General features: G+C 37.9%; 58 protein-coding genes, 1 tRNA gene, 1 pseudogene and 1 other annotated feature (1 of these 61 running past the window's edge). Of the genes and pseudogenes, 6 read left to right on the top strand and 54 right to left on the bottom strand.

All coding sequences use genetic code 11. The annotated features are described in order from the left end of the window. The 14 genes from FGQ66_RS06730 to FGQ66_RS06665 form a co-directional block, all read right to left on the bottom strand. Positions 1–173, bottom strand: the 5' portion of a protein-coding gene (locus FGQ66_RS06730) for a YggT family protein (RefSeq protein WP_113845383.1). 97 nt of this gene lie to the left of the window's left edge; the window shows 173 of its 270 coding nt (coding positions 1–173); the start codon lies at positions 171–173; its stop codon lies off the left edge, out of view. 29 nt (positions 174–202) lie between these two features. Then, on the bottom strand, positions 203–793 hold the full coding sequence (locus tag FGQ66_RS06725; RefSeq protein WP_005881036.1) for a cell division protein SepF: 591 nt from the start codon (positions 791–793) through the stop codon (positions 203–205). After that, positions 793–1,479, bottom strand: a complete 687-nt coding sequence (locus FGQ66_RS06720; RefSeq protein WP_016177076.1) for a YggS family pyridoxal phosphate-dependent enzyme — start codon at positions 1,477–1,479, stop codon at positions 793–795. Before FGQ66_RS06720 ends, FGQ66_RS06725 begins: the two co-directional genes overlap by 1 nt. Before the next feature lie 16 nt (positions 1,480–1,495). Next, positions 1,496–2,737, bottom strand: coding sequence for a cell division protein FtsZ (ftsZ, locus tag FGQ66_RS06715; protein WP_005881040.1), 1,242 nt, complete (start codon positions 2,735–2,737; stop codon positions 1,496–1,498). 22 nt (positions 2,738–2,759) lie between these two features. After that, positions 2,760–4,082: a cell division protein FtsA gene (ftsA, locus tag FGQ66_RS06710; protein ID WP_081133887.1), complete on the bottom strand. Its 1,323-nt coding sequence runs from the start codon at positions 4,080–4,082 to the stop codon at positions 2,760–2,762. Positions 4,083–4,235: 153 nt separating this feature from the next. Further along, complete coding sequence (locus FGQ66_RS06705) at positions 4,236–5,444, bottom strand: cell division protein FtsQ/DivIB (RefSeq protein WP_138302041.1); 1,209 nt, start codon at positions 5,442–5,444, stop codon at positions 4,236–4,238. A gap of 16 nt (positions 5,445–5,460) precedes the next feature. Then, the gene (gene murG / locus FGQ66_RS06700; RefSeq protein WP_005881046.1) at positions 5,461–6,546 is read right to left on the bottom strand and encodes an undecaprenyldiphospho-muramoylpentapeptide beta-N-acetylglucosaminyltransferase; all 1,086 of its coding nucleotides are present in this window, start codon (positions 6,544–6,546) and stop codon (positions 5,461–5,463) included. Continuing rightward, positions 6,546–7,928: a UDP-N-acetylmuramoyl-L-alanine--D-glutamate ligase gene (gene murD, locus FGQ66_RS06695; protein WP_113845380.1), complete on the bottom strand. Its 1,383-nt coding sequence runs from the start codon at positions 7,926–7,928 to the stop codon at positions 6,546–6,548. Before murD ends, murG begins: the two co-directional genes overlap by 1 nt. Before the next feature lie 13 nt (positions 7,929–7,941). Next, positions 7,942–8,904, bottom strand: coding sequence for a phospho-N-acetylmuramoyl-pentapeptide-transferase (gene mraY / locus FGQ66_RS06690; RefSeq protein ID WP_081133891.1), 963 nt, complete (start codon positions 8,902–8,904; stop codon positions 7,942–7,944). Between the two features lie 25 nt (positions 8,905–8,929). Then, on the bottom strand, positions 8,930–11,122 hold the full coding sequence (locus FGQ66_RS06685; protein ID WP_113845379.1) for a penicillin-binding transpeptidase domain-containing protein: 2,193 nt from the start codon (positions 11,120–11,122) through the stop codon (positions 8,930–8,932). Then, complete coding sequence (gene ftsL / locus FGQ66_RS06680) at positions 11,123–11,518, bottom strand: cell division protein FtsL (protein ID WP_005881053.1); 396 nt, start codon at positions 11,516–11,518, stop codon at positions 11,123–11,125. Between the two features lie 4 nt (positions 11,519–11,522). Continuing rightward, positions 11,523–12,482: a 16S rRNA (cytosine(1402)-N(4))-methyltransferase RsmH gene (gene rsmH / locus FGQ66_RS06675; RefSeq protein ID WP_081133894.1), complete on the bottom strand. Its 960-nt coding sequence runs from the start codon at positions 12,480–12,482 to the stop codon at positions 11,523–11,525. A 19-nt stretch (positions 12,483–12,501) separates the two neighbouring features. Further along, complete coding sequence (gene mraZ / locus FGQ66_RS06670; protein ID WP_113846239.1) at positions 12,502–12,933, bottom strand: division/cell wall cluster transcriptional repressor MraZ; 432 nt, start codon at positions 12,931–12,933, stop codon at positions 12,502–12,504. Positions 12,934–13,105: 172 nt separating this feature from the next. Continuing rightward, positions 13,106–13,474 (bottom strand): DUF3397 domain-containing protein, encoded by a 369-nt coding sequence (locus tag FGQ66_RS06665; protein WP_005881059.1) that lies wholly within the window; start codon positions 13,472–13,474, stop codon positions 13,106–13,108. A gap of 220 nt (positions 13,475–13,694) precedes the next feature. Here FGQ66_RS06665 and FGQ66_RS06660 point away from each other — a divergent pair, with 220 nt between their 5' ends. Further along, positions 13,695–14,651 (top strand): magnesium transporter CorA family protein, encoded by a 957-nt coding sequence (locus tag FGQ66_RS06660; protein WP_081133895.1) that lies wholly within the window; start codon positions 13,695–13,697, stop codon positions 14,649–14,651. Positions 14,652–14,722: 71 nt separating this feature from the next. Then, positions 14,723–14,839 carry a DUF4044 domain-containing protein gene (locus FGQ66_RS06655; protein WP_005881061.1) on the top strand — a complete coding sequence of 39 codons (117 nt, stop codon included), beginning with the start codon at positions 14,723–14,725 and terminating at the stop codon, positions 14,837–14,839. Between the two features lie 181 nt (positions 14,840–15,020). On the opposite strand, the gene recN is transcribed toward FGQ66_RS06655, so the two are convergent. The 21 genes from recN to rplU all read right to left on the bottom strand — a co-directional run bounded on the left by recN (position 15,021) and on the right by rplU (position 33,742). Beyond that, the gene (gene recN / locus FGQ66_RS06650; protein ID WP_113845377.1) at positions 15,021–16,703 is read right to left on the bottom strand and encodes a DNA repair protein RecN; all 1,683 of its coding nucleotides are present in this window, start codon (positions 16,701–16,703) and stop codon (positions 15,021–15,023) included. Between the two features lie 17 nt (positions 16,704–16,720). Next, on the bottom strand, positions 16,721–17,170 hold the full coding sequence (gene argR / locus FGQ66_RS06645; protein ID WP_005881063.1) for an arginine repressor: 450 nt from the start codon (positions 17,168–17,170) through the stop codon (positions 16,721–16,723). 100 nt (positions 17,171–17,270) lie between these two features. Continuing rightward, entirely contained in the window at positions 17,271–18,089 is an 819-nt protein-coding gene (locus FGQ66_RS06640; RefSeq protein ID WP_113845376.1) for a TlyA family RNA methyltransferase, read from the bottom strand. Between the two features lie 14 nt (positions 18,090–18,103). Further along, the gene (locus tag FGQ66_RS06635) at positions 18,104–18,988 is read right to left on the bottom strand and encodes a polyprenyl synthetase family protein (RefSeq protein WP_081133898.1); all 885 of its coding nucleotides are present in this window, start codon (positions 18,986–18,988) and stop codon (positions 18,104–18,106) included. Then, positions 18,988–19,212 carry an exodeoxyribonuclease VII small subunit gene (locus FGQ66_RS06630; protein WP_081133899.1) on the bottom strand — a complete coding sequence of 75 codons (225 nt, stop codon included), beginning with the start codon at positions 19,210–19,212 and terminating at the stop codon, positions 18,988–18,990. The genes FGQ66_RS06635 and FGQ66_RS06630 overlap by 1 nt, the downstream gene beginning before the upstream one ends. Further along, positions 19,193–20,554, bottom strand: a complete 1,362-nt coding sequence (xseA, locus tag FGQ66_RS06625; protein ID WP_113845375.1) for an exodeoxyribonuclease VII large subunit — start codon at positions 20,552–20,554, stop codon at positions 19,193–19,195. The genes FGQ66_RS06630 and xseA overlap by 20 nt, the downstream gene beginning before the upstream one ends. Beyond that, the gene (locus FGQ66_RS06620) at positions 20,555–21,400 is read right to left on the bottom strand and encodes a bifunctional methylenetetrahydrofolate dehydrogenase/methenyltetrahydrofolate cyclohydrolase (RefSeq protein ID WP_081133901.1); all 846 of its coding nucleotides are present in this window, start codon (positions 21,398–21,400) and stop codon (positions 20,555–20,557) included. Between the two features lie 95 nt (positions 21,401–21,495). After that, positions 21,496–21,945, bottom strand: a complete 450-nt coding sequence (nusB, locus tag FGQ66_RS06615; protein ID WP_005881076.1) for a transcription antitermination factor NusB — start codon at positions 21,943–21,945, stop codon at positions 21,496–21,498. Further along, positions 21,938–22,363: an Asp23/Gls24 family envelope stress response protein gene (locus FGQ66_RS06610; protein ID WP_081133902.1), complete on the bottom strand. Its 426-nt coding sequence runs from the start codon at positions 22,361–22,363 to the stop codon at positions 21,938–21,940. Before FGQ66_RS06610 ends, nusB begins: the two co-directional genes overlap by 8 nt. A 227-nt stretch (positions 22,364–22,590) precedes the next feature. Then, a complete protein-coding gene (locus FGQ66_RS06605; RefSeq protein ID WP_113845373.1) occupies positions 22,591–23,655 on the bottom strand; it encodes a M24 family metallopeptidase in 1,065 nt (354 codons plus the stop codon). A 169-nt stretch (positions 23,656–23,824) separates the two neighbouring features. Further along, positions 23,825–24,070 carry a GlsB/YeaQ/YmgE family stress response membrane protein gene (locus FGQ66_RS06600; protein WP_081133904.1) on the bottom strand — a complete coding sequence of 82 codons (246 nt, stop codon included), beginning with the start codon at positions 24,068–24,070 and terminating at the stop codon, positions 23,825–23,827. Between the two features lie 391 nt (positions 24,071–24,461). Then, the gene (locus FGQ66_RS06595) at positions 24,462–24,836 is read right to left on the bottom strand and encodes a DUF956 family protein (protein WP_005881093.1); all 375 of its coding nucleotides are present in this window, start codon (positions 24,834–24,836) and stop codon (positions 24,462–24,464) included. Between the two features lie 182 nt (positions 24,837–25,018). Continuing rightward, positions 25,019–25,933, bottom strand: coding sequence for a PTS system mannose/fructose/sorbose family transporter subunit IID (locus tag FGQ66_RS06590; RefSeq protein ID WP_005881094.1), 915 nt, complete (start codon positions 25,931–25,933; stop codon positions 25,019–25,021). 17 nt (positions 25,934–25,950) lie between these two features. Continuing rightward, positions 25,951–26,760, bottom strand: coding sequence for a PTS mannose/fructose/sorbose transporter subunit IIC (locus FGQ66_RS06585; RefSeq protein ID WP_005881095.1), 810 nt, complete (start codon positions 26,758–26,760; stop codon positions 25,951–25,953). Positions 26,761–26,793: 33 nt separating this feature from the next. Further along, positions 26,794–27,765 (bottom strand): mannose/fructose/sorbose PTS transporter subunit IIA, encoded by a 972-nt coding sequence (locus FGQ66_RS06580; RefSeq protein WP_005881096.1) that lies wholly within the window; start codon positions 27,763–27,765, stop codon positions 26,794–26,796. A 101-nt stretch (positions 27,766–27,866) separates the two neighbouring features. Next, entirely contained in the window at positions 27,867–28,358 is a 492-nt protein-coding gene (locus FGQ66_RS06575) for a mannose/fructose/sorbose PTS transporter subunit IIB (protein WP_005881097.1), read from the bottom strand. Positions 28,359–28,547: 189 nt separating this feature from the next. Beyond that, positions 28,548–31,376, bottom strand: coding sequence for a sigma-54-dependent transcriptional regulator (locus tag FGQ66_RS06570; protein ID WP_081133906.1), 2,829 nt, complete (start codon positions 31,374–31,376; stop codon positions 28,548–28,550). Between the two features lie 375 nt (positions 31,377–31,751). Beyond that, on the bottom strand, positions 31,752–32,459 hold the full coding sequence (locus FGQ66_RS06565; RefSeq protein WP_081133907.1) for a putative ABC transporter permease: 708 nt from the start codon (positions 32,457–32,459) through the stop codon (positions 31,752–31,754). A gap of 293 nt (positions 32,460–32,752) precedes the next feature. After that, entirely contained in the window at positions 32,753–33,046 is a 294-nt protein-coding gene (gene rpmA / locus FGQ66_RS06560) for a 50S ribosomal protein L27 (protein ID WP_016177062.1), read from the bottom strand. A 12-nt stretch (positions 33,047–33,058) separates the two neighbouring features. After that, positions 33,059–33,403 (bottom strand): ribosomal-processing cysteine protease Prp, encoded by a 345-nt coding sequence (locus FGQ66_RS06555; protein WP_002289451.1) that lies wholly within the window; start codon positions 33,401–33,403, stop codon positions 33,059–33,061. Between the two features lie 30 nt (positions 33,404–33,433). Beyond that, the gene (gene rplU / locus FGQ66_RS06550; RefSeq protein ID WP_005881104.1) at positions 33,434–33,742 is read right to left on the bottom strand and encodes a 50S ribosomal protein L21; all 309 of its coding nucleotides are present in this window, start codon (positions 33,740–33,742) and stop codon (positions 33,434–33,436) included. A gap of 19 nt (positions 33,743–33,761) precedes the next feature. Beyond that, positions 33,762–33,838 (bottom strand) — a sequence feature (ribosomal protein L21 leader region). Between the two features lie 153 nt (positions 33,839–33,991). On the opposite strand from rplU, the gene FGQ66_RS06545 reads away from it, so the two are divergent. Further along, positions 33,992–34,636 (top strand): uracil-DNA glycosylase, encoded by a 645-nt coding sequence (locus FGQ66_RS06545; RefSeq protein WP_081133908.1) that lies wholly within the window; start codon positions 33,992–33,994, stop codon positions 34,634–34,636. A gap of 158 nt (positions 34,637–34,794) precedes the next feature. Here FGQ66_RS06545 and FGQ66_RS06540 read toward each other — a convergent pair whose 3' ends face one another. The 5 genes from FGQ66_RS06540 to FGQ66_RS06520 all read right to left on the bottom strand — a co-directional run bounded on the left by FGQ66_RS06540 (position 34,795) and on the right by FGQ66_RS06520 (position 39,010). After that, positions 34,795–36,414 carry a SulP family inorganic anion transporter gene (locus FGQ66_RS06540; protein WP_081133909.1) on the bottom strand — a complete coding sequence of 540 codons (1,620 nt, stop codon included), beginning with the start codon at positions 36,412–36,414 and terminating at the stop codon, positions 34,795–34,797. Between the two features lie 131 nt (positions 36,415–36,545). Further along, the gene (locus FGQ66_RS06535) at positions 36,546–36,905 is read right to left on the bottom strand and encodes a DUF1304 domain-containing protein (protein WP_005881110.1); all 360 of its coding nucleotides are present in this window, start codon (positions 36,903–36,905) and stop codon (positions 36,546–36,548) included. Between the two features lie 472 nt (positions 36,906–37,377). After that, a tRNA-Arg gene (locus FGQ66_RS06530) sits at positions 37,378–37,451 on the bottom strand. 273 nt (positions 37,452–37,724) lie between these two features. Further along, positions 37,725–38,408, bottom strand: a complete 684-nt coding sequence (locus FGQ66_RS06525; protein ID WP_138302040.1) for an O-methyltransferase — start codon at positions 38,406–38,408, stop codon at positions 37,725–37,727. A 65-nt stretch (positions 38,409–38,473) separates the two neighbouring features. Beyond that, entirely contained in the window at positions 38,474–39,010 is a 537-nt protein-coding gene (locus tag FGQ66_RS06520; RefSeq protein WP_081133910.1) for a signal peptidase I, read from the bottom strand. 218 nt (positions 39,011–39,228) lie between these two features. On the opposite strand from FGQ66_RS06520, the gene FGQ66_RS06515 reads away from it, so the two are divergent. Next, positions 39,229–41,079, top strand: a complete 1,851-nt coding sequence (locus FGQ66_RS06515) for an ATP-binding protein (protein ID WP_095443764.1) — start codon at positions 39,229–39,231, stop codon at positions 41,077–41,079. 120 nt (positions 41,080–41,199) lie between these two features. Here the strand turns inward: FGQ66_RS06515 and FGQ66_RS15680 are convergent. The 12 genes and pseudogenes from FGQ66_RS15680 to FGQ66_RS06460 all read right to left on the bottom strand — a co-directional run. After that, a pseudogene (locus tag FGQ66_RS15680) lies at positions 41,200–41,319 on the bottom strand (DUF3788 family protein); the annotation flags it as partial. A gap of 177 nt (positions 41,320–41,496) precedes the next feature. After that, positions 41,497–42,501, bottom strand: a complete 1,005-nt coding sequence (lplA, locus tag FGQ66_RS06510; RefSeq protein ID WP_081133911.1) for a lipoate--protein ligase — start codon at positions 42,499–42,501, stop codon at positions 41,497–41,499. Between the two features lie 13 nt (positions 42,502–42,514). Further along, positions 42,515–43,255, bottom strand: a complete 741-nt coding sequence (locus tag FGQ66_RS06505) for an MBL fold metallo-hydrolase (RefSeq protein ID WP_081133912.1) — start codon at positions 43,253–43,255, stop codon at positions 42,515–42,517. 50 nt (positions 43,256–43,305) lie between these two features. Continuing rightward, positions 43,306–44,118 carry a DUF975 family protein gene (locus FGQ66_RS06500; protein ID WP_081133913.1) on the bottom strand — a complete coding sequence of 271 codons (813 nt, stop codon included), beginning with the start codon at positions 44,116–44,118 and terminating at the stop codon, positions 43,306–43,308. Next, on the bottom strand, positions 44,118–45,200 hold the full coding sequence (locus tag FGQ66_RS06495) for a M42 family metallopeptidase (RefSeq protein ID WP_081133914.1): 1,083 nt from the start codon (positions 45,198–45,200) through the stop codon (positions 44,118–44,120). The genes FGQ66_RS06500 and FGQ66_RS06495 overlap by 1 nt, the downstream gene beginning before the upstream one ends. Positions 45,201–45,525: 325 nt before the next feature. Continuing rightward, positions 45,526–46,806 (bottom strand): D-alanyl-lipoteichoic acid biosynthesis protein DltD, encoded by a 1,281-nt coding sequence (dltD, locus tag FGQ66_RS06490; RefSeq protein WP_081133915.1) that lies wholly within the window; start codon positions 46,804–46,806, stop codon positions 45,526–45,528. A gap of 2 nt (positions 46,807–46,808) precedes the next feature. Next, positions 46,809–47,042, bottom strand: a complete 234-nt coding sequence (dltC, locus tag FGQ66_RS06485; RefSeq protein WP_138302039.1) for a D-alanine--poly(phosphoribitol) ligase subunit DltC — start codon at positions 47,040–47,042, stop codon at positions 46,809–46,811. A gap of 64 nt (positions 47,043–47,106) precedes the next feature. Further along, positions 47,107–48,312 (bottom strand): D-alanyl-lipoteichoic acid biosynthesis protein DltB, encoded by a 1,206-nt coding sequence (gene dltB / locus FGQ66_RS06480; protein ID WP_005881132.1) that lies wholly within the window; start codon positions 48,310–48,312, stop codon positions 47,107–47,109. Then, positions 48,309–49,826 (bottom strand): D-alanine--poly(phosphoribitol) ligase subunit DltA, encoded by a 1,518-nt coding sequence (gene dltA, locus FGQ66_RS06475; RefSeq protein ID WP_138302038.1) that lies wholly within the window; start codon positions 49,824–49,826, stop codon positions 48,309–48,311. Before dltA ends, dltB begins: the two co-directional genes overlap by 4 nt. 10 nt (positions 49,827–49,836) lie before the next feature. Then, the gene (locus FGQ66_RS06470; RefSeq protein WP_081133918.1) at positions 49,837–49,986 is read right to left on the bottom strand and encodes a teichoic acid D-Ala incorporation-associated protein DltX; all 150 of its coding nucleotides are present in this window, start codon (positions 49,984–49,986) and stop codon (positions 49,837–49,839) included. A 286-nt stretch (positions 49,987–50,272) separates the two neighbouring features. Further along, positions 50,273–52,333, bottom strand: coding sequence for an FtsX-like permease family protein (locus FGQ66_RS06465; RefSeq protein ID WP_081133919.1), 2,061 nt, complete (start codon positions 52,331–52,333; stop codon positions 50,273–50,275). Beyond that, on the bottom strand, positions 52,323–53,090 hold the full coding sequence (locus tag FGQ66_RS06460; RefSeq protein WP_005878090.1) for an ABC transporter ATP-binding protein: 768 nt from the start codon (positions 53,088–53,090) through the stop codon (positions 52,323–52,325). The genes FGQ66_RS06465 and FGQ66_RS06460 overlap by 11 nt, the downstream gene beginning before the upstream one ends. Positions 53,091–53,463: 373 nt before the next feature. On the opposite strand from FGQ66_RS06460, the gene nrdD reads away from it, so the two are divergent. Next, positions 53,464–55,602 (top strand): anaerobic ribonucleoside-triphosphate reductase, encoded by a 2,139-nt coding sequence (gene nrdD / locus FGQ66_RS06455; RefSeq protein ID WP_226103317.1) that lies wholly within the window; start codon positions 53,464–53,466, stop codon positions 55,600–55,602. 445 nt (positions 55,603–56,047) lie between these two features. Next, the gene (gene nrdG / locus FGQ66_RS06445) at positions 56,048–56,650 is read left to right on the top strand and encodes an anaerobic ribonucleoside-triphosphate reductase activating protein (protein ID WP_005878087.1); all 603 of its coding nucleotides are present in this window, start codon (positions 56,048–56,050) and stop codon (positions 56,648–56,650) included. Positions 56,651–56,933: 283 nt separating this feature from the next. Here nrdG and FGQ66_RS15805 read toward each other — a convergent pair whose 3' ends face one another. Beyond that, positions 56,934–57,047 (bottom strand): putative holin-like toxin, encoded by a 114-nt coding sequence (locus FGQ66_RS15805; protein ID WP_416378590.1) that lies wholly within the window; start codon positions 57,045–57,047, stop codon positions 56,934–56,936. Positions 57,048–57,473: 426 nt separating this feature from the next. Beyond that, positions 57,474–57,560, bottom strand: a complete 87-nt coding sequence (locus FGQ66_RS15800; protein WP_016177055.1) for a putative holin-like toxin — start codon at positions 57,558–57,560, stop codon at positions 57,474–57,476. Positions 57,561–57,671 lie beyond the last annotated feature (111 nt).

Below are 57,671 nucleotides of genomic sequence, written 5' to 3'. Positions count from 1 at the left end.
CCGCCGATCCGTAAAGGAAGTCGTTCGAATAACTGTATATATGGTTCGCATATTTTAGCTAGGAACCGACCGATTCCTGATTGGTATCCTCCCGGAAACCAAGATAACAGTGCATAGACCATCAACAAGATACTGTAAAAATATGCTGCTTGCCCAAGCAAATTAAGTAACATAAAAATAGTATAAATCGTAGTTCCTCCTCTTATAGGTCAAACATGTTCACGTCCGCAAACGATTGAGCCGTTGAACTATCGATTTCCATACCTGTAGGCGTACATAGGAAGATTTCGTCTCCCACACGCTTGATATCACCGTCTAGTGCATAGACAGTTCCAGTTAGAAAATCAACGATTCTTCTTGCTTGTTTTTCTTCCACAAGATGAAAATTAACTAACGTGGCTTCTCCAGCGATGATCCGTTTCGCAATGGTCATCGCTTCAGAGTACGTACGTGGTTCCATGACCGTGATTTTTCCAGCTAAATTTGTCTTTGGTGTAAATGAAGATTTTGTAGCTTCTTCTTTACGGACATTTTTAGCAGATGATTGATGTAATTCAATTACTTTTTTTGTTTCTGGTTGTGCAGTTTCACGGGTCACAGGACGTGTAGTCCTTTGTTGTTCACGTGGTTTTGAGACCACCGTTGTTTTGGGTTGACTCATCTGCACTTGTGTTGGTTTATTCTTAGTCGGCTGTGTTACAGCTCTATTAGTTGTTTCAGGGTATTCTTCGTACTCTTCTTCATCAGCTAATCCGAAAAAATTAGCAATTGCTCCTCTATTTAAAAGCGGCATTATTGTTCCTCCTCGTCTTTGAATAACGCTGTCCCTACACGAATGAATGTAGCACCTTCTTCGATTGCCAATTGGAAATCTTGACTCATTCCCATGCTTAATTCTGTACATGGTGCATGTGGAAGTTCTTTCTTCTGAACAAGATCACGCAACTCTTTCAGCGTTCCAAACACTTTACGAATTTGGTCAGCAGAAGCATCTTTAGGCGCCATTGTCATCAAACCGACAACTTTTATCTTAGTTAATGAAGCCAACGATTCTAAAAAAGGAAGAAGTTCATCTGGGGATATCCCTTGTTTTGACTCTTCACCAGAGACATTCACTTCTACAAAACAAGCAAGTTGTTTTTCTGCTCTTTTTTGGATCTCTTCTGCTAATCTTAAACTGTCCAACGCATGAAAGTAATCAATTTCATTTACAATCAATTTTACCTTTCTGCGCTGTAAATTACCAATTAAATGCCACTTGATATCAGGATGATTTTGCAAATCTTGTTTTTTCTGCAATAACTTATCTACGCGATTTTCTGCGCAATTGTTTACTCCCGCTTTAATCAATTCTTCTGCCTTGTCAGAGTCCACAGACTTTGTCACGGCCACTAAAGTAACTTCTTTCGGATTACGATGAACAAGAGCACACGAATCCTGAATGTCTTGCTCGATTTTTAGCAAGTTGTCAGCAATCATGTGCTCTCCCTCTCCCTTATTTTTTACGACGGAAAAACGGTGGTGTATTCAATTCGTCATCACCATTTGATTTTGTTTCTTCACGATTGAATGTATCAAATTCTTTTTTTTCAATAGTATCAAAATTAGATTCGTCAACTTTAGGACGGACATTTTGTTCACGTCGGATGTCCCAGTCTCCAAAACTACTTTCTTCGTCTACTGGAGTAGGTTTTGCTTGATCCATATCCAATACTGGTTTTTGAGTAGATGATTGCATAGATGTTTGTCTAGTTGGACGACTAGACTTGCGTTCCTTTTTTGATTCGTCGATACCTGTTGCGATAACCGTTACGCGGATTTCATCGCCCATTTCTTCATTGATCGAAGTACCTAGGATGATGTTTACATCTCCTGTAGCCGCATTTGCAACGATATCAGAAGCATCTTGTGCTTCAAACAATGTCATATCTAACCCGCCTGTGATGTTCAATAGGACTTGTTCTGCTCCATCGATCGATGTTTCTAATAGTGGAGAAGAAATAGCTTTCTTCGTTGCTTCAACTACACGATCTTCACCGCTTGCAACGCCGATACCCATCAAAGCAGTTCCTTGGTTTTCCATTACTGTCTTCACATCAGCGAAGTCCAAGTTCACGTAACCAGGAGCTGTGATCAAGTCAGAGATACCTTGAACACCTTGGCGTAAAACGTTGTCCGCTTCACGGAACGCTTCTAACATTGGTGTCTTTTTATCAACTACTTCTAATAAGCGGTTGTTTGAAATGATCAATAATGTATCCACGTTTTCTTTCAAACGTGCAATTCCTTCTGCAGCAAAACGGCCACGTTTTGGTCCTTCAAAAGTGAATGGACGTGTCACAACGCCGACTGTTAAAGCGCCTAATTCTCTAGCGATTCCAGCTACGATAGGTGCAGCACCTGTACCAGTTCCGCCACCCATTCCGGCTGTGATAAAGATCATATCTGCGCCATCTAATGCTTCTCTTAAAGATTGTTCACTTTCTTCAGCAGCTTTTTGTCCAACTTCTGGTTGTGAACCTGCACCTAACCCACGTGTATATTTAGGGCCTAATTGGATGACAGTTTCAGCTTTTGAATTTTTCAAAGCTTGTACATCTGTGTTGGCAGTAATAAATTCTACGCCTTTTACATTTTCTTCAATCATTCGGTTTACAGCATTTCCTCCGCCGCCACCGACACCGATGACTTTGATTACTGCGCCGTCATTGATATTATTATCAATTGAGAATTCCATATTTTATTCCTCCCAGGATGAATTAATCAAAAATATTTGAAAAGAAACCTTTAATTTTATTCGTTACGTTTTCGCCAGATTTCTTTTGTTCAGATTCGTCATAATCAGTTTCTTCTTGAACCTCATAACTATCATAAGTAGTTACTTCTTGTTCAACAGTCGGATGATGAGCAATAGTTGTTTCCCCAGTTACAGCAATTTTAGCCAATTGGTAAACTTCACTCAAGTTTGCTGAATAATCAACGATACTGATAACATTAGTAAAAACTGGATTACGTAGACCCATTTGATTTGGTACATATAGTTTGACGTTTACACCAAAAATTTCTTGGGCTAGATCAACAACGCCAGGAAGACTTGCTGCTCCACCAGTAAGCACTACTCCACCAGGTAGTTCTAGTGCTTCGATTTGATCTAAAGCAGCTTTTGCTTTGTTAAAAATCTGTTCCATACGTGCAGAGATGACTTCTGACAAATAGCGTTCATCAACTTTCACTGGTTCAGATTGTCCGATCACATCAACTGGAAATTCTTCTTGATCAGAAGTCCGTTCTGGATAAGCATCACCGTAATTGATTTTTAGCGCTTCGGCATTATTGAATGAAGTATTCAATACAATGGAAATATCTTTGGTGACGAATTCTCCACCTTCTTGATCTAGACTGGTAAACTTCAATTGTTTATCATGCATAACAGCCGTTGTTGTTTGGCCCCCACCCATATCAATAACAATCGTACCGAAATCTTTTTCTCCATCTGAAAGGATTGTTTCTGTTAAAGCTAATGGCGTAATGACTAATTCATTTACGACCAATCCTGCATTTTCTACACATTTACGAATATTGTGAACAATAGTTTTTGGTCCAGTAAACAATAGACCATACATTTCTAGTCTGACACCGATCATTCCACGTGGATCTTTGATTCCTTCGAATCCATCCACGGTAAAGTCCTGTGGCAAAATTGATACGATTTGACGTTCAGGAGGAATTGAACGAACTAGGGCAGCTGAAGCCACATTTCGGACATCTTCGTCGGTGATTTCTTTTGAATCTCCGTTAACTGCGATCATTCCTTGGCAATTTTCAACTTCAAGCATGTTTGCGGGCAAACCAACACTTACGCTCTTGATCTGGATTCCTGCTTTTTCTTCTGCTTGTCGTACTGCTCGTTGTATCGCTTGGACCGTTTTATCGATATCAACGATAATGCCGCGGTTAATCCCTTCTGATTTTGCGTTTCCTACTCCAATAATATTCATTTGGCTGTCGATATATTCAGCCACGACAACTTTGACAGATGTCGTTCCAATATCAAGGCCTACATACATTCCTGTTTTTGCCATGAATGGGATTCCCTCCTACTTACTATTCCATATACAAGCGAACAACTAACGTCCGTTTTTAAATATACTTTAATAGATATATTCACTGCTTTCAATTCTACCATAAATTACTGGTTTTTAGAAAGTAGATTCTCACTTTTTAAAGTTGTTTTATCAATTTTCTGTTGAAATCGAAGAAGACGAACTTGAATTATCGTCATTTTGATTTGTTTCACTTGTATCACCTGACGTATTCCCTGTCTGTTCCGACTCACTTGGTACTGTTTCTTCTGATGAAGGTTCGGAACTCGCAGAGGATCCATTTGTTTGTTCTGTCGTTGTTTCCATCGAATTTGTTCCAGAGGTCTGTTCTGCTTCTGCACTGCTTTCTGAATAAGGATAGGAGAAAATACCGACTTCCATATCGATCACACCTTTTTCATCCATATCTTTTGCTACTTGTGCGTAGTATTTCATTTGACTAGCTAGATTTTGGATATTTACAATGACTTGGTTGCCATCATTCATATTCAATCGGAGCAAGTTTTTATTCGTATCACTTGGTGTATATTTGATTTCAGAAATTGCTTTTTGCAATTCAGCTGACAGTTTGTTGTATTCCTTTGTTAATGATTTGATTTTTTCATTGTTCGTGAATCCATCTAAGATAGGAAGATTTTTTGTGGGATTAGCCACTTTTTCACTTAGAACTGTCCCATTTTCCATTACAGGATAATACTGCCCGTTTTTCGTTACTAAAGCAATTTCTTTGTACTCTTTGACTTTTAAAGTAAACGTATTGAGCGTTTTAAAACTGATTTGTGCATTTTCGATCCGTGGCTGTTCTTCTTTCAAATTGTTGATGTAGTCAGCCTTATGCCAGTATTGTTTCCAAATATTCGTACCCATCGTTAACTTCGTATCCGTAATGACTGTCTGGGCAGCGACATTTTCGTTGCCCGATACAGTGACTGCTTGCAACTTGCTGTATGGAGATACGTAATAAATCAAAAAGATCAATGGTATACCTAGAATCGTGATAATCAAAGCCAAGCGCCGATACAATACTTTATTTCGCTGATTTTTTAGATTGGGCAATCGATTGAGGAAAGAACCATTGTAAGGTCCACCCGCTTTTATTTGTTCCGTTTCATCTTCGGATGGAGCGTCATGCTCATGTTCTGGAACATCCTTTTCAGTTGCTGGTTCTGCATCCGCTTCTTGTTCGTCTGGTTGAACTTCATTATCCGTTTTTTTCGTTGCTTCTTTTTCTTTTTTACCATGTTCTGCTAAATATTTCCGGTTGGCCTTTTGCCAAGGAGTTAGATTGTTCTCATCAACAGATTGATTCGGCAAATTTTCTGGTTCTTTTTTCTTACTCACTTTAGACCACCCGCCTTTATTTCTGAATAACAGCTTCTACTAATCGATATAGCCGTTCTGAGGCATCTGGAATCCCTTGTTGTTTAGATGCCTCGGACATGCTTTGTTGCAGCTTGTCGTTTGTCATGATTTCTTCGATTGCATTTCTCAATGTTTTTCCTGTCAACTCGTCATCTTTGATCATCTTAGCTGCATGCGCATGCACTAAACTCATGGCATTTTTTGTTTGGTGATCATTCGTCACATAAGGACTTGGGATCAAGATTGCTGGCAAACCGATCGCCGTTAGCTCAGCGATGGAAGTGGCTCCCGCTCTACCGACTAGTAAATCACTCGCAGCCATGACTTCTGCCATTTTAGAGATATAGGGTTGGACACTAACGTTTGGTGAAGCATTTATTTTTTCTCTCACTGCTTCATAGTAACGCTCGCCAGAAGCATAAAGCACTTGATAATCCGTACTTTCAAAATCAGTCAAAAAATCTGTTACAGCTTGATTTATTTTTAGCGCTCCTTGGCTTCCACCAAAGATCAGGACAGTCTTTTTATTGGGGTCCAGTCCAAACGATTCGACGATATCCGTCTTATTCATATTCGCTACTTCTTGTGCACGTGGATTGCCCACTAACACAGATTTTTCTTCTGGAAAAAATGCTTGAGCATCCTTAAAGGAAATAGCGATTCGATCCACGTAGCGACTTAAAAATTTATTCGTCATCCCTGGGACACTGTTTTGTTCATGGATGATCGTTGGAATATTTGATTTTGCAGCCGCATAGACGACGGCTCCTGAAACATAACCGCCTGTACCAATCACAACATCTGGTTGAAATTCTTTTAAAATTTTTTTTGCTGAACGGATACTTTTCAAGAATAGTTGGACTGTTTTAACATTGTACAGTGAAATTTTTCGTTTAAATCCTTGGATCTCTAAGGTACGAAATGGAATCCCTGTTTCTGGAACAATCTTATTCTCCAACCCTCTTTGTGCACCAACATACATAAATTCAGCATTTGGCACTTGTGTTTTAACATAATTGACGAAGGCTAATGCTGGATAGATATGTCCTCCAGTTCCTCCACCTGTAACCAAAATTTTCATTAATTATCGCTCGCTTCTACATTTTCTAGTTTATTGATAGCGTCCATAAAGCGTTCGCCTCTGATTTCAAAGTTAGGGTATTGATCCCAACTAGCGTTAGCTGGTGACAATAAGATCACGTCGCCTTCTCCACTTAAGCAAAGAGAAACAGGCACTGCTGATTCAGCATTTTCCGCTGTTTCAATAATAGGAATACCTGCTTTTTTGCCAGCCTCCATCAATTTCTCTTTTGTTTCACCAAAAACGATCAATGCTTTAAGACCTGTTAAGGAAGGAATCAATGCATCAAATGAATTCCCTCGATCTAGCCCACCAGCGATCAATACTAAGTTTTCTGGTGTAAATCCACTTAAAGCCATTTTTGTCGCTAAAATATTCGTGGCTTTTGAGTCATTATAAAATTTACGTCCTTGAACTTCCCCTACATATTGCGTACGGTGTGGTACACCATGGAAAAGCTGTAATGTTTGTTTGATTGCGGTATTAGATACCCCATACAATTTAGCAACTGAAATGGCGGCCAATGCATTTTCAACATTGTGAGCGCCTGGCACACCCATTTCAGAACTATCCATGATTTTTTCTTGATCATAGAAGATACTTCCATTCAATGAATAGGCACCTTTCGACAATTCTTGTTCTGTTGCAAATGGTAAAACAGTTGCTTTTGTCGTTTTGCTTAGTTCTCTTAATTCAGACTGATTCCAGTTGAGGATCAAGTAGTCTGATTCAGTCATATTTTTTTGAAGTTGCCATTTGGCTTTGACATATTCATCACGCGTACCATGATAATCAATATGCGCTTCATAAATATTCGTGATCACAGCAATGTGAGGACGAAATTCAGTGATTCCCATCAATTGAAAACTTGATAATTCCATCACGATTTTATCTTCTTTAGTTGCTTCTTGTGCCACACTACTTGCAGGATAACCAATATTTCCAGCTAAGCGAGCAATGCCATCATTTTTTTCAGCATTCAATAATAAACCAGTCATGGTGGTAGTTGTCGTTTTACCATTCGTCCCAGTGATGCCAATAATCGGACATTCCGCTACCTCGTAAGCTAATTCTACTTCCGTAATTACCGGAATACCCAGTTCTTGTGCTTTTGAAACGAAAGGATGACTATAAGGGATACCGGGATTTTTGACTAATAACGAAAATTCTTCATCCAATAATTCGATTGGATGACTCCCTGTGATCACTTTTATCCCCATTGACAGCAATTCTTGTGCTTCAGGGTTTTCATCAAAAGGTTTCCCATCATTTACAGTGACAAGTGCGCCCAATTCATGTAACAATTTGGCCGCACTAAATCCACTCTTTGCTAATCCTAAAACAAGGACCTTTTTATTTTCATACGTTGAAATTTTTTTCATTTCCTGTCATCTCCTACCAAATGAACCATAATGTAATCAAAGAAGTCACTAGACTAATTGCCCAAAAAACAATATCGATCTTCCACTCTGTCCAACCACTCATTTCAAAATGATGATGGATCGGAGACATTTTAAAAATTCTTTTTCCAGTTAGTTTGAATGATGTCACTTGCAACATAACACTAGCTGTTTCCACTACATAGATCAAACCAACTAACAATAATGTCCATTCTTGATTCAACATCATTGAGATTGCTGCCAGTAATCCACCTAGGGCAAGTGAGCCCACATCCCCCATAAAGATTTTTGCTGGTTTATGGTTATACACAAAGAATCCCAATAATCCACCAAGTACACTCAAACAAATGACCAGTACATCATATTGCTGTTGATGCCAAGCAATGATTCCATAAGTGGCAAATGAAATACTACCTAACCCTGCCACTAATCCATCAATACCATCAGTTAAGTTCACAGCGTTTGAGAAACCGACTAACCAAAAAATAGCAAAAATTCCGTAGATGATCCCAAGAGGAATCTCAATACCAAAGAAGTTCAGTGTACCGGCATAATTTTCTGAACGATAGACTGCATAGAAAATGATGCCGCCGACGATTTGTCCAATCAGTTTTTGTTTTGAATTTAGACCCATATTTCTTTTTCTGAAAATTTTGATAAAGTCATCTAAAAAACCAATCGCGCCATACAGTGCTAAAACAAATAATAGAATGAAAAGAGTAGGAGTAAGTTGCTCTTGCCAAGCACCTACCCAAATCCCTGTCAATATAGCTGCAACCAAGAACACTAAACCACCCATGGTAGGAGTTCCGGCTTTGACATTATGCCATTTAGGTCCTTCTTCCCGAATTGCTTGTCCTTGTTTTTTCATTTGAAAATATCCAATAAATAGCGGCATTGCTGCAACTGTCATTGCACAGCTACTAACGATAGGAATTAATGCTTGTGTCCACTCCATGCTCTTTTCTCTCCTAATTCTCTTCTTATTCTTCTAATGTAAAGCTTAATTTATCATCGGTAATTTTTTCATACGGCGCAAGGCTTTGTTTTGTGCAATAGCCATCACCGTCGAAAGTTACCTCAATCCCTAATATTTTACCTAATTTCATGATGTCTGCTTTAGACCAACCGGTGACATCAGGCATCAGTTTCTCGCCACCAGTATATAAGATGATCTTTTCACCAGAAATCAATTGATCGCCTTGTTCTGTTGACTGTTTTTTCACCTTTTTACCATCACCAATAACAATTGGTTGTAGTCCGCTTTTTTGTGCATCTGCTGCAGCAACATCTGTACCTAGGTTACGGTAATCAGCCACAGTCACTTTTTCAGTTGCTTCTTCTGTTTTTTCATCTGTTTCTGTTTCTTTAAAGTCCATTGCACGTTTCATCAATGGATTAGCAATTTTTGCTAATGCATCACGGTCATATGTTTTAGGGTGTTTCATCGTTAGATACAATACATATTCAGGATCTTCTGACGGAACCATTTCAACGATTGAATACAAGTAAGCTGTCTCACCTGTTTGGTAACCACCAGTATCAGAAGCAATCTGTGCAGTACCCGTTTTAGCCGAAACATTGTAACCAGGTACACTATATACACCATAGGCACTACCATAATTTTCACTTTCTACCACATCACGCATATATTCGCGTACTTTTTGAGTCGTTTCCTTTGAAAATGGTTGTCCTAATACTTCTGTTTGCGTTGCTCTTTCTTCACCAGTCGTTGGATCGACGATTTTGCTGATATAACGTGGTTGGATCATCGTACCATTGTTTGCTATTGACGTGAATGCCTTCATCATCTGGAAGTTCGTCACTCCGATAGCTTGTCCATAAGCACTCATGGCACGGTCAACGATGTTTATAGTTGGCAAATCGCCTGAAACCTCGTCATCTAAGCCAGAGTGAGTACTTTGTCCAAAACCTAGTTTTTGCAGATAGTTATACCATGCACCACCCATCCGTTGTTCCAACATGACCATCCCAACGTTACTTGACCAAGAAAGTGCTTGTCTCATTGTCAAGACACCTTTTGCGCCATAATCATGGTCATTGATCGTTGCATCTGCAACTTTGATCTTACCTGATTGATACGTTTCATTTTCATTGAATTTGCCTTCTTCGATAGCAGCTGCTGTCGTGAAGACTTTCATTGTAGAGCCTGGTTCATAGCTATCTTGAACCAAGAAATTACGCCAAACGGAATCTTTTTCTTGTAATCCTTCCATTGTTTCTGGATTGAAAGTAGGTCGTTGACCCATAGCTAAGATCTCACCAGTTTTGGCTTTCATTAAGACAGCCGTCAATTCTTCTGGCTGATACTCATCATTGACTTGATCCATCAAGGTTTCTAAATAACTTTGAAGACGACTATCTAAAGTCGTATAAATATCTTGACCATTCACTGCTTTTTCTTCTTCAGCGACTGTCCCTGGTAAGGCATTTTGGTAATTATCTTTTTGATAAATGATTTTCCCATTTTTTCCGCTCAATACATCATTATAAGCAGCCTCTAATCCCAATTTACCAACTAGACCTGTATCGTCCTTATTTGGGACAGCATACCCGATAAAATGAGAAGAAAATACACCATTAGGATACATCCGTGCAGAATGATCTTCAAAATATAACCCAGCGATATTTTCTTTTTTCATTTCTGATTCGATCGTTTGTCTGGTCTCCTGTGAGATATTTTTCCCATAGTTTCCAAACTCTACTTGGTATAGCTCATTTTTCGCACCATCTTGTAGGATCTTTAGTGCCTGGCTCTTTTCGATTGAAAGATTTTTATGCAAAATCGTAGCGATTTTATCAAAATCCTTTTCTTGGGCATACAATTTTTTATCACCAGTTGTATACGTTTTGGATAAGATAGCTTTGATCGAATAAGATTTAGCATCTTCAGCAAGGGCCACTCCATTGCGATCATAGATCGTTCCGCGTTTTGCTTTGACGACTTCACTACCTTTGTAGAGCTGTTCAGTTTTTTCCGCTAGAGAGGTCCCAGCAACATGGCCTCCAATAACGATATACGAAAAACGGACGGCAAATAAAAAGAACAATCCAATACTCGTAGCAAATAAAATGATACCTACTTTTTTGCGATTGTTCATCGGATTTAGATTTTTCTTTTCCATAAACCGCCGGAATTTATTTTTAAGACTCATTTACTTCACTTTCCTTAAATTGTCGTCGTTGATCGACAACCCTTTTTCTTCTGCGATTTTTTTGATTCGTTCAGTACGTGACAACTCGTTCTTTTCTTGTACTAAACTTGTTTTTTCGACATTTTTTTTGTCGATTTTAGTTTGGATCGTTGTAATTTCGTTTTCTACACCACTGATATTCGTACGCAACATTACAGTTAGTATGCAAAGTGCAATCACCGAAAGCGTAATACTTACTACAGCCAGTTTTTCTAAATTGGATATATGTTTTAACCGTTTTGCTGGCGATTGAGGAAGAATAACTTCTTGATTCGAATCTGGCAGCTGATGTTCAGGTTGTTCGACCATATCTGGTAAATCATATGGATATTCTTGTGCTTTTCTTAATTCTGCCATTATTCTACTCCTCTTTCACACGTATTTTTTCAGCAATTCGTAATTTAGCACTACGAGATCGGTTGTTTTCAGCTAATTCTTCTTCAGAAGGAAGAATTGGCTTTCTATTGATCAATTTTAATTCTGGTTGAAATTCTTCTGGAATGACTGGCAATCCTGGCGGTAAATCTCGGACTGTACTATATTCCTTGAACATACTTTTGACGATACGGTCCTCTAACGAATGGAACGTGATCACACTGATACGACCATTTTGATTTAAAAGACGAATCGCTTGTTCTAATGATGCTTCTTCCGCACCCAGTTCATCGTTGACTGCGATTCTCACAGCTTGGAAAATCCGTTTTGCCGGATGACCGCCTTTTCTTCTCGCTGGTGCAGGAATCACATCTTTAATGATTTCTACTAACTCGCCAGTCGTTTCGATTGGGCGTATTTTTCTAACTCGTTCAATTTCTCGAGCGATTTGTTTTGAAAATTTCTCTTCACCGTAGCGAAAGAAAATTTTTACTAGTTCATTATAAGGATATTCATTGATCACATGATACGCAGACAAAGGCGCTGATTGATCCATGCGCATGTCTAGCGGTGCGTCTTGATGGTAGCTAAATCCTCTTTCTGCTTCATCAAGTTGAGGCGAAGATACCCCTAGATCATACAAAATACCGTCCACATGGGAAACATATTTTGTTATCTGCTCTTCTAATTCTCGAAAGTTTGCTTTGATAAAAGTAACCATGCCTTTTTCAACATATGGGGCTAATCGTACTGTTGCATGATCGATTGCTTTTTGATCTTGATCAAATGCATAAAGGTGCCCATTTGAATTCAATTGGCTCAATAAATATTCACTATGTCCGGCACCGCCAAGTGTACAGTCTACATAAATGCCATCAGGTTTGATGTTCAATCCATCAACCGTCTCTTTCAACATGACTGTATAGTGTTGAAATGTTTCAGTCATTAGTCAGCCTCTTCCTATCTTATAGTCCGAAATCAATCATATTTTCAGCAATTTCATCAAAGTTTTCTTCTGCAACTTTGGAAAATTCTTGCCAGTGTTCTTCATCCCATATCTCAATTCGATTTGAAACGCCGATCACTACACATTCTTTTGTCAAAGCAGCATAATTTCTCAATGTGCTGGGGATATTGATACGTCCTTGTTTATCTAATTCACATTCAGTGGCAGCCGAGTAAAAAAAACGCACGAACGTACGAGCATCTTTTTTAGCTAAGGGCATTTCGTTTAATTTGGACTCTAGATTCTGCCATTCACTCATGGGATAGCCAAAAAGACAGCCATCTAATCCTCTGGTGAGGACAAATTCTTCGCCCAGTTCTTCACGAAGTTTCGAAGGTACGATCATACGACCTTTTGTATCAATATTATGCCGATATTCGCCCATCAACATTGAAACTACCCCCGTTCCTCCACTAACTAAAATTAGTCTACCACAATCCCCCACTTTCTACCACCTTTTATGGAAAATCCGAGAATAACTTTTTTATTCATAAAAACTTTTTTAAGAATTAAGCTGTAAAAAGTCTTTAAAAAAACTTTTTACAGCTCGAAACCGTTTTTTATCATAGATACGTAAGGATATTTAAAACGATCAATAGTCCGTAAAAGACGATCGTCAGTAAAAATGCTAACCGCCAAGTCATTTTCAAATAACGCGAATAAATGATTTCATCATAATAATAAGCTTGGAATACAGCAATACATATTGCCATTAAAAGCATGGAAATCATGAAAAATGGTAGGAATGAAAAAGTGGCCATATTACGTGATAAAGCATGCATGCCTCCCCACAAAAAAGGGACAGCAAGATCAGGAGCTTTAATTTTAAAACGACGGTCCAATGAAAATAGTTTTACCAAAAAGTTGCAACCAAATAAGACGATTGCAGGAAAAATATACCAAAATAAAACAATTGGCGTAAAAGTGCCCATCTGACAAAAACTCCTTCTTCTAGTTGTTTCAAGTATACGCTATAAACTTTACACAACTATTTCATTTATTTTAAATTTATACAGTTTTCTTTGCTTTATCGAGTCTTCTACTTCAAATGACGACATCAATCAGAAAAGTTGCCTAGTCCAATCTCCCCAACTGTGTTCGATTGGATTATCCGTTATAATAGAAGAAACAAAGATTTTAGGAGGTTCGACTATGATCAAGTATTTTTCTATGACTAACCAGCAACTAGTAAATACACAAAAAGAAACTGCTGAAACAGTTTGGTATTGTGTGGAACGTCCAAACGAAGAAGAAATCAATGCACTAACTCATCAATTCCAGATTCCTTCCGATTATATTACGTCGATACTAGATGATGCTGAGAATTCAAGAGAAGAGGAATTCAATCAAACAAAACTAACAAAACCAGCGTTATTATTATTACAATATCCTTTTGTAAAGACAAGTCCCAGTGGCTATTTCCAAGTGGATACGTATCCTTTTTCAATTATAGTGACACCTCAAAAAAAGCTTATCACAATTACGAATCACGAACCACTCTTTTTGAAAAAAGTATTCAGTCAAACGTTTGAAAAAAATGATTTATCGACCAATCTAAATATTTTCATGCAGATCATTTGGCAGATCACTTTTTCATACAACACGTATTTGTCTACTTTACAATCTCAATGTGATGTTTTAGAAAAACAATTACGTGTTTCTACGGAAAATAGTCAGCTATATCAAATCATGGATATCCAGAAAAGCTTAGTGTATTTCAGAGAAGCAACAGCCGCAAATTCCACTACACTAAACACTCTGATAAAAAATAAAGCGATCCAAGAAAATCATGCGCTAAGAGCTCATCTACATGACGTGATCATTGAAACGGAACAAGCTAGAACGACTGCCCGCATCCAGTTGAATCTCGTAGAACAAATGAATCAAACATTTTCTGCTATTATATCGAATAACCTAAACAATATTATGAAAATTTTAACTTCTCTTACAATTATTTTAACGATCCCGACAATCATCGGAAGTCTCTACGGGATGAATATCAAACTTCCTATTGCTGAACGGGATGACGCCTTTTTATGGCTGACCCTTTTTATGCTACTCATTAGTATACTAACCGCTTATTATTTAAAAAAGGGGAAGTTTTTATAAACACCCCCCCTTGTCGAATAAAGAAAAAGCATGTAAACTAAGGGCAACAATAAAATTTCGAGGTAGATACTATGCGTGAGAAAAAACAAACAAGTACGTTTTCCAAGATCACCAAAATTGTCATTTGGACAATGCTTATTCTAACTGTTGGCTCAGTTGTTTTAACTGCTGTAATGAGTGTCATGTAACATCGATTGTTTGAACGAAAAAAAGAAGGCTGACAAAGATTTTGTCAGCCTTCTCTTTTTTTCGAATAAACAATGCTCCCAAAACAGCTTCTTCAACCACCGAAAAACACGTTTCAGTTCTTTTCACAATAATCATCTATTGCTGTCTTAGTGTCAACCGCTTATTGATCAAACAAAATACTTAGTCTTGTTTCGCTAAGCGTAGTAATTCTTTTGCATGTTCCATCGTTAAAGGGGTGATTTCACTTCCTGCCAACATCCGTGCAATTTCTTCTTCACGCTGTGCTGGCGCCAATTCTGCTACAGAGGTTTGAGTGCGCCCTTTGATGACATCTTTTTTAATGTAATACTGATAGTCAGCCACGGCTGCTACTTGAGGAAGATGTGTAATACATAACACCTGTGAATAACGTGAGATTTGTGAGATTTTATCTGCGATTGCTTGTGCGACTCTTCCACTGACCCCTGTATCTACTTCATCAAAAATAATACTAGTTACTCCTTGCTCAGAAGAAAAGATCGTCTTCAATGCTAATAACATCCGAGAAAGCTCGCCGCCAGAAGCTACTTTGACTAAAGGTTTCAAAGGCTCCCCAGGATTCGTGGTTATGTAGAACTCCACTTGGTCAAATCCATTCATATCTAGTTGTGCCTTGTCAGATTTTGAAAAGCGTACTTCGAATTCAGTATTTTCCATATAAAGACTTTTTAATTCTTTTAAGATAGATTGCTCTAATCCTTTAGCGATTTTCTTTCGTATCTCATGTAATTCTACTGCCTGTTTCTGAAGTTTCTCTTCTTTTTCAGCCAGTTCACTTTTCATTTTTTCAAGTTGTCCTTCGGAAAAATCGGAAGAGGCTAGTTCCTGAGTGATATCATCATAATAGTTCAAGATGGCTTCGATCGATTCCCCATATTTACGCTTTAATTGACGGATCAGCTCTAATCGTTGATTCACTTCTTCTAAGCGATTCTCATCTAACTCTAGCAAGTCGATTTGACGACTCATATCACCGATTGCATCTTGCAATAAATAATAGGCGCTTTGGACATTTTCAAAAATCGCCTCGTACTCATTATCCAAGTGCGCGATACTTTGCAGCTCAGCTACTGCCAATCCTACATTGTCTACACTGCTCCGCTCTTCCCCGCTCAGCGCACTATAGCCACTAGCTAAACTATCCACTATTTTTTGATAATTACTTAATTTTTCTCGCTCTTCACTTAACTGTTCTTCTTCGCCTACTTCTAATTGTGCCGCAGCGATTTCTTCTTGCTGAAAATGAAGCATGTCAATCCGTTGGACAAAAGATTTTTCATTTTTCTGGATCTTACGAACTTGCCGTTCAAGTTCGCGGTAGCGCGAAAACTCTTTCTGATAATTTTTCTTCTTACGCTGAAATTCATTATCGCCAAAACGATCGAGTAAAACTAAGTGTGCTTCTGGTTGTAACAATTCCTGATGTTCATTTTGGCCTTGGATATCTACCAAATAACTGCCTATTTTTCTTAGATTAGCTAATGTTACGATGTGCCCATTGACACGACAAATATTTTTCCCTGTCAAAGACATATCTCTTCGAACAATCAGGTTGTCTCCATCAGATTCGATTCCTAACTCATTCATCAATGCAGAAAAACCGTCTTGTTTAGGCCACTCAAATAAACCTTCCAGAATACACTTATCTGCACCTTGTCGGATATAGTCACTTGAGCTTCTTCCTCCTGCCAACAGCCCAAGAGCATCAATAATAATTGATTTTCCTGCGCCTGTTTCACCTGTGAGTGCCGTCATTCCCTCATGAAAAGACAACCGCAGTTCAGGAATAATCGCAAAATTAGTAATACTGATTTCTTGTAACATCGCACTCACTCCTTCTATCAAAGGTAATGTAGAAAATCTTTCTTTAATGTCACAGCATCTTCTTCTGTACGCGTAATCATCAGCACGTTGTCATCATCATTAATGATCGAAAACAATTCTTTTTTATAGCGCTTATCGATAAGATTAGCAGCTGCTGATGCATTTCCAGGCAATGTCTTCAAAATCACAAATTTTTCCATTTGGTCAACAGCTACAAAGGCATCTCTCAGTAATTTTTCTAATTTCGTATTCACATCTTCACTTGTTTCTGCCGGAAGACTGTAACGATAACCGCCATCTGAGGCAGGGACTTTGATAAGTTTGAGTTCTTTTATATCTCTAGAGATGGTTGCCTGAGTCACAGATATCCCTTTGTTTTTTAAGATTTCAACGAATTCTTCTTGTTTTCTGATATCATTTTCGTTCAGTAACCGAGTAATCAAACGATGTCGATCCTTTTTTCTCATACGCTCTTCGCTCCTTCGTTTATTCTTCTTTACTATGATAGCTTATTTCAAGCGCTTAATAAAGAAGAATTCGTTGACTTCTTTATCATCTGGCTCGCATTTATTTGTGATTGAATTGTTCATGGGCTTGTTCAACGATTTTTACTACGTCGATCGTTGGAGATAACGTTCCTTCGTCTTTTGTTTTTTTCAAATGTGCCAAAAATTCAATATTTCCTTCGCCACCAGTGATCGGGGAATAGCTTAGTTCTAAAACATCATAGCCATGGCCCGTAGCAAAACGCAAGATATCCTCAACTACTTGTATATGGGTTTTCGGATCACGCACGATACCGTTCTTCCCAACCGCATCTCTGCCAGCTTCGAATTGTGGCTTGATCAAGGTTATCACTTCGCCACCATCTGTTAAAATGTCGTGTAAAGGAGGAAGCATTAGTTTCAAAGAAATGAACGAAACATCGATCACCGCAATTTCAGGTGCTCCCAACTTGAAATCTTCGGGTTTTGAATAACGAAAATTAACTCTTTCCATTACTTCTACTCTCTCGTCCTGTCTGATCTTCCACGCCAGTTGATTGTAGCCAACATCCAACGCATAACTCATTTTGGCGCCATTTTGTAACGCTGCATCCGTGAAGCCACCGGTAGAAGCACCAATATCAAGCAAGATTTTATCGGCAACAGATAGATCAAAAACGTTTAGTGCTTTTTCCAATTTCAACCCGCCGCGGGAAACATATGGTAATTTTTTCCCTTTGATTTTCAATTCATTGGTAACAGGGATCTTTTCACCAGGTTTATCAAAACGTTCATTTTTTTCATTGTAAATCAGTCCTGCCATGACTGAACGTTTTGCTTGTTCTCTCGTTTCAAATAATCCTTGTTTGACCGCTAAAACGTCCACACGTTCTTTTTCCATTTTTTTCCTCATTCCTATATATCAAATTGCTGTACTAATTGACGAAGCAGTTGTCCTTTAAACGAATAGACGGTTTGTTCTAGACGTTCGATGATTTCATTCGCACTAGCGATTTCTGCTTTCAATGCTGTTTTTGTCTTTTCGATCCCTAGCAATCGGGGATAGGTATTTTTTTCCATTTCCGCATCTTTGCCAGCAGTTTTTCCTAACTCCTCAGTAGTACTGATCACATCTAATAAGTCATCTCGAATTTGAAAAGCCAGTCCTAGGTGTCTGGCTAACTGTTGCAATTCCCCTACTACTTCTTCCGGCTGATCTGCTAAAACTCCGCCGGCTAGTAGCGCATAATGGATCAACCGCCCTGTTTTTCTCTCATGGATGAACGCTAATTCTTCTAAAGCAAGCTGTTTTGTTTCGCCTTCAATGTCGGCAGCTTGGCCAGCAACCATTCCCTGCGTCCCTGCACTCACAGCTAACTGTTGTAACAGCAGAAGTTTTGGTGAATTTGCTAAATGAGTCATACTAATCAGCTGGAACGCACCTGTGAGTAAGCCATCACCCGCCAATATAGCCAGTGCTTCGCCATAGATTTTATGATTCGTTGGCTTCCCTCGACGCAGATCGTCGTTGTCCATCGCTGGCAGATCGTCATGGATCAACGAATACGTATGAACCATTTCAAGGGCGGCAGCTACTTGATAAACAGTCGTATTGATAACTTCTTCAAATGAAGCAACTGTAGTCAACAAAAGTAAAGGGCGGATTCTCTTACCCCCCGCACGGATCGAATACACCATGCTTTCTTTTAACTTTTCATCAGATGTATACTCGTCAAGAAAAGCAAGCATCTCGTTTTCGACAGCAGGAAGATGAATAGCAGAAAAATCAGCTAATTTCATTAGGCTTCCTCTTTTCCTTCAAAAGAAATTTCTTCGTTTGCTTCTGTCATCATTTTCGTTAGTGTTTCTTCTGCCTTTGTTAAAGTATCCTGACATTGCTTGCTTAATTCCATTCCACGTTTAAATGCATCTAGTGCTGATTCTAAAGGAACATCCCCTTGTTCCAACTGCATGACGATTTTTTCTAACTCTTGCAATGATTCTTCAAATGTTGGATTTGCCATCTTGTTTATGCTCCTTTTCTACTTTTTGTACTTTGCCGATTACTTGCCCATCTTGATAGTGGATGACCAAAGAATCGTCTGGTTGGATCTCTGTCACACTTTTGACCACTTGCTCATTTATGGTCGTGTACGTATAACCGCGTCCCATGATTTTCAGTGGACTTAACAGGTCCAGAGATTGAACTGCTTGTTGAAACTGTTGCCTTTGCATTTGCATGTATTGCTGCATTTTCTCTGCTAACCTTTTCTCAAGATAACCTGCTTCTTGTTTCGCAGACTTCACTCGATAAAGAGGAGCAACTTGTTGCAACTGATGCGATAAATTCAATGTTTCTTTTTCTTTTTGATGGTAAATTTGCTGTGTTGACTGCATCAATCGTTGTTTCAACTGATCCAATTTGATGGTCTGACCCTCATATAGGCGATCGGGTTGACGAAAGACATAAGATTGTTTTGCCCGTTCAAAGCGTTCTTGTTTGCGCTGAATCTGGCGCATAAATGCCTGTTCAAGTCTAGCTTGTCGCTCCTTGATCTTCAACAATTCTTCTGATAACACTGGGACAGCTAATTCAGCTGCTGCAGTCGGAGTCGCAGCCCGCACATCCGCAACTAAGTCAGCAATTGTTGTATCTGTCTCATGTCCAACGGAGGATATGATAGGCGTTTTTGCTTCATAGATTGCTCTAGCAACTCGCTCTTCATTAAATGGCCATAAATCTTCGATTGATCCACCACCACGGCCTATGATCATCGTATCAAAATTCCCCAATTTTTCTACTTGCTGGATATTTTTTACGATATTGTCTGCCGCTTGGTTTCCTTGGACAACGGTTGGAAATAAGACTAACTGAACAATCGGATAACGCCGTTTTACTGTAGTGATGATATCTCTGATCACCGCACCGCTTGGACTAGTCAAAACAGCGATTCTTTTCGGAAAGCGGGGAAGTGTCCGTTTTGGCCCTTGAAAAAGTCCTTCTTTCAACAGTTTTTCTTTTCGCTCTTCCAGTTCTTGGTAAAGTGCCCCTACACCATCAGGCTCCATGTGTTCCACGTAGATCTGATAAGATCCAGCAGCTTCATAAAGCGAGATTCTCCCGACAACTAATACTTTCATCCCCTCTTTTGGCTGAAAGCGCAGTTTCTGAAAAGCTCCTTTAAACATGATGGCAGATATTTTGGCATGATCATCTTTCAAACTAAAATATTGGTGTGCATTTGCACGCAAACGGAAATTAGAAATTTCTCCTGTTAAATAGACCCTTTCAAGATAAGGGTCTACATCAAATTTTCTTCTTAAATACTTCGTTAACGTAGTAACTGTTAAATATTCTTGGGTCATCTACTCACCTGCTTCAGCGGCCATGACTGTTTGGTACATCAACATCGTGATCGTCATCGGTCCAACACCTTTTGGAACAGGTGTGATGTAGCTTGCCAAAGGTTCGACTTCATCAAACTTCACATCACCGATCAACTTGCCGTTTTCATCACGATTCATCCCCACATCAATCACAACAGCGCCTGGTTTAATAAATTCTTTCGTTACAAAATGACCACGACCAATGGCTACGACCAAGATATCTGCTTCTTTAGCTAACTCTGGAAGTTGTTTTGTTTTTGAATGCGCGATCGTAACAGTAGCATCCGCCATCAACATCAGTTGCGCCATCGGTTTGCCAACAATATTGCTTCGTCCGATCACCACTGCTCGTTTGCCAGAAAGATCAATGTCATAAGCTTCAAACATTTTCATGATTCCATAAGGTGTACATGGAATCTTGTCAGGATTTCCCGCTAATAATCGGCCTAAATTCATTGGGTGAAATCCATCGACATCTTTTTTAGGATCGATTGCAAGTAAGACTTTCTCTTCATCTATGTGTTCTGGTAGTGGCAACTGAACTAGGATACCATGGAATCTAGGATCCTGATTATACTTTTCAATTTCAGCCAACAGATCCGCTTCAGAAATCGTCTGCGCATATCGTTCGACTTTTGAATAAATACCGATCGTTTTTGCGGAACGTTCCTTGTTTCGAACATAGACTTGACTAGCTGGATTTTCACCCACTAGTAAAACGACTAATCCGGGATGGATGTCTTTTTCTTTTAGTTTATTTACTTTTATAGCAATCTCTGCTTGCATTTTTTCAGCTAATTCTTTTCCATTGATCAATTCTGCCATACAATCACTCCCAGATTTTTTTGTGCTTTTATTCTACCATAGATAATCGTTGTTTTATAACCCGTTTTGACTCATTAACAGAAAAAAGCTAGGACTTACGCCCCAGCTTCTATTTCCTTCAATACATTTGATAATACCCCATTAACGAACTTACGTGATTGATCATCACTAAAAGTTTTCGTCAATTCGATTGCTTCATTTAATGCAACGGCGGATGGTACATCCTCAATATACATCATTTCAAAAATAGCAATACGTAAGATGACTAAGTCCATTTTGGAAATACGGTTGATTCGCCAGTTCCCTCGAAGATGTTTTTCGATCGTACGATCTAGTTCATCTTTTTTGGCACATACCCCGCCAACTAGCGTATCTAGATAAACAGGAACGAATTCTGACTCCTCTTCATTGATCATGTCTTTATGATCAAGTTCAATTGCGTGGAAAATTGCATCTTCTTTTGTCAGGTCAGCATTGAAATCCAATGGAAACAATGCTTGCAAAGCCATTTCACGAATCTCGTGTCTTGATAGTTCTTTATTCATTTTCTTCCTCTTCGTCTTCAAAAAGTTCTTCGATCGCTGGTTGTTCCAACTTTTCGGGTACTACTGCTACAACATGGATATTCACTTCTGCTAAAGCAATGTCAGTCATGAAAAGAACTTGCTGGTTGACACGTTCTTGCATTTCCATTGCTACCTTAGGAACAGAGACACCATATTCTAAATAGCAGTAAAGATCTACTTTCAAGCCGTCTTCATCATTTACTAAGTAAACACCTTTACCATGAGCTGCCCGTCCTAACAATTCGGTCACGTTGCTGGCAAATGTGCCACGCATCCCATAAACACCTTCAACTTTTGAAGCAGCGATCCCAATGATCACTTCAATCACTTCTGGCGCAATAACGATTTCACCTAGCTCTTGGCTCGCATTCAAGATCAAATTTTTGTCCTCTGCCATTTTATCTATTCCTCCTTTTGCCTATGTGCATATTGCTTACGCGTAAAAATATTTTCTTCGATTTACTCGCAATACACAAAGGTAAACTGTTCACTTGCTTCTTTCAGCTCGTTCTTTCAAGCAAGCTTCTCTATAATTGTCGAAGCTCGATTTCTTATATAGTGTATCATTAAATCGAGTGATTTTCTATAACAAAGTCCGCATGAGTCTTGCATCTATCAAACAGATTATAAAATAATCAATTCTTTCGGTGAATGCGTCAATACTCGATTTCCTTCTGGTATGATCAACAAATCGTCTTCGATTCTAACACCACCGATTCCTGGAAGATAGATTCCTGGTTCATCTGTAATGATATTCCCAACGATAAATTGTTTCTCTGCTCTAGCTGAAACATTCGGTCCTTCATGGATCTCTAGTCCGATACCATGACCAGTGGAATGTCCAAAGGCTTCTCCATAACCATGCTTCGTGATATAGTCTCTTGCGACTGCATCTAGTTGGATACCTGTAACACCTGGCTTAGCAGCTTCGATCACTGCTAATTGAGCACCCAATACGATCTCATAGATTTCTTTAAGTTTTTCACCTGGGTCGCCGATTGCAAATGTACGTGTCATATCAGAAACGTATCCTTCATAGTAGCAACCGAAATCCAAAGTGATCATATCGCCTTGTTCAATGACTTTATTGCTTGCTACACCATGAGGCATTGCAGAACGTAGTCCACTAGCAACGATCGTAGAAAATGAAACGCCTGAAGCCCCTAGGGAACGCATATAGAAATCTACTTGATTGGCTACTTCGATCTCTGTCATGCCTGGTTGGATCATTTTCAAGATATGGTCATAGGCCATATCGGCTATGCTACAAGCTTTCTCAATGATCGCGATTTCTTCTTCATCTTTCACTTCTCGTAATTCTTCGATCATCTCAGAAACAGGAATCAATTCTGCATCAATGATTTCTTCTAACACTGAGTATTCTAAAAATGAAACAGTTGATTCTTCAAAAGCTAACATACGTAAGCCTTCTTTACGAACTAAGTTAGCTACTTCATCAAAAATCGGTCCGACATTTTTGATGATCTCAAATCCTTGTGCCTGTGCTGCGGCTTGTTCAGTATAACGAAAATCTGTAATAAAGAATGCTTTCTCTAATGTAATCACCGCTAAACCTGTTGTTCCAGTAAAGTTTGTCAAATAACGGAGATTATAAGGACTTGTGATCAAAAATGAATCTAAATTGTTTTCCCGCATTTTTTTACGTAATTTTTCTACTCGTAGCATCATAAATGAAACTCCTTCTTTCTTTGCCTCTTTTTTCTATTATAGCAAATTTTCGCTTCTTCACGACAAATAAAGCGAATTTTATTGATAAATTTATAAGAAAAAAATAGCTGGAACAAATCATCTAGTGATTTGCCCTAGCTATCATACCCAATAGAAAATAATTATACCTTTATGATTTTCTTCCGAAGAAGAATGAAACAACCGCTACTAAAATAACAGCCCCTAAAATCGACGGAATAAGTGCCATACCTGCTGCTTGCGGTCCCCAGTAACCAAAAATTGCTTGTCCTATACTTGAACCAATCAATCCGGCAATGATGTTTGTGATACATCCCATGGAATTTCCTTTACTGGTAATTGCTCCAGCAATCGCACCAATAATCGCTCCCACGATCAATGTCCATAACCAACCCATAATATAACCTCCTTTTTGTACGTTATAATTCTAGCATACACGTTTTAAAGCGAGCAAATGATTGAACTACAAGTAGCAAGAAGATGTTATGGTAGCTTGTGTAACTCCGAGAAATAAGAAGAATTCACGATAATTGCTTTTCATACTTTTGTGGATTTTGTTTTTTTGCGAGATATTTCTTTATTTCCAATGTTTATCCGTATTTAAAGCGTAGCACCAAAGTATTCCTTATTTTTTGTGCCACGGTCATGATATGATTTTGGATCAGTTCGTATACTTGTCTTTCGATCAGTTGATTCGATGGATTGTATGTGGTTTTCTGACAAAAAAAAACGAACGAGCGTGGGACAAAAGTAAGAAACACTTTTGTCTCGACCGCATTCGCCTAATTTTATTTGCGTTTAAAAATATTCTTCACGCCGCGTTTCACTACATCTAATAAACTTAATGATCTAACCATATTGCTAGGGTCAACATAGTTTCTAATCGCACGTAACACTTTTTTAGGGTCTTTAGCAGAAAAAGTATACGTACCATTTCTTTTTGATTTGATGGCAAAACGAGGAATCCATTTTCCCTTGAACATGACAGAAGCAATCACCTGATCTACTTCCTCCCAAGGTATCTGGACAAATTTACGTGCATCTCGTTCATTATAAAATTCAAAACCCTTATCACCGATCATGATCTTACCATAATCTGTGATCCCTAAATAAGAAGTAGCATTTGTTGTTAAGTCGACTTTTGTATTGATAGATTGTACCATTTCTTATACTCCATTTCCGAGGTTGGGAAAAGTAGTCTTGCATTAAGTAAATTTTGAAGAAAAAATGTATATTTTACCAACCTCACATAATCCGACAGTGTCTTCGAAGCGATTATAAAAGAAGCTGTGACAAAAATCAAATATGACTTTTGCCACAGCTTCAACAGAATCATTTCTACAAATTACATTAATCCGATCAAGTGGAAGACAATACCTACCACGAATAAACCAAGAATGATGATGATTGGAGAAACTTTCTTCTTAAGTAGCCACATACAGAACAATGTTAACAATAATGCAGCCAATCCAGGAATCAAGCTGTCTAAGTTATCTTGTAAAGTTGTTACTTTTTCAGATGTTAGAGACAATCCAGCTGCTTGTTGTTCCAATGCACTCTTGATCCCTGCAGAACCTGAAGGTAGTGAATTCCAGTCAATGTAGGCACCTTTATCAAGTTTTACAGTTGAAACAACTGGTGTGAATTTAATCGATACCCAACGGTTAACTAATGATCCAAGGATAAACATCCCCAAAATCGAAGCCCCTTTAGTGATATCTTGCAATAATCCACCAGATAAATCTTCAGTGATTTTAGAACCGGCTTTATAACCAAATTCTTGTGTGTACCAAGTGAAAGCCATACGGATGATGTTCCATCCTAAGAAGTAGATGATTGGTCCTAAGATATTACCACTAATCGCTAGTGAAGCTGCTAATGCACCAAGAATAGGTCTTACTGTAAACCAGAAAACCGGATCTCCGATACCAGCTAAAGGTCCCATCATACCGACCTTAACCCCTTGGATTGTTACGTCATCTACAGGTGCGCCATTTGCACGTTCTTCTTCTAACGCTAATGTTACACCTATAATTGGTGAAGCTACGTATGGGTGCGTATTGAAGAACTCTAAATGACGTTCCAATGCAGCCGCACGGTCTTCTTTTGTTTTATATAATTTCTTGATCGCTGGGATCATTGAATATGCCCAACCACCATTTTGCATACGTTCGTAGTTCCAAGATCCTTGAATGAAAGTCGAACGCCACCAAACAGAAATACGATCTTTTTTAGATAATTGAATTCTTTCTTCTGCCATTTTCGTGTACGCCTCCTTTAATAGTTGTCAATGATATCGCCTAGTGGGTCACCAGTGTTTGAGTTCCCGCCATTACCTGAACCGCCACCTTGTTTAGAAAGTGCCAAGTAGATAAGAGCAAGAGCCACACCAATTGCACCAAGTCCGATAAGAGTGATTTGTGTTACAGTTGCCAAAACGAAACCGATAGCGAAGAATGGCCATACTTCTTTAGTAGCCATCATGTTGATAACCATTGCATAACCAACAGCCACAACCATACCACCACCGATTGCTAAACCGTCTGTTAACCAAGCTGGCATAGATTCAAGTAAGCTTCTTACTGGACCTTCGCCAATTGCTAGGATCAAACCAGCAGGGATTGCAATACGAACACCTTGTAAACAAATTGCAACGATATGCCAAAATTCAACTTTTCTGAAGTTACCTTCTTTTGCAGCAGCATCCATCAAGTGAACGAAGGCAGTTGCAATCGTACGACAGATGATTGTTAGTAACAAACCAGCAACAGCAAGAGGAACAGCGATTGCGATAGCTGAAGAAACCCCAGCTCTTCCTTGACCACCTAATACTAAAATAATTGCAGATGCAACAGATGCCAAAGCGGCATCAGGAGCTACAGCAGCACCGATATTTGCCCAGCCAAGAGCGATCATTTGTAATGTACCACCTAGGATAAGGCAAGGGAGTAGGTTCCCAGTAACTAAGCCGATTAACGTACATGCGACTACTGGTTGGTGGAATTGAAATTCATCAAGAATTCCTTCCATACCAGCCAAAAATGCAACGATAACGACTAAGATCACTTGAATAATATTTAATTCCATGATATTAATCCTCCATTTTTTCTGATAATTGAATTATGCGTGTTTGTTCAATTCTTCTTGCGCTTTTTTCAAAATTTCATCCATGTTTCCTTTTGAATCATTTGGCACTTTACGTACATCAAATTTGATTCCAGCTTCTTTTAACTGATTGAATGTATCAATATCTGTTTGACTGAAAGCTAATACTTTATTTGGTTGTACTTTACCAGGTGAGTGCGCCATTGAACCAACGTTAACTGTTTCTAATGGAACTCCGCCTTCTACTGCTCGTAAAACGTCTTGAGGGTTTTCAAACAATAGTAATGCGCGTTGACCACCAAAATGTTGATCGTCTTTTGCAAGTTTGATCATTTGTTCCACTGGTACCACGTGTGCTTTAACACCTGGAGGAGCAGCTTGTTGAATCAATTTCTTACGAAGTTCATCTTTCGCTACTGCATCTGAAACAACGATGATCCGTGTTGGATTTGTTGTTTTCGTCCAAGCTGTCGCAACTTGTCCGTGAAGCAAACGTGAATCGATACGAGCTAACACATAGCTGAATTTACCAGGAGTACCCGATGTTACTGCTTGTTGTGCAGCTGCTTTTGGTGCTTCTTGTGGTTCTAATTCTTCTGGTTTTACTTTCACGCCCTCTTTTGCTGTTTCAATGATATGCGCTGCAATTTCATGTGCAGATTCCATTGAGAAGCGAGATGCGTATGCTTCGATCAACATAGGCAAGTTCAAACCACTAACGATTGCCCATTTGTCTTTGTGTTCTTCAAACAATGTGTTTGATTGGTTGAATGGCGTTCCGCCCCATAAATCAACTAAGAACAATACTTCGTCTTGATTATCAAAAGAAGCAACAGCTTCTTCTAATTTGGCTCTCAAGTCATCTGGACCTTCACTGGGTTTTAAAATGACTGCTTTGACGTTTTCTTGTTCGCCAAAAATCATTGAACCAGATTGCAAGATTCCTTCAGCAAATTGTCCATGACTTGCAAGGATAATCCCTACCATACTTATACCTCCTGTTTCTTTTTGTTGTAACAAAATCAAAAATTAAAAATAATTGCTACCTATTACAACAGATGAATTTGACCATTTCCCAACAACAACTTTTATGCCTTTTTGGTTTTCGCTAGTAATTCCATCAAAAGGACCTTTCTATCTGCGGGTACTTTACGAATCTCCAATTCCACACCTTGACGATCCAAGTAGTGAAATGATTCAATATCTCGCTGATCAACTGAAACAAAATTTGTGATCATTGTTTTCCCATCAGAAAAACTCATGCCACCGATATTCAGTGAATGTAGCGGTACACCGCTTCGGACAATCGTCTCAACGTCTTGGGGATTAGTAAATAGTAACATGACCTTAGCTTTCGCTAATAAACCACTTTGATAAACTTGGATCATTTTTTGAACAGTAATCACATTCGCCATGATCCCAGGCGGTGCAGCTTCCTTTAATAGAAACTTTCGCAATTTATCTTGGGCCACTAAATCACTAATAACGATGATTCGCTCTACGCCAGTCAATTTTGACCAGACAGTTGCAACTTGTCCATGGATCAAACGATCATCTATACGTGCTAACCGAATATCCATCAGTAAATCTCCTTCTTTCAAACTACTTCACAGAAACCCCTATCATTTCTGTGTGACAACCACCTCCTAGCACACTTTATTAAAAGCAAGAAGCGTGCCAACTTTTTTATAATACACTAGTTGATTTTAAAGGTTTCTTAAGCAATACACAAAAACGATACACTAATAAAGTGTATCGTTTTTGTGTATTTATAGATTAGTGTATTCATTTTTCTCCAAATGATTGTGGATCAGTTTTACTAAAAAGTAGATTTCCGCCGGTGGTGTTTTGACCTTTATTTGATATTCTAGATTGTTCAACTGTTCTTCTACTAACAAATAATATTCATCTGTAAGCATGCCTTTCAGCTCATCCGCCTCAACGGTCAAGGGTTCATTCAAAATGATCCGCTCAATCATCCCTACAGTATGCAAAACAAGATTGATCTTAAAACCATATTCTGTTTCATCTATCGCTACGGCATGTGCCATATCTCCGGCAAATTCCCACAGCGGATCAATCAATTTTGCTCCATTGATAAACGTAAAGTTTTGTGTAATGAACTCCAAACAAGATTTTTTTGATGTTTCTTCATCTAATGAGACTTCATCCATGTCCTCTAATTCCGATTCCAGAAGTAATTGATCTAAAATCAGTTCGATATTTTGATCAATGAAGTGTTCTAAAGGTATAAATGGAGCTGCAATATGTGGATCAGTGATCCCTGTTGTTGCAATGATCTGATAGTTTTCTTGGATCTTAGGTAATGCATCTTTTAATTCAATGATCGATAAAGCTAAAACTGTTAACTCCGTCTCTTGGCGTTTGCTGACAGCTCGTTCGATCAATTCTTTGATTCGTTGAGCCGTACCCTCTCCTGATGCGCAAACAGCCAAAACAGCTTTTTTGCGAATATCTGATAGATCATCTGTAACCTCTGTTGAGATTTCTGCATAGCCGCGGAAATTTTTCAACGATTCATACAACATATCCAAGTCTGTACCCAAAACAGATACTTTCCGCACCGTTTCTAAAACTAAGGAAGTCGTTACCATATCCACTGTCCGAACAGGAATCCCAGTATCTCTTTGGATCTGTGTATTGAACGAAGCTAAGGAGCCCATATCCACTAATAAGATGGTTCCACTGCCTTCATCCACTTCTTCAACATTACGTTCGATCCTAGCAAGCGCAGTTTTTGGATCCATATCCAACGGCATGTCGACTGCTCGTACATTATCAGCATCTAATAACTGTTGGACTACTTGTACCATACTGCTTGCTGTGCTTGTACCGTGAGCTGCCACTACGACCCCGATTCTTCCACTTGCTTGGTTCGCTCGAAGTGACACAAGCAGGACCGTCAAATAATAATCCTCACTATCGGGAATTTTCACTTGAAAATAGGTTTCGATATATTTTCTTACTTCTTGTGCGATCGTGTATTCTTCCGGAAAATCAATCGCCATTTCACGTATATTGTCATTCGTATGACGTTCCTCGCCAATATTGATGCGTTTTAAAAACGAACTAATATGCAAGCTCATGGCATAAATGAAATTCTGTTGAAATTCATAAGGTAATGCTTTTTTGACCATCACATAAATTTGGTTTGTTACCTCAATGATTTTTGGATCGACAAATTCTGCTAATTTGTTATCCGCATTAAAGGAGAACCCGTGATCCTTGTAGAAAGATTTCAAATGGATATTGATGTCTGTCGAAATAAAATGATTGATTGCTTCTTGGTCTAATCCATCTGACTTCAAAAGAGCAGCCTTATCGCCGATGATATCATAAAGATTATAAGGAAGCTCATAGGAATCGGACTGGATCTTCATGATCATATCATTAGGTAAAACAGTGATTTTAGGTTCCAGTAATTTTGATAATTCAGACATTGCTTCTCTGTTACTCGCTAATTGGATCAAACCACTTCTGATTCCTTCCGTCAAATCATCGATCGTGATCGAGATTTCCGGTGAATTCATATGATTAAGGAAGCCTCTTGCACAAACCAGTTGGATATTCGATTTCAGCTGCCCAATATTTCCATAGGTCACACTGCCTACTAAAGCTTTGACAACATCTTCAGTCAACGTGATTTTCCTTTGCGTGCGATTGGCTTCATGAGCGATCATGATTTTTACTAAATCGATTTTTTCGTTTGCTGGTCGTTTTTCAAATGCCGGCAACTTGATATTGATCGGGATACGGCGAACAAAAGTTTCCAATAAAGAAGAACCTGGATCTTCTGTGGTTGCCCCAACGATCCGAACATTCGCTTCATGAGATTTTGTCGTCTCACCCAAACGACTATACGTGCCATGATCCATAAAATAAAAAATCATTTCTTGCCCTTCTGGTGGCAAACGGTGGATCTCATCCAGAAACAGCATTCCGCCATCTGCTTGATCGATGATCCCCATTTTTTCTTCTTCCGCCCCAGTAAAAGCACCTTTTACATAGCCGAATAGATGACTCATCAACAGTTCTGGATTATTTGCATAATCTGCACAATTGAATACGATTAGCTCATTTTCTTCCCCTACCACATTATTGGCCTTGGCAAAGTGGAACATTGCGTGTGCAAAGTAGGTCTTCCCTGATCCCGTTGGTCCTGTAATCAAGCAATTCAAACCCTTTGGAGGATATAAAATCGCCGCTTTTGCTTGTTCGACAGAATTTTTCATACTGCCATTTGCACCGATGATTTTAGCAAAGATATCCTTTGTATCAATTTGAATCATTGGTTTTTCAATTTCATTCGTCGTTTCTTTATAGCTGATCACATGTTTAACAGCTGGTTGATTATAAGTGACATGCATTTGATATATGTAACGTACAGGTCGTCCGTCTGTCTTCAACAATTTTCCTTCACGTACAAGCTGATTAAGATCTTTACTGCTATTCGTTCGTTGAATTCCTAAAACTTCAGCGATTTCTTGTGTTGTTACGCCTTGATCATATTCAGCAGGTGTAAGATGAGCGGTTTTCTCTTTGACATACGTATAAATTCGGTCAATTCGTTTTGCCAATTTTCTCGCTCCTTTTTTTAGACTGGTTTCAAAACATAATACTATTGATTTAATTAGATTTCGTCAACTATTTACCATAATACTCTCTTTTAAAAACTCTATTATAATAGGATTCCTCGTAAAAAAACAGTGTTTATTAAAACATTTATTGATTCTACTATTTTTCATATAAAAATTCTTTTGTTCCACTCTCCTTAGTACTAGTGCGTGTTATTACTTTAATCTTTCTTACAATTGAAATCAACAGATTATTAAAATGACAAATTATCTATAACTAATTCATAAAAAAACAAATTACTAAAAAAAGACACTCCCTAAACAAAGTACCTGTTAGAAAGTTGTCTCATTAACGATTAAATCATTATGAAAAACTGATTATTTCTTAAATCGAATATTCGGATAATTTTTGATCAAACGATTCAAATTGTGATGTTTTATTTTCATTGGCTGGTTTCTAAGGAACTGAGCGACTCTTTCTCTACTTCTAGAAGATCGACGATTCATCAATAAGTGTTTTAAGCGGAATTCTTTTATCGCTGCATTTTCAGGATCAGAATCATCAATTACAGAAGCCACTTCTTTCTTGGTCGTAAATGTAAAAACAAAGGTAGAGAGTACATCCAGTAAGAAAAGAAACGCAACCACCAACGGCCCAATATTTTCTGTATTCCTAATGAATAACTCAATGACGTCTTGAATCATCGGATTGATCCATTTGATCAACAAGAGACACCCTATCCCCCAAAATAATGACACAGGAACCGCCACTCTTCCCTCAATATTAAAGGGAACTTTTGTGTAGTCCCATAATTTCATACCAAATAATTTTTCTAATAGCCAGCTTGTAACAAATTCCACGATCGTTACGATCACCACTGCATTAAAGTAAAGATTCAGCAATGTTCCCGCATTACTTGGCACAAGCGTCAGTACAGCTGCTACACCAAATCCGTAAACCGGACAATACGGACCAAGTAAAAAACCACGATACACAAAATGCCTTGCCTTGATCGAACAAAAAACACTTTCCCAAAGCCAGCCTATAAAAGAATAAGTAAGAAACGTCATAAATAAATTTTCCAAAAACCTTCCTCCTCGTGTAAAAGAATGAGCAATTCCCACAAATAGTATAACAAAAAAAGGAATAAAATGATTTCATGACCTAGTTGGTTTTAATTGCTCTATAATTTAAGAAAAGCAAAAATTTTCAAGCAATCGATATTTGAGATATTTTTGTTTGTATGGATTGACACTTACATAAACAATCGAACTATCTCGATTTTTAAAAAGTATAGTCAAAAATATGGTCAAAAAATATCTTTAACATACAAAAAAGCTCTATTCCTTGCGATACAAGGAATAGAGCTAGTCGTTTATTAAGCTTCTTGAGCTACTGGATAAACAGACACTTGTTTTTTGTCGCGGCCTTTACGTTCAAAACGTACTACGCCATCAACTTTAGCAAATAAAGTGTCGTCTCCACCAATACCCACGTTTACACCTGGATAGATTCTTGTTCCGCGTTGACGGTAAAGAATTGATCCACCTGTAACTGTTTGTCCATCAGCACGTTTAGCACCTAGACGTTTTGATTCTGAGTCACGGCCGTTAGATGTAGAACCGCCACCTTTTTTGTGGGCAAATAATTGTAGATTCATTGATAACAACATGGTCTGCACCTCCTATTTATCGTTGATTGTTTTAATTTGGATATATTCTGAATTTTCAGCTTCTATTGATTGTAATCCCAACAAGAGATTTTCTAATAGAATCTCGGCAATATTGTTTTGTTCTTGTGTCATTCCTGAAGTTACTTCGGTATATAAATAGCCGCCTTCTTCTTCATTCATTTCGACAATCGGTTCAAAACCAGCTAATGAGGCAATTCCGTTTACTGTACTGATAGCTAATGCGGAAACTCCTGCACAAACGATATCACTACCATAAGGACCTGCATCAGCATGCCCTGTCAAAGTAAATGAAACGATTTGACCAGCGTCATTACGTTTAAATGTTCCTTTGATCATTCTATTCAGGCCTTCTTTCTCAAGCGCTAATTAAGCGTTGATTGCGTCGATAACCACTTTTGTGTATGGTTGACGATGACCTTGTTTGCGGTGTGAATGTTTTTTAGGTTTGTATTTGAAAGTAACGACTTTCTTTTGTTTGCCGTGTTTTTCAACAGTTCCTTCAACAGTTGCACCTGAGATTGTTGGAGCGCCTACTTTTGTAGATTCGCCACCTACTAAAATAACTTCGTCAAAAACAACTTTTTCGCCTGCTTCAACGTCAAGTTTTTCAATGTAGATTGTTTGTCCAACTTCAACTTTTACTTGTTTACCACCAGTTTTAATAATTGCGTACATGCTATAAAGCACCTCCTTATAATAGACTTAGACTCGCCATCCAGAGTGACAGTAAACTGTACTTAATAAACTCGTTCTGTGCGGTTGTAGCTGTGGAGTCCACAATTACAACAGTACTAGATTACCAGAAACACGCGCATCCGTCAACTCTAGTTTACATGTAACTTTCCCTTTTTTTTACATAATGTGGTTCAATCGCAATTTTATTCTTTTCTATTTATAATAAGTCGTATAAAGGAGGAGATTCAATTGCATTATCCAGATGAATTGGTCCAAGAAGCAAAAACCCGGATGCAAAACCGTCCAGTAGAAGGATTTGTGGCTGGACAGGGACCGCTTTTCCCGAAGCTGATGCTCGTAGGAGAGGCTCCTGGAAAAACAGAAATCGAAAACCATATTCCTTTTAGCGGACAAGCTGGCAAAGAATTGATGCAAGCACTCTCCCTCGCTGGATTGACACGCGAGGATGTTTATATCACAAGTGCAGTCAGAAGTCGGCCTTACCGTACGGTACACCGCTTGAACAAACGCAAACAAGCAACGGAAACTGTCTATCCGAACCGAACACCCTCAAAAGCGGAGGTATTCGCTCACGCACCGATCTTGGATTATGAAATTGAACATGTCCAACCCCAATTGATTGCAACTTTGGGAAATATCGGACTACAACGCTTACTAGGACAGTCATATAAAATTTCAAAAAATCATGGTCAATTGTATACTGGCCCTATTTTGAGATTGAACGAGAAAATGGATGCTTATAAATGGAGTGAAAAAACATATCACGTCTTCCCCCTATTCCATCCAGCTGCCATTTTCTATAATCGTTCTTTAGCAGAGATGATCAATCACGACTGGCTTACTCTGGCTGAATATCTGAAAAAAGAAAATTAAGAGCGTGAGGCAAAAGTAAAAAGTACTTTGCCTCACGCTCTTAATGCGAATAAACGGCGGATCATAAGCAACTCCTGGGAAATAAGTCAAGTTTTCCAAATTTTAAAAATTTCGTGCTTCTTTTTTCACAGGGTTAAATACTTTTGTTATGACCTAAATTAAGTATATTGTTCGTGTAATGCTGAAAGTGCATGGGCAACAGTCTGATGTTGTTCAGTTCCCTCTTTTTTCCATAGATGTTGTAACTGTTTCTCAACTTCTGGTTGTAAGGAAGTATAAATGATCGTTTGGCCTCTGCTTTCCGCCTTCTCTTGAAACTCTTCAAAAACTGCTTTTGCTGTCAGATCAATGCTTGGTACTCCGCGCATTGAAAAAATCAGGCCATCTTTATGATTCAATTGCGCTAATTTGTTTTTTAATTTTTCCGCTGACATGAAAAAGAGTGGTCCGCTGATATAAACAACTGTCCAATTTTCCAGTTTCTTTGTTTCTGGCAGATTCATTCTTTGCCAATCAATCGTTTCAACAGAAATCGTGATAGCTGCACTTTTGACAACAAAGAAAATACACCCACCGATGATACCGATGACGATCGCAATACTCAAATCAAAGATGACTGTACAAACCATGGTTAGTCCAAATAGCAAGATCCCTGACCAGTATTTATTGGCTACTAACGTTTTTATCGTACTCCATTCATTCATCCGCCAAGCTGTAACGATCAAAACACCCGCTAAAGCAGGCATTGGGATATTTGACATAATCGGTGCAAAAACGATCATTGATAAGAATAAAACGAACGCATGGATAATCCCAGCTAATCTAGTTTGTGCTCCAGATTTGATAGCCACGCTCGTTCTAGCAATCGCGGCTGTTGCAGGAATCCCACCAAAAAAAGGTAATACTAAATTCCCAATTCCTTGTGCTACAAGTTCTTGATTACTATCCAAAGGTTTGTTGGCCATACGCCCAGCAGATGCTCCACAAAGCAAACTCTCGACCATACCTAAAAGTGCAATACTGATAGCAGGTACCATCACTTCTTTTAATGCAGAAAGATTGAAAGCATCGATCATCAGGCGATCACTGCTGATTAATGTCTGGGGAATCTTCCCAACTGTTGCAATTGGTAACTTGAACAGCAGCATCACGACAGTAGTGAGAATGATCGCTAAAAGTGAACTTGGCACTTTCGCAGCCCATTTTTTAGGATAAAGGATCATTCCTACAATTACGACGAATCCCATCAAGAATGAAGCGATATTCACTGGAAAGCCTAAGGTATGATAGCTAGACAGTTTTTCAATGACATTTGCTCCCTCCGAGTGAACACCAAACAAATTATCCACTTGCCCCAATGCAATGATGATCGCAATCCCCGAGGTAAACCCAGTAATCACGGGAGCTGGAATAAATGAAGTCAACGTCCCTAATCGGAGAATACCCGCAAGAAGCAACAAGATACCGGCTAAAAATGTCGCAAGCAATACACCTTGCATTCCTTGTGTTGCCGCGATCGACATCAAGATAGCAGCCATAGCACCTGTAGGACCAGAGATCTGATAGAATCCGCCTGATAAACTACCAATAACTAATCCAGCAATCACTGCTGTAATCAAACCAGCAGCCGCATTCGCCCCACTAGATACACCAAAAGCTAATGCAAGCGGTAAGGCTACCGCCGCCACAGTGATTCCTGCTAGCAAGTCCTTTTGAAACTTTGAAAAATCATATCCTGTGAACTCTTCTTTTAATAAAAAAACATACTTTTTGAACAACCTATAAACTCCTTTTTACTATTGTTTTTTTCAAACACGCGAGTACTAGGATAGCATATATTCCACCATAAAGTAATATTTTTCACAAAGTTAGTCCATTTTTTTCATGAAATTTTCTGCATTTTCATTATTTAGAATACTAGCGTCACAAGTGCAATCACTGCTAGTCCGCCTTGCTTCAAGAAAATCATTTTATCACTAGTAAAACTTCCATACGCAGCGACGAATAAAATGTAGATTAGCAGTAAAAGTGAAATTTCCTTTTGAGCCGTTGCAAAATAAGCTCCGTATAAAAGCCCCACAGCAATCAACCCATTATAGATTCCTTGATTTTTGAACAACGTTTGAACCGTTGGATTGGCCAATTCTTTTTGGCTCATTTTGAAGACCCTGCCTGTGGCTTTAGAGCTAGGTACAAAAGTTTCAAGATACATGATATAAAAGAATTCAATCGCAACAAGTGTGATCAAAATTTGTGAAATGACTGACATCCTACTTCCCCCTTTGAAGATATTTCTACCATCCCAAAAGAAAAGGGATGAATAAAAATAGTATAGCTGAACAGCCTAAAAATAAAAAATCAAACCTTTTACATTGTTGGTTGTTTGACTAAATTTTTTTCATATACTCATATAGACAAATGAGAAATGAAAGAAGAGATAAATATATTAAATTCAACCAATTAATACTTGCAACACATTTTAATTTTACGATTTCAAAATGTCATATGAATGTTTTGACATTGAATAACTTTTGAAATCATGTAATTGACAAAGGGTAACAAAGCTGTAAAGCATAAATAAATTTCTTGTATTAAAAATAAGACCTTGTAAATGTCACTCCTATAAGCAGCCTATCAAAACTAAATTGATCCACCAAAAAATATACTCATTTTTTTGCCACAAATTTGGCACAAAACAAAAGAAAAACCGCTAGAAACAAACGTTTCTAGCGGTTTGATTACGTCACAGGAGGGATTCGAACCCCCGACCGTCCGCTTAGAAGGCGGATGCTCTATCCAGCTGAGCTACTATGACAAGCTTTTTCGGAACAAAAATAATTATATAGAATCATTTTGTTTCTGTCAATACGAAATAGTTATTTTATTGATAAAATGCCCAATCGTCTAAATCGTTTGATTTTTTTCTTGAACCTACTAAATAAATAAGTAGCTCTTATCCTATCAGGTATAGTAAACAATAAGAACAAATAGTTTCTTTTATTTTTTCATCCATTTGTTCTTATTGTCGCAAAGTTCAGATTCACCTATTGTTTATTTTTTTAGGAAAATGTACGGCAATCTCCTCTTACTATAAAACAATCTGATCTTTTTCTTTAGTGATAAGGATTACTCCATCTCCCAAAGGTACTAAAGTGGAAGTAAGGTCTGGATGCTCCATGACCACTCGTAAGAACTCATTCAATTTACGATGGATCGCCCGTTTTCCTCTGGGAATTTCTTCATCTGGTATAAGAATCGTTCCTCCCTGAAAAATATCATCTACCATCAACACTCCGCCTTTTTTTAAGAGACGTAAACATTCGGGTAAAAATTCAATATATTTTGATTTAGCGCTATCCATAAAAATGAAATCATAAGGACCAGTCAGTGTTGGTAAAATATCAGCAGCTTGTCCTTCTAATAACGTTACTTTATCTGTTAAATTTAGTCTTTCATAAGTCGCTTTTGCTTTCTTGATCATAACGTCAAAACGATCGATCGTGGTGACATGCCCATCTTTTTCAATCGTTTGTGCCATTAAACTAGACGAAAATCCAATAGCTGCGCCTATTTCTAAAATTTTTTTAGGTTGTAATTGGCCCAATAAAAATTGCATGAAAACCACTGTCTCATGTGGAATGATTGGAACTTCTGCGAGATGTGCCTCTTCTTCAATCAAGCCAAGCTCACCTTCAAGTTTTTTCTGTTTCGTCCGCATAAAGTCAACTAACTCTTCTTTCACTACAGGACGATGCATCATTTCATTACGCATAATCTTCCTCCTTATCCTTCCATTATACGAAGAATAAAATAAATCTACAAGCTACGGAAAAATTATTAGTCGTTGACATTGTGCGAAGACAAAAATGAATGGTTTCTTTTCCTTTTTTTAAACGTATCAAGTGTGTTCCAAGCAGTGATGGCTGACAAACTAAACGCAATCCCAAAGAACAACCAGCGAATCCATACAAACGCTGTTCTGGATAATACGATTCCAAGGTATGGAATTTGAAAGATTGGTACACCAATAATGTTTCTCTTTGACACGACACCAGATTCCGTTTGACTTTGATTGTCCGCTTTCGTATAAAATTTTTGATGTTCTTCTTCTACTGCAATAACTCTTCTTGTCATAATGTGTTCGCCAGAGTTTTCATAATAAGTGATGACATCCCCGACCAATAATTCATTAGGATTTTTTGGTCTTACATAAATCAGGCTACCTTTACTATAATAAGGGCTCATTCCGTGATCTTCGATGATTTGTGGCGTCAAGCCAAAAACCCTAGGAAGTAAAATAATACTTAAGGTAAGTGCTAACAGTACAACCAAAGATACTGAGCTGAAAAAAGTTATTTTTTTGTATAGAGGCACTGCTCCCCACTCCCCTTCTTCAATTATCCAATCTAATAATATAATAACTAAATATTTTTATCAAACCTAAACATAACATATTAATAATAGAATAACTTTAAATTGAAACGAAAACCAAAAAATAACTCTAGTTATCTAAATTTATTGCTATTTTTGATTGACTATAAATGAAAAAACATATAATCTGAAAAAAACTACATGACAGAAAGGCTAATGTTATGAAGATTTTCAATAACAATAATAATACAAAAGAACAATCCAGTCTAAAAATAAAATGGATTTTTTTGATTATATTATGTTCGTTATTTTTATTAAGTATTTTTTACTTTTTTTATTATATCTTTGCCCCTACAGATCGTGGCAACGTGACAGAATTGACTGATTCTTGGAGTTATTACTCGAAAAGTGATCCTGATTTTCATTTTGATAGCCGCTACGTGACACACCTTCCGAAAATCGATCGAAATGAAACATTTGTCATGGAAACCACCCTAAAAGAACAAGTAAATGATTCAAATCTATTGATCAAAGGAAACCATCAATGGATCAGAGTATACCTAGACAAACAACTCTTATATGATCGCTCTCATATTTTAGAAGAAAATAACCCAGGACTTTCTTTAGCTGTGATCGATCTACCTACAGACTACGCTGGGAAAATATTAAAAATCGAAGTTGCTTCTCCCTATCGTAATTATGCTGGGTTTCCTCCTAAAGTCTATATCGGAACAACTGGACCGATGATCAGCTTTATTTTCTCACAGTCCATTCCCCAAGTAGTCACGATGACCATTGCTGTATTTTTAGCTATAGGAACCTTGTCCTACTCGACATTTATTCTCTACAAGAAGAGAAAGCTCGATGTTTCTTTACTGATCCTTAGTTGTTTTGCATTAGTTCTTGGATTCCAATCCGTTTCAGAAGACATCTTGAGTGGTGTTCTCTTCGAACCGATCGTGCATTCGATTTTATCGCATGTTTTTATTATTCTAACATCAGTACTTATTATCTCTTACTATCTGACACGAATGATCTATTATAAAAAAATATATGGTTTATTTTGTATCGTTCAAATTTCGATACAACTAGGTGTGCTCGTTTATTCTTTAATGACACCAAATGAACTTCCGGAACTGATGCCTATCGTCAACGTTGTAAGTGTTATTAGCACCTTAGTTACCTCATTAGCTTCCATAGGTGAGGCATATAAGAACAATCGCTTTTTTGTGGCTTGTACGCCATGGATCGTCCTGATCGCGATTTTCCATTGCATGATTTATATCCAATCTGCATTAGGAATCTATCAAGCAGATATCAATTGGTCAACTATTTTATTCGTGCTCATTTTGATTGTGATCGTTGTTTATAATATCATCGAATATATCGTCAGTTTCGACCAACACCAAAGGGCAGTAGGCTTTCTTGAAGTGAAGTCCGATTTATTAGAACAGCACTATGACCAACTACGAGAGCATATCCAAGAAATCAGTTCATTAAGACACGAATTTATTCAAAATATGGAAAACATTGAAGATCTAATTTTAGAAAATAAATCTTTAGAAGCACAAAATGAAATTAGAGGCATCTTGAATGAGGCACAGAACTTTAAATTTATCTTCTCTTACTCTGCACACCAACTGACAAATCTGATTCTAGCTCGTTATCAAGATATTGCTTCTAAGCGTAATATCCAAGTAGAATTCAAAGCGGATCTTCCAGAAAAACCGGCTGTTAGTGACAATGATCTAACACAGTTATTGATTCATGTACTAGAGCATTCTTTTCGGGAAACTCACGCTATCGAGGACCCTATGCAACGAAAAATTTCATTACACTTAAAAGAAAAAGAGGATGAATTACTGATCCACTGTGAACATAGCGCTCATTATGAAACGAACTTATTTTCTCACGGTATCACAGAAGAATTGCAAGAAAAAGAACAGTTTGATCTCACGATGATCAAAGATATCGCTGAACGATACGCTGGTACGTTGAGGCAAGAAAAAGACAATAAGAGTGATCGCCTAACGATACAGTTAAAACACCCGTTCAAAAATCCGAGAAAATAAAGCGATGTGAAATGATCGACTCCTTGAAAAGGATGAAATAAGTTAGAAAAACTTTTATTGCATGTTCTAAATCAAAATAAGAATGTAGGACAAATCTACAAACAGTTTTGCTGCAGACGCTCGAATAAACGGCGGGAGCAGAAGCAACTCCTTCGGAAATAAGCCGAAATTCACAAAAATTTGAAAAGCAATTTTCGTTTATTTCTTCTTATTTCTCGGAGTTAAACACTTCTGTCCCAGCCTCTCTCAAATAAACGGCGTCCAAAAGTCAGGTTTTTCGGAAATTTCAAAAAAAAAAAAACGAGCAATACAAAAAACGTATTGTTCGTTTTTTTAATTTCTCAAATCGAAACGACTTTTATCTATACCTCTTTGATGTAGTTCTAGAAAATAATAGAACCTGGTTGTTTCACTTGATCAATACAAAAGTGAAAGTAAATCTTCTGGTTCGATTGCGCCAAAATATTTTTTGATATCAATCTGTTCTACTACTTTTTTCAATGTTTCTTTTTCATAGCGTTGGCCTACTAGCAATTGCTCGACATCCTTGATATCCCCTAATCCAAAGAAATCACCAAAAATCTTAACATCATGGATCAAACCATTGGAGACATTCAAATGGACTTCGATAGAGCCAATTGGAAAACGATGTTGACGAGAGAAATTGAAATCGGGTGATTTTCCATAATTCCAATCCCAATTACGATAATACTGGTCAGAGATTTCATTGATTTTTGTCCAGTCTTCTTCTGTCAGTTGATAAGTTTTCACTTGATCCACTGATGGAACACCAAAGATCTTCAATAAAATTTCTTCACGGAATTCTTCTGTAGTCATCCCTTGTTTTTCTTTTGGAAGAAATGGTTTGATGTTCGTCACACGGGAACGAATGGATTTGATCCCTTTTGATTCGATCTTATCTTTCTTGACTTTCAATGCATTGACTACTTCGTTGATATCAGAATCAAACATGATCGTTCCATGGGCGAACATTCGTCCATTCGTTGCATACATTGCATTGCCAGAGAATTTCATACCATCGATCACTAAGTCATTCCGTCCCTTTAATTCAGCTCCTGCTACACCTAGTTCATGCAAAGCTTGAATAATCGGTTTGGTTACTTTGGCAAAATCACGAAAAGAATCGCCATCATCCGGCATGATAAAGCTAAAATTCAAATTACCAAAATCATGATACACCGCACCGCCACCACTAAGTCGACGAACGACATGTATCCCATGTTCGTCGACGTACTCTCGGTTGATTTCTTCGATCGTATTTTGATTTCTTCCAATGATGATCGAAGGTTCATTAATATAAAAAAGTAAAATTGGTTCATCTATAGGCATTTCTTGTAATAAAAACTGTTCAATCGCTAAATTGATCCGTGGATCGTGGTTCTCATTAGGTACAAAAATCATTTTCATTTTCCTCCTAGATGTCAAATACTTTATCTACTGCGGCAAGTTCCACTTCGATCTTAGCTCCAGCGGCCTCTTGTGCCTCATTTTTCAACTGTGCCAAATCACCAAATTGTGGCAAATGAGTCAAAACTAGTTTTTTGACCTCAGCTGCTCTAGACAATTCGCCTGCCTCTTTTGAAGTAAAGTGTGCTTTATGACGTTCATTTCCTGCAAATAGATACGTGTCCGCTAAAAAAAGATCCGCGTCTTTCGCAAATTCAGCAAAGCTTTCTAAATAACCAGAATCTCCTGTAAACACAAATATCTTGCCGGTTGTTTCCTCTACGATTCGCATCGCGTAGCATACAACCGGATGGATTGTTTCCATAAAAGTAATCGTAAATGGTCCTACTTTTAATTCTTCTGCTTCAAAATAAGGTCGTCCTTCAGTCACATTTGGCAATGTCAATTCCTCGAAATGAGTCGTATCTTTTGTATGACCATAGATTGGCAAAATCGCCTCAGGATCTTTTTCTGGATGCAATTGCCAATAATATTGCAGCACACCTAAATCTGCAATGTGATCATGATGATAATGACTCAAAATCACTGCATCTAATGCTAACGGATCAAGCTGTTCTTCCAACTTGACCAGTGTTGTACTTCCTGCATCGATCAAAAGATTGAAGCCATCTGATTGCAGCAGATAACTTGTTGTTCCCTGATTCTTATATGGATAGGCGCCTAAACACCCTAAAACTGTTAATTTCATGAGTGATTCCCCCTCAACTTTTTATCCTAACATAACCAAAACTTTTTGGGCTATATTCTAGCTTCTAGTGAAAAATAGTCGGTTGGATCTTTCTTCTCAATTCTCGCTTGTTCATAAAATCCTGCAATCGTTACATTGACGTAAGCAATTACCCATAGTAATCCAATGAATAAGGCTAAAGCACCCAAGATATACCAGCCAATAAATGAAAGCTGCAATAAAATATACTTGACCAAGCGATCTTTTAATAGATACCAGGCATATTTAAGACATTGGATGATCGAAAGCTCTGGATAATCGAATTTTGTCCAAGCAGCAAATTGAAATAGACCACCAATGATACTCATGATAACTAAAGAAACAAAGACCATGATCACAGTCAACAAAACAAAACTGACATCAAATAAGTCGCCTGACACAATACTTGGAGCAACAGAATTTGCATTGAAAAGTAACTTTGTATATGAACTGACTCCACCAATCAATAGACCAGGTAATAAAACCAACGCATTGATCAGCCAGTTAATGGCTACATTGATCAGATTGATGACTAAAATCGGTCCAAAATATTCTTTTTGGAAGACAACGAATAACAGATTAGACTTTGCTCTGCCTCCACGTACAACGACTAAAGCGATATAGTACAAAGCGTATGAGAAAGCAAACAGAAGGAGATTTTCAAGTAAAAAACGAAGTATTTGATGCTGCGAATCATTTATTGAGAAAGCTCCTTCAAAAAATGCTTGGATTAATCCTACGAGAAACATGGAAAGAAAAATCAGCCACGCATTCATCCCCCATTGATGTTCAAGCGAGATGCGCGCTTTTTTACGATATTCTGAAATAGTTAAGCTATCTTTCATTATTCATAACTCCGAATTTTTTCAACAGTTTCGCTATCCAATCGTTTGACCACTTCTGTGACTAGCTTCACTGTATTTAAATAATCATCTTCATGGATAACCGATGTATGTGAGTGTAAGTATCGAACAGGGACAGTGATTGCAACAGATGGTACCCCATCTCTCGTTAAATGCATTTGCCCAGCATCCGTTCCTCCACCTGTGATCACAGTATATTGGAAAGGTATGTCCATTTCTTCAGCTACACCAATTACAAAGTTCAGTAATTTTTTATGTGGGATCATTGAAGCATCAAAGATCAGAATCTGTGGTCCTTTTCCTAAGACAGAATCTGCTTCTTTCGGTGTCATTCCTGGAGTATCACCAGCTGTCCCTGTGTCTAAAGCAAAGGCAATATCAGGATTTACTAAATGCGTGCTTGTACGAGCGCCACGCAATCCAACTTCTTCTTGTACGTCACTACCGGCAAACAACACATTCGGATGATTTTCTTTTGCCAAATTTTCAAGAACGCGTAACGAAACAGCCGTTCCGATTCGATTGTCCCAAGCTTTGGCTAACAGAAATTTCCCACCATTCAAACGTTTATATTCAATGTAAGGAGTAACCATGTCTCCCGGGCGGATTCCCCATTCTTTTGCCTCTGCTGCGCTAGTTGCACCAATATCAATGAACATGTCTTTGATATCATAAGGCTTGTTCCGAACTTCTGGAGTCAAAACATGAGGTGGTTTTGAACCAATCACGCCATGGATGACTTTGCCTTCTTGCGTTTTGATTTCTACTTGTTGAGCCAGCATGACTTGCCCCCACCAGCCCCCTAATGTTTGAAATTCTAAAAATCCTTTATCCGTGATTTTTGTGACCATGAATCCGACTTCATCCATGTGACCAGAGATGAATACCTTGGGACCTCCACCAGCGCCATGTTTGGCAATAATACTTCCTAAGCCATCATAAAAAATATCATCTGCAAATTCTTTGGCATAGTTTTTATAAACTTTTCTGACCTCTTCTTCATTTCCAGGTACTCCTTTGGCTGAAGTTAGATCAATCAGTAATTTCTCTTCTTTTTTGTCCAAAATCAATTTCCCCCATTTCAACTATTGATATCAAGATTATACCATTTATTATGTGGACTTTTTAGTTTCTCTGTTTTTCTATAAAGAAAAACAGAGAAAAACGACCGGAACAGAAATATTCAACTCCAAGGAATAAACAAAAATCCACGAAAAAATTTCAAATTTTGAGGATTTTTGTTTCGTTCAAAGAAGTTATTTCTGTTCCCGTCGTTTAGTTCTATTCCACAGTTGAGAGAAAGGATTTACTATTTTTTTCAATTCCTTTAGACCGAGACAACAAGCATTACTTTTTGTAGTTCATTCTTATTGTTTCAGACAGCGCAACTTACTGCTGTTTTACTTGTACATCCTTCAGTTGATCTGGGGATTGCTTTTGCCACGCCTTACTATAAAATGAATCGTCTAACTGATAATGGCTTGTTGACTGGTCATTTTCTAAAAATGGCTGGATGTGTTGATCTGCTGCTAACCAGCCTTTCCAACCTAAATGGATCGTATCTTCCATAAAATAAGGTTGGTTCGCTTGGTGAGTAAAGTCAGCGATTCGATGAAACCCTTGAGTATTCAACTGAAATTTGATTTTTTTCGCAAATTCTTGGATCATCTGTTGTGATAATCCTGTGTAATCACTCCACTTTTGGTTAACGGGAGGGATAATGAATAAGACTTCCGCATGATCTTCCGCTAACTGCTGCAAAACTAATTGGAAATCTGAAAATTCTGGAGAAAAGCGGTAATCCCAATGTGTTTGTGAGTCTTTTAGTCGGTCAACATATTTTTTTATCCGATGTGTATAAAAATCATTTTTTAGTTCAAAAGGATTGTTCGTCGTTTCCGCTCTTCCAATTTTTTCAGCTAAGTTTGCCAAAGAATCTTCTTGGTAAGAGTTTGGCAGAGCCTTTGTTTCATGATCGATCTTCGCTTGTTGATTGCTCAAGCCAATATTACTAAAAAGCTCATCTTCCCTTTTCAGCAAGTTCCATTTATTTTGGAACTGATCGATTTTGTCTGCCGCTGGTAACTCACCTGCTTTAATCGTTTTTAACACCTCTGTCAGTGCCTCATCCTCTTTTACTTTAGAAAAATGTAACAGACGTCTTGCTAAATAGCGATCAGTTGGTGTGATCTTTTTCAATGAGAACAACCAATCAAATGTTTGGAGTTCTGAGAAATACGTATTAAAATAGTCGTCTTTTACACCCTCTTTTACGAACCATTGAGGTGAAATGATGAATACTACTTTTTTGTGTTTCAAGTCATCCCCGGCTGAACGCATCATCATATATTGACTCAAAGATTGTGTACCAGGTGCCCCTAATAAAAACGGCCGATAATTTCGTTGGTATTTTTCAGCTAATACCGATGGATGGAATGGACTAATCCTACTTAATTCACTTGATCCAAAAAAGGGAACATATTGTTTTTCCGATAATGCCTCATTCTTAATGGCATCCCCTTTTAAAACATTCTCAGCCATTGACGTAGATGCTTTTTTTATGAGGGTAGGATCATTTAAATTCACACGATAAGAAGAAGTGAAAAAGAGTGCTATTAATCCAAAAGCCAAAAGGATCGGACCGAAAATAGCGAATAGTTTCTTCTTCATCATTATCCCTTCAATTCTTGCACTTGCGCAATAATTTTATTTGGTGTCCCCCAATTGTCGCGGTCAAATTCTGATACAGGTACTTGTACATCTAATTGCCCTTCTAGTTCTACTAACAGTTGGACCGAAGCCAGAGAGTCAAGTAAGCCTTCCCCAAATAAATCGATATCTCTATTTTCTTTTACTTCATCTATTCCTGTTATTTCTTCTAAAATTGTCAAAACTTGTTCTTCCATGATAAAATCGCTCCTTCATATTTTTCTATATTTTTTTGATAGACACAATCATTTCACTTTACTGTTATCTAAAGAAAAGCTGATCCAAGAAACCTGAAAAAATCAAAAAGCTAAAGCAGACAGCTTGGAAAGTCATAAAGACTGCGAATGCATGAGTAAATCGATTTGACGGTATCTTTTGTTTATGTTTTTTCTTGAACCTCAACCAGGCATCTGTTACACAAATCAACCCTGCATGGTATATGCCATAGACAATATAGTACCACGTCAATCCATGCCAGACTCCCATCAATAAAAACAGGCCAAAGTAGCCGATATTCGATGTGACGATTCTACTTTTGAACCATTTTTTCTTCATTAAGAAAAACATCAATCGCATGTAGACATAGTCTCTAAACCAGAATGACAATGTCATATGCCAACGATTCCAAAATTCTTTGATGTTCCAAGATAAAAATGGCTTATTGAAGTTTATCGGTGTGTCATAACCCATTAAGTAACTTGTACCGACAGCAAACAGACTATAACCGGCAAAGTCAAAGAACAGATACATACTGTATACATAAGTATAGCCTACAAGCGCCCACGAAATGCCACCATCATGCAATGCTACTTTTGATACAATTGGTAAGAGTACTTGTCCAAAATAGTGTCCGATAATAAATTTATATAAGAAACCTACAAAAATATTTTGAACACCTTTTCCCAACATATCGACATATTTATCTGGTACAGGTGGCTCCAATTGATCTTTTTCAAATCTTCTGTAACGATCGATTGGTCCAGAAGAAATCGTTGGGAAAAAGAGGAGAAACTGGATATAGCGTAAAGGATGATAGCTTTTGATTGCTCCATCTCTCATTTCCATGATCATTTGTACAGATTTGAATGTCAGATAAGAAATCCCTAAAAAAGCAAATAATGATGACTTACCATGTTCAACAAATGGTGTAACTTTTGTCAAAAACAAAGGAAAAATAGCCAGTAATACGGCTAGATAAAACCAGCCACCTTGATTCTTTCTTTGACGATAAGAAAAATATGCCCAGACAAGCAATGTTTGCCAGATGACATAAGCAATCAGCGCCACACCTTGTTGCCAATAAACGCCACCAAAACTGATAAATAGAAAAACCAGCGTAATAAGTGTTTGATAAATGGATAAACGTTTACCACGAATCAGCAATGATAAAACAATCGGTATTAGTCCAATGACTAAAAATAAGAAATAATACGGTTCAGCATACGGGATCATATGTGGAAAATTCATTGCGGATTCACCTCAGCAATCAGTCTTTTTCGATCGATTTTCCCATTGACTGTTTGCGGCAACAGATCAACATAATTCATTCTTTGGGGAATCATATAATCCATCAATGTTTTTGCTAACTCCGCTTTGATTGCTTTTGTTAATTGAAAGTTTGGTTGTCCTGCTGTTTTTTCCAACACCACAAATGCAACAAGTTGCTGTACTTTTGTTCCTTGATATTTAGGGACGACAACTGCTTGTTTGACACGTTGATCCTTTAATAGGTAATGCTCGATATCACCTAATTCGATCCGATAGCCATGAAGCTTGACCTGTTGATCAATTCGTCCTTCATAAAAGAGTAGACCTTCCTTCGTCAATCTTCCCGAATCTCCTGTGTGATAGCTTGGTTGACCGTCATAGTTGAAAAAAGCAGCTTCTGTTTTTTTCGGATTATTTAGATATCCTTTTGAAACACTAGGTCCTGAAATAATGATCTCGCCCGTTTGATCATCAGAAACGTATTCTCCTTCACTAGCAATCAGAACACGAGTGTCCGATTTGATGTATCCTATTGGCAATCGTTCATATTGATCTAGTACCTCTTGAGTGATCTGCACACCTGAGATGGCTACAGTGGCTTCTGTTGGTCCATACGTATTGTAGATATACGCATGAGGAAAGCGAGTGAGTAATTCTTGTGCCGTTTTTTTGGTTAATTCTTCTCCACAGAATAAGAAAACTGATAAATCTGGTACATGCTGCTCATCGAAAGTTGGTTCCATCAAACAAATATCCATAAACGAAGGAGTAGAGACCCACACATCGATAGCTAAATGAGCTAAAGTTGAAAATAATTGCTTGAAATCTTGAATGACTGCTTTTTCTAGCGGCTTCAACGCCCCACCTGAAACAAGTGCGGGATAGATCGAAAAAACTGATAAATCAAATGAAAAAGGTGCCTGTGCTAAAAAACGCATTCCTTCACTGATTTGAAAATCGTCTAACGTCCATTGAACAAAACTATATAAATTATCTTGGCTTATTTGTACCCCTTTAGGTTCACCGGTCGTTCCAGAAGTGAAAATAATGTAGAAAGTTTCATCCCCTTTTACCATCAAGCTTGGTTCAATAGCCACATCTTCTTTAGTGATTGAATCCAGTTCAGTTTTAGAAATAACAGGGATATCTGTAGAATCGATTTTCCAATCCCCAACACTGATGATCATAGAAGGCTGAGCCACCCGAAGAATCGTTTCTATGCGTTCTTTCGGCGTGTGCTCTTCAATAGGAAGATATGCGTGTCCGGCTTTCACAGCACCGATAAATGAAACAATCATCTCGAACTCTAAATTTCCAAATACAACGATTGGATCATTGCCAACTACATTCTTCACTAAATAATTTGCTAATGCATCTGATTTTTTCTTTAGTTCACCAAAAGTATATCTTGCGTCATCAGATTGATATGCGACTCGATCGGGTTCTTCACGTCCAAACCAATCGATGGATTCAACAACCGTTTTACTTTTCATCGTCTTCCTCCTAAAATTCGTTATAAATAAACGATCCACCTTGAATATTTTTATAATGGTATAAGTAAATTAATACAAAGAGTATCGCGCCATAAAAAAGTGTTCGCAGAACAAAGGTACCCCAATACCTGAACCGAGGATTACTCCGCCATTTCTTCATTTGAAATCCCTCCTGTTTCCCTCCAATTAAAACCTCAAAACAAGTTTACCCACTTTTGGAAAAAAGCAACATTTGTTCCGCTAACAGAAAGCGTTTTCTCGCTAACAGTTTTGTCACAAGTTAGATACACGATTAAAAAATAATCAATCTAATGAAACTATCAGACTTTCCTATTCATCAAACTTGCTTCAGCCACTCACAAAAAAAAACAAGCAACCACGAATCATGGACATGATTTTCGTGGTTACTTGTTTTTTTATTCAACTGGAATACCACCTTCTGCTGGTTATTCTTCAATGATTCGACAATATAGTCGACTCGTAATGTAATAAAATAGTAGATAAATGATGATCAGAAAACCACAGATGAGATATGGCAGCCAATAACTAGCGGTCGCTATAAACTGAGAAAACACATTGACAGCAAATATCGTGTGCATGATTCCCAAAATCATTGGCGGGAAAAACATGATGGCATTTTGCTCAAAAATCATCCGATTTGTTCTTTTTTGGGCAATTCCAATTTTCGTCAACAACTGATAATTACTTTTTTCTTCTTCTGCTTCAGCTAATAATCGCACCATCAGCATACTGCCGGTTGCCACGATCACGATCATTCCGAGAAAAATAGCCAAAAACGTGATGATCCCGATAATTCGATCTGCCCAGCGTACGGCAGGATAACGTGCCACAAAATTCAGACGGCTACCCTCCGAAAAATAATTATTTTCTTTATTTTTATCCATATTTTCAGGGATTTTCTTTGACTCAATATGACCGACTAATTGGTCTCCTTTTATATCATAATCGTAGTAAACGGTTTTGTCCCACGTAGTAGTAACTTCTTTCGTTAACCGTTCTGTGATTTGCTCATTATCTCCACCTTCAACATTCCAATTAAGGAGCTGATAATGGACCCCTTTTGCTTCTGTAAATACTTTGTCACTCACGACCAAGGTGGGGCCTAAATAATTCACATCACTATCACCTAAGAAATTGACCATTTTTGCCTGGATGTCTAGCTTCACCTCAGGGAGATAGATCGTGGAACCATACAGTGAAAAGTTTTTAAACAAATCAAGCGTACTATCCAGTAAGACAGTGCTCTCATCAGAAGTCAACGCAACCTTAGGCATTTTAGGATTGATTCTGCGAAAGGCATTATACTCTTTTTCTGAAATCAAATTCACTAATTTAAATACCTTTGACTCCTCACCTTCACCTAAATCATCAATATTATTGATGCCCCCGATCACTTTATAGTTCAAAGTGATTTCATCTGTAATCTTTTGCTTTCCATCAGATAATATCGGCCGGATTTTTTCCGCCAGCTCAGGCTCTAATTGATAAGAAACTGGATTAGCAATATCGACCGTTCGTGCAGTGATCGTGGAAATACTCATGATCGCTCCAATCATTGATAATGAAATAGCTATAACCAATGTAATCAATGAATTGATCCGCCAACTTTTTTGCAAATGGATCTGCGTATTTCCAATCAGCAAAAAGTTGATTCCTTTATATTTGACAGCCGAACGATTGAATAAATTCAAGATCAGGCGAAAAGAATAACAGAAAAAGAGATAGGTGCCCACCACGCAAAAAATAATAATCAAAAGTGTCAAAAAAATCGCAAAATGTAATGTTCCCGTTGCGGCTAAATTTTTGGTAATAAACTCTCGATAATGGACTGCAAAGAAATAGCCACTAGAAATAAGCAATAGACCAAGAAAGCCCAGCAGCCGATGCCGTGTACGGATTCGTAATTTTGAACTCTCTGTGTGCTCTTTTTTACCGAATGAGCGGAAACGGGGGTAACGCCATATTTTCCATAAAGAATAGAGTGAAACGGACGATAACAGTAACAAAAGGATCAGAACAGTTTCAACGATTGATGGAAATGAAACAAAAAAGAGACTTTTGATCGTCATTTTCATCATTCGTATCAAGATCATAGAGAATAATTTAGAAAAAACGATACCTAAACCAACACCTGTTATACAAGCAAACAACCCCATTGTCATTGTTTCTAGAACATAGATAACTGCAACTTGGCGTTTTTTGATACCAAATAGTTGATAGATGCCAAATTCTTTTTGCCTTCGATTGAGAAAAAAACGATTGGCACTAATGACGAAAAAGAACAAAACAATGATAATGATCCAGCTTCCAATATTAAAAAAAGCATCGATTGAAAAATCTTGGCTTGTCCGTCTAATCAATGATTTATCATAAGTCATCGCGCTAAAAGAATAATAGATCATCGTTGCTAAGACTAAACTGAAAAAATAAACCAGATATCCTCGTGACTGTCGCATAAAGCTTTTAGCAGCCAACTTATAAAGCATTTACCTTGCCACCCCCTCCAATCGTTGCTTGCATATCAATGACACGTTCAAAAAATTCATTTCTTGAACCTCTGCGAACAACTTCTGAGAAAATAACTCCATCTTTGATAAACAAAATTCGGTTACAATAGCTTGCGGTGTACGGGTCATGCGTCACTAATAGAATCGTTGATTTTTCGACTTGATTGATCGTATTAAGATAGTTCAATAGCTCAGTCGCTGACTTAGAATCTAGTGATCCTGTTGGTTCATCGGCAAAAATAACCTGAGGATGAACGACAAGTGCCCTTGCAGCAGCAATTCTTTGACGCTGGCCAACCGACAATTCATCAGGATAACGTTTCAGGATCTCTTCAATATTTAATAGCTGTGCTGCATGCAAGACTCTACGTTCCATTTCTACTTTCGATATCCGTTCCACAGCTAAAGGAAGTAAAATATTGTCCTTTGCATTCAAAGTATCCACAAGATTGAATTCTTGGAAAATAAAGCCTAATTTTTTTCGGCGAAAATCACTTAATTCATTGCTTTTCATTTTAGTGATCTCATTTCCTTGTATCTTAACACTTCCCATCGTTGGCAAACTGATAGTCGCTAAAATATTCAATAGAGTTGTTTTGCCTGCACCACTTGGTCCCATGATACCGACAAATTCCCCTTCTTCAACTGAAAAGGAGATATTATCAAGAACTTTTACAGATGAAAGTTTATTTCCATAACTTTTACTTAAGTGTCTAACTTCGATCATCTTATCCATTGTATTTCCCCCTGCACTTGTCTTACTTGCATAGTAGCACACCCACAGTTTTTTTTCTCTTTAGTTTTTGTCACTTCATACGCAGAAAACAAAAATTTAAAATTTTTTTATTCATTTATTTTATTCACTGCACGCTGACCTTTGATTTTAAAATGCTATAACTTTACGTTTTCACTTCTTTTCACAAAGAAATATACACAATATATAGTATAGACATTCAAATATACAACCATTTGCATACTATATGTAGCAAGTATTTAGTTGCTCACAGCTGAATTTTGTTTTATGATAGACAAGAAGAATTTAGCAGGAGTTGAAGAATATGAACGTAGAATACAAAGTGAAAAACACAAATCCGGGTACCACTGAGTCCATGAATATCACGATCATCAAGCGAGATGGCCGACGTGTGGATTTCGATGACAAAAAAATCAATGAAGCTTTAATCAAAGCAGAAAAGAAAATTCACGGCTCCTTATCTCCACTGACTTATGAAAAAATCCAAACAATCGTTGATCTTGTTGTCCAAGAAATCAAAAATCGCTTCACTGACAATGTTAAAATATATGAAATTCAAAATATCGTTGAACATATCTTATTAGAAAAGAACGAATATGAGTTAGCTGAAGAATATATCAATTATCGTACAAAACGTGACTTTGCAAGAAGCAAAGCTACTGATATCAACTTCTCAATCGAAAAATTGATCAATAAAGACCAAACTGTGGTCAATGAAAATGCCAATAAAGATAGTAACGTATTCAATACGCAACGTGATCTGACTGCAGGGATCGTAGGAAAATCAATTGGGCTAAAAATGTTACCTCCACACATTGCAAATGCGCATCAAAAAGGAGATATCCATTACCACGATTTAGATTATCATCCATATACGCCTATGACAAACTGTTGCTTGATCGACTTTAAAGGGATGCTGAACAATGGATTCAAGATCGGTAATGCCGAAGTAGAATCACCAAAATCGATTCAAACTGCTACAGCACAAATTTCACAAATCATTGCAAATGTTGCTTCTAGCCAATACGGCGGTTGTTCTGCTGACCGAACAGATGAATTGCTTGCTCCATTCGCTGAACTAAATTACAGCAAACATTTAAAAGATGCCGAAGAATGGATCGAATCACCCGAACGTCAAAAAGAATACGCAAAAGCAAAAACCAAAAAAGACATTTTTGATGCAATGCAAAGCTTGGAATATGAAATCAATACACTGTTTACATCAAATGGTCAAACACCATTTACTTCTCTTGGTTTTGGTTTAGGTAAAAATTGGTTTGAACGCGAAATCCAAAAAGCAATCTTACAAATTAGAATCAATGGATTAGGTAGCGAAAAACGAACAGCAATCTTCCCTAAATTGATTTTTACTTTAAAAGATGGCATCAATCTAAACCCAACTGATCCTAATTATGACATCAAACAGTTAGCATTAGAATGTGCGACAAAACGGATGTATCCTGATATTTTGAACTACGATAAAATCGTTGAATTAACTGGCAGCTTCAAAGTACCCATGGGTTGTCGCTCATTTTTACAAGGATGGAAAGATGAAAATGGTCAAGAAGTCAATGTAGGAAGAATGAATTTAGGCGTGGTTACTTTAAACTTACCTCGTATTGCGATGGAAGCAAAAGGAGATCAAGAAAAGTTCTGGCAGATTTTGGCCGATCGTTTGGCAATTATGAAAGATGCCTTAGTTTACCGCGTAGATCGTTGTAAAGAAGCAATCCCTGCAAACGCCCCTATCCTTTACATGTACGGAGCCTTTGGCAAACGCCTTTCAAGAACAGATGCAGTTGATGAGTTATTCAAAAATCGTCGTGCTACTGTTTCATTAGGCTATATCGGATTGTACGAAGTTGCCTCTGCTTTCTATGGTGGCGAATGGGAAACAAACCCAGAAGCAAAAAACTTCACTCTTGACATCGTAAAAGAATTGAAAGCAAAAGCTGATTCATGGGGCGATGAATACGGTTATCATTTTAGTGTCTATTCTACTCCAAGTGAAAGTTTGACTGACCGCTTCTGCCGTTTAGATACAGAAAAATTCGGTTTGGTCGAAAATATTACTGACAAAGAATATTACACAAATAGTTTCCATTATGACGTTAGAAAGAATCCAACACCTTTTGAAAAACTTGATTTTGAAAAAGATTATCCTCAATATTGTTCAGGTGGCTTCATCCATTATTGCGAATATCCAATGCTTCAACAAAATCCTAAAGCATTGGAAGCTGTCTGGGACTATGCTTATGACAAAATCGGCTATCTAGGAACAAATACACCAATCGATCATTGTTACAACTGTGGTTTCGAAGGTGATTTTAAACCAACAGAACGCGGCTTTGAATGTCCTGAGTGTGGGAATCACGATCCTAAAACATGTGATGTTGTAAAAAGAACATGTGGTTATTTAGGAAATCCTCAAGCACGTCCAATGGTTCATGGACGTCATAAGGAAATTTCTTCTCGCGTAAAACATATGAAATAAGCAGTTTATATTTGTAAAGAAAGAGCGTGGGCCAAAAGAAATAATTTTGTCTCACGCTCTAAATATGAATAAACGGTTAGTGCAGAAACAACGCCTTTGGCAAAGAAGCTGAAATGCATAAAAATTTTTAAAAAAATTTTCGTGAATCTCTTCTTACTTTCTCAGGGTAAAACCTTCTGCCCAAACCTCGCCTTACTTATTGTATGCGTACGACTCTCGTCAGCCCGTTGTTTTCGATAACTTGAGCAACATACTTCGCGGTCTATTTCCGAATGGTGCAAAGCGGGGCTTTCATAACCTTATTTGACGGTATTCAATCCCCTACACCTTTTCAGATAAGTCTATACCTCACCAAAATATGAAAAGCTATTTTGCTCGGTCTATTCTTATCCGAATGGTGCAAAGCGGGGGCTTTCATAACCTTATATTAGAAAGAAGTTTTTATATGCGAAATCCTAAACCTAAAGAATGGCTGGCACAAGATTACAGCCAGAACTATATTGCAGATTACAAACCATTTAATTTTGTGGATGGTGAGGGCGTAAGAAATAGCCTTTATGTTAGTGGATGTTTATTTGCTTGTGAAGGTTGCTTCAATAAAGCCGCCCAAAATTTCCGCTATGGCACTCCCTTCACTAAAGAACTTGAAGAGCAAATCATGGACGATTTACGTCACGATTATGTTCAAGGACTGACCTTATTAGGTGGCGAACCATTTTTAAACACGGATGTCTGCCTGCAAGTCGTTGATCGTATCCGTCAGGAATTTGGTCACACAAAAGATATCTGGTCATGGACTGGCTATACTTTTGATGAACTATTGCAAGATTCAGATGACAAGTTGGAGCTCTTGTCAAAAATCGATATTTTAGTGGATGGTCGTTTTGAGATCAGCAAACGAGATTTAAAATTACAATTTCGTGGAAGCAGTAACCAACGTATCATCGATGTTCAACGCTCTTTAGCTGAGAATCAGGTAGTTATTTGGGAAAAATGTACTGATGCAACTGAAACCTACGAACAAATCAAAAAACAAGACTTGATTTAGCCTTATCAATTGTAACCATTCGTTCATACGAATGGTTTTTTTGTGTCTAAAAACCTCTAGTTACAGACCTTAAATGGAAAGGCTTCCTTAATTTGGCGTATTATTATATCTATAGTGAGTGTAAAGTGTTATGCTAGGCAATCGAAAAAGGCTTCAAGATTCTTCAGTATTTGCAGATTTAAAATTATTTTGCTATACTTAAGACGATAAAGGAGCTATGCGTGAACATAGCCCCAATGCAGAACCGTTAAAAAGACGGTGACAGTAATAGGATTTTAACCATCTAAAGCCTGCCAAAGTGAATTAGATGGTTATTTTTTTGGTCTTTAGAGTCAATGATCAGCAAAACCAATGTCGCAAACGCGATCATCAGTTGAATTGCTTCAAAAGTTGACACTTACTTACTCCCTTCTAGGGATAAAGCGATGAACCATAGGCATCACCCCTTTTTCAAGAGACTAGCCACCATCTTTTCACTTTTCTACCTCTGAAGTATATCATATCCTAATTTTCAAAAGCCATTCAAATTCTACTTAGCTTAAGTTACAACCAGAAGAAAAATTGAATTAAACCTGTAAAAATAGCCTTAACAGCATAGGACCCCTTGTTCAAACATCACCTAGCAACAATTTTTGTACCTCAAACCATACAAATCATTCTGTTCAATTGAATACTACACTTGCACTAATGAATTATATCAGCTAATATAAAGAAAAGGAGCTATGCGCGAACATAGCCCCAATGCAGAACCGTTAAAAAGACGGTAGCTTTTATTAGTTTGATATTGTAACTATCTAATTACTCGCCAAAGTGGATTAGATGGTTATTTTTTTTGGTCTTTAGAGTCAATGATCAGCAAAACCAATGTCGCAAACGCGATCATCAGTTGAATTGCTTCAAAAGTTGACACTTACTTACTCCCTTCTAGGGATAAAGCGATGAACCATAGGCATCACCCCTTTTTCAAGAGACTAGCCACCATCTTTTCACTTTTCTACCTTTGAAGTATATCATATCCTAA

It is taken from the genome of Enterococcus sp. BSD2780061688st2 D3 (genome assembly GCF_005844145.1).
Lineage (GTDB): Bacteria > Bacillota > Bacilli > Lactobacillales > Enterococcaceae > Enterococcus_B > Enterococcus_B durans.
Note: the sequence above shows the minus strand (reverse complement) of the source record. Positions and strands in the feature narration are given on the sequence as shown.

What these genes read in the sequence shown, in the direction of transcription:
- FGQ66_RS06525 (WP_138302040.1), bottom strand. Translation starts at nt 38,408, where the DNA reads ATGCGTAATGAAATGATGCATCGTCCTGTAGTGAAAGAAGAGTTAGTT.
- FGQ66_RS06575 (WP_005881097.1), bottom strand. Translation starts at nt 28,358, where the DNA reads ATGGATATTCGGTTAGCACGTATAGATGATCGTTTGATCCATGGACAA.
- FGQ66_RS06535 (WP_005881110.1), bottom strand. Translation starts at nt 36,905, where the DNA reads ATGTCAGTCATTTCACAAATTTTGATCACACTTGTTGCGATTGAATTC.
- FGQ66_RS06610 (WP_081133902.1), bottom strand. Translation starts at nt 22,363, where the DNA reads ATGGCAGAGGACAAAAATTTGATCTTGAATGCGAGCCAAGAGCTAGGT.
- FGQ66_RS06635 (WP_081133898.1), bottom strand. Translation starts at nt 18,988, where the DNA reads ATGAAATTAGCTGATTTTTCTGCTATTCATCTTCCTGCTGTCGAAAAC.
- ftsL (WP_005881053.1), bottom strand. Translation starts at nt 11,518, where the DNA reads ATGGCAGAATTAAGAAAAGCACAAGAATATCCATATGATTTACCAGAT.
- nrdG (WP_005878087.1), top strand. Translation starts at nt 56,048, where the DNA reads ATGCGAAATCCTAAACCTAAAGAATGGCTGGCACAAGATTACAGCCAG.
- FGQ66_RS06465 (WP_081133919.1), bottom strand. Translation starts at nt 52,333, where the DNA reads ATGCTTTATAAGTTGGCTGCTAAAAGCTTTATGCGACAGTCACGAGGA.
- FGQ66_RS06720 (WP_016177076.1), bottom strand. Translation starts at nt 1,479, where the DNA reads ATGATTGCTGACAACTTGCTAAAAATCGAGCAAGACATTCAGGATTCG.
- lplA (WP_081133911.1), bottom strand. Translation starts at nt 42,501, where the DNA reads ATGATTTTTGTACCTAATGAGAACCACGATCCACGGATCAATTTAGCG.
- FGQ66_RS06515 (WP_095443764.1), top strand. Translation starts at nt 39,229, where the DNA reads ATGAAGATTTTCAATAACAATAATAATACAAAAGAACAATCCAGTCTA.
- dltB (WP_005881132.1), bottom strand. Translation starts at nt 48,312, where the DNA reads ATGAATTTTCCACATATGATCCCGTATGCTGAACCGTATTATTTCTTA.
- dltA (WP_138302038.1), bottom strand. Translation starts at nt 49,826, where the DNA reads ATGAAAAGTAAAACGGTTGTTGAATCCATCGATTGGTTTGGACGTGAA.
- recN (WP_113845377.1), bottom strand. Translation starts at nt 16,703, where the DNA reads ATGTTACAAGAAATCAGTATTACTAATTTTGCGATTATTCCTGAACTG.
- FGQ66_RS06600 (WP_081133904.1), bottom strand. Translation starts at nt 24,070, where the DNA reads ATGGGTTGGTTATGGACATTGATCGTGGGAGCGATTATTGGTGCGATT.
- FGQ66_RS06605 (WP_113845373.1), bottom strand. Translation starts at nt 23,655, where the DNA reads ATGATGCTACGAGTAGAAAAATTACGTAAAAAAATGCGGGAAAACAAT.
- dltD (WP_081133915.1), bottom strand. Translation starts at nt 46,806, where the DNA reads ATGAAGAAGAAACTATTCGCTATTTTCGGTCCGATCCTTTTGGCTTTT.
- mraZ (WP_113846239.1), bottom strand. Translation starts at nt 12,933, where the DNA reads ATGTTGATGGGCGAATATCGGCATAATATTGATACAAAAGGTCGTATG.
- FGQ66_RS06630 (WP_081133899.1), bottom strand. Translation starts at nt 19,212, where the DNA reads ATGGCAAATCCAACATTTGAAGAATCATTGCAAGAGTTAGAAAAAATC.
- FGQ66_RS06665 (WP_005881059.1), bottom strand. Translation starts at nt 13,474, where the DNA reads ATGGGCACTTTTACGCCAATTGTTTTATTTTGGTATATTTTTCCTGCA.
- mraY (WP_081133891.1), bottom strand. Translation starts at nt 8,904, where the DNA reads ATGGAGTGGACACAAGCATTAATTCCTATCGTTAGTAGCTGTGCAATG.
- FGQ66_RS06685 (WP_113845379.1), bottom strand. Translation starts at nt 11,122, where the DNA reads ATGAGTCTTAAAAATAAATTCCGGCGGTTTATGGAAAAGAAAAATCTA.
- FGQ66_RS06590 (WP_005881094.1), bottom strand. Translation starts at nt 25,933, where the DNA reads ATGGCAGAAGAAAGAATTCAATTATCTAAAAAAGATCGTATTTCTGTT.
- murG (WP_005881046.1), bottom strand. Translation starts at nt 6,546, where the DNA reads ATGAAAATTTTGGTTACAGGTGGAGGAACTGGAGGACATATCTATCCA.
- FGQ66_RS06555 (WP_002289451.1), bottom strand. Translation starts at nt 33,403, where the DNA reads ATGATCAAAGGAACATTTAAACGTAATGACGCTGGTCAAATCGTTTCA.
- ftsA (WP_081133887.1), bottom strand. Translation starts at nt 4,082, where the DNA reads ATGGCAAAAACAGGAATGTATGTAGGCCTTGATATTGGAACGACATCT.
- FGQ66_RS06725 (WP_005881036.1), bottom strand. Translation starts at nt 793, where the DNA reads ATGCCGCTTTTAAATAGAGGAGCAATTGCTAATTTTTTCGGATTAGCT.
- argR (WP_005881063.1), bottom strand. Translation starts at nt 17,170, where the DNA reads ATGAGAAAAAAGGATCGACATCGTTTGATTACTCGGTTACTGAACGAA.
- FGQ66_RS06505 (WP_081133912.1), bottom strand. Translation starts at nt 43,255, where the DNA reads ATGAAATTAACAGTTTTAGGGTGTTTAGGCGCCTATCCATATAAGAAT.
- xseA (WP_113845375.1), bottom strand. Translation starts at nt 20,554, where the DNA reads ATGACCCAAGAATATTTAACAGTTACTACGTTAACGAAGTATTTAAGA.
- rplU (WP_005881104.1), bottom strand. Translation starts at nt 33,742, where the DNA reads ATGTACGCAATTATTAAAACTGGTGGTAAACAAGTAAAAGTTGAAGTT.
- murD (WP_113845380.1), bottom strand. Translation starts at nt 7,928, where the DNA reads ATGAAAAAAATTTCAACGTATGAAAATAAAAAGGTCCTTGTTTTAGGA.
- FGQ66_RS06470 (WP_081133918.1), bottom strand. Translation starts at nt 49,986, where the DNA reads ATGAAGAAATGGCGGAGTAATCCTCGGTTCAGGTATTGGGGTACCTTT.
- FGQ66_RS06620 (WP_081133901.1), bottom strand. Translation starts at nt 21,400, where the DNA reads ATGGCAGAATTGATCAATGGAAAAGAATTAGCTGAAAAAATGCAAGCA.
- FGQ66_RS06585 (WP_005881095.1), bottom strand. Translation starts at nt 26,760, where the DNA reads ATGGAATTAAATATTATTCAAGTGATCTTAGTCGTTATCGTTGCATTT.
- FGQ66_RS06580 (WP_005881096.1), bottom strand. Translation starts at nt 27,765, where the DNA reads ATGGTAGGGATTATCCTTGCAAGTCATGGACAATTTGCTGAAGGAATC.
- rsmH (WP_081133894.1), bottom strand. Translation starts at nt 12,482, where the DNA reads ATGACTGAAACATTTCAACACTATACAGTCATGTTGAAAGAGACGGTT.
- nusB (WP_005881076.1), bottom strand. Translation starts at nt 21,945, where the DNA reads ATGAATAAAGAACTATCAAGACACGAGATTCGTGAAATGGCTTTGCAA.
- FGQ66_RS06500 (WP_081133913.1), bottom strand. Translation starts at nt 44,118, where the DNA reads ATGAAAGATAGCTTAACTATTTCAGAATATCGTAAAAAAGCGCGCATC.
- FGQ66_RS06660 (WP_081133895.1), top strand. Translation starts at nt 13,695, where the DNA reads ATGATCAAGTATTTTTCTATGACTAACCAGCAACTAGTAAATACACAA.
- FGQ66_RS06595 (WP_005881093.1), bottom strand. Translation starts at nt 24,836, where the DNA reads ATGGTACAATCTATCAATACAAAAGTCGACTTAACAACAAATGCTACT.
- dltC (WP_138302039.1), bottom strand. Translation starts at nt 47,042, where the DNA reads ATGGAAGAACAAGTTTTGACAATTTTAGAAGAAATAACAGGAATAGAT.
- rpmA (WP_016177062.1), bottom strand. Translation starts at nt 33,046, where the DNA reads ATGTTGTTATCAATGAATCTACAATTATTTGCCCACAAAAAAGGTGGC.
- FGQ66_RS06460 (WP_005878090.1), bottom strand. Translation starts at nt 53,090, where the DNA reads ATGGATAAGATGATCGAAGTTAGACACTTAAGTAAAAGTTATGGAAAT.
- FGQ66_RS06655 (WP_005881061.1), top strand. Translation starts at nt 14,723, where the DNA reads ATGCGTGAGAAAAAACAAACAAGTACGTTTTCCAAGATCACCAAAATT.
- FGQ66_RS06640 (WP_113845376.1), bottom strand. Translation starts at nt 18,089, where the DNA reads ATGGAAAAAGAACGTGTGGACGTTTTAGCGGTCAAACAAGGATTATTT.
- ftsZ (WP_005881040.1), bottom strand. Translation starts at nt 2,737, where the DNA reads ATGGAATTCTCAATTGATAATAATATCAATGACGGCGCAGTAATCAAA.
- nrdD (WP_226103317.1), top strand. Translation starts at nt 53,464, where the DNA reads ATGAATATCACGATCATCAAGCGAGATGGCCGACGTGTGGATTTCGAT.